At 71.7% G+C, this 56,562-nt stretch carries 51 protein-coding genes and 2 tRNA genes (1 of these 53 cut by a window edge); 18 read left to right on the top strand and 35 right to left on the bottom strand.

Going from position 1 to position 56,562, the window contains the following annotated elements; all coding sequences use genetic code 11:
- The 5 genes from ACFOVU_RS02810 to ACFOVU_RS02790 form a co-directional block, all read right to left on the bottom strand.
- Window positions 1-1,840 carry the 5' portion of a polymorphic toxin-type HINT domain-containing protein gene (locus tag ACFOVU_RS02810; protein ID WP_378529677.1) on the bottom strand. Its footprint begins 62 nt before the window's first position, so 1,840 of the gene's 1,902 nt are visible here — the first part of the coding sequence; its start codon is at window positions 1,838-1,840; the stop codon falls past the left edge of the window.
- Window positions 1,841-1,892: 52 nt separating this feature from the next.
- Entirely contained in the window at window positions 1,893-2,273 is a 381-nt protein-coding gene (locus tag ACFOVU_RS02805) for a hypothetical protein (protein ID WP_378529676.1), read from the bottom strand.
- A gap of 306 nt (window positions 2,274-2,579) precedes the next feature.
- Complete coding sequence (locus ACFOVU_RS02800) at window positions 2,580-2,774, bottom strand: hypothetical protein (protein ID WP_378529675.1); 195 nt, start codon at window positions 2,772-2,774, stop codon at window positions 2,580-2,582.
- Window positions 2,771-3,211: an ATP-binding protein gene (locus ACFOVU_RS02795; protein WP_378529674.1), complete on the bottom strand. Its 441-nt coding sequence runs from the start codon at window positions 3,209-3,211 to the stop codon at window positions 2,771-2,773. The genes ACFOVU_RS02800 and ACFOVU_RS02795 overlap by 4 nt, the downstream gene beginning before the upstream one ends.
- Window positions 3,208-3,498, bottom strand: a complete 291-nt coding sequence (locus ACFOVU_RS02790) for a hypothetical protein (protein ID WP_378529673.1) — start codon at window positions 3,496-3,498, stop codon at window positions 3,208-3,210. Before ACFOVU_RS02790 ends, ACFOVU_RS02795 begins: the two co-directional genes overlap by 4 nt.
- Before the next feature lie 222 nt (window positions 3,499-3,720).
- Here ACFOVU_RS02790 and ACFOVU_RS02785 point away from each other — a divergent pair, with 222 nt between their 5' ends.
- Window positions 3,721-4,572, top strand: a complete 852-nt coding sequence (locus tag ACFOVU_RS02785; RefSeq protein WP_378529672.1) for a helix-turn-helix domain-containing protein — start codon at window positions 3,721-3,723, stop codon at window positions 4,570-4,572.
- An 8-nt stretch (window positions 4,573-4,580) separates the two neighbouring features.
- Entirely contained in the window at window positions 4,581-4,772 is a 192-nt protein-coding gene (locus ACFOVU_RS02780) for a DUF397 domain-containing protein (protein WP_378529671.1), read from the top strand.
- A 61-nt stretch (window positions 4,773-4,833) separates the two neighbouring features.
- On the opposite strand, the gene ACFOVU_RS02775 is transcribed toward ACFOVU_RS02780, so the two are convergent.
- The 11 genes from ACFOVU_RS02775 to ACFOVU_RS02725 form a co-directional block, all read right to left on the bottom strand.
- Window positions 4,834-6,411: a glycoside hydrolase family 26 protein gene (locus tag ACFOVU_RS02775; RefSeq protein ID WP_378529670.1), complete on the bottom strand. Its 1,578-nt coding sequence runs from the start codon at window positions 6,409-6,411 to the stop codon at window positions 4,834-4,836.
- A gap of 79 nt (window positions 6,412-6,490) precedes the next feature.
- Window positions 6,491-7,420: a sulfotransferase gene (locus ACFOVU_RS02770; RefSeq protein WP_378529669.1), complete on the bottom strand. Its 930-nt coding sequence runs from the start codon at window positions 7,418-7,420 to the stop codon at window positions 6,491-6,493.
- Between the two features lie 146 nt (window positions 7,421-7,566).
- Window positions 7,567-8,835, bottom strand: coding sequence for a sulfate adenylyltransferase subunit CysN (cysN, locus tag ACFOVU_RS02765; protein WP_378529668.1), 1,269 nt, complete (start codon window positions 8,833-8,835; stop codon window positions 7,567-7,569).
- 41 nt (window positions 8,836-8,876) lie between these two features.
- A complete protein-coding gene (gene cysD / locus ACFOVU_RS02760; RefSeq protein ID WP_378529667.1) occupies window positions 8,877-9,809 on the bottom strand; it encodes a sulfate adenylyltransferase subunit CysD in 933 nt (310 codons plus the stop codon).
- 61 nt (window positions 9,810-9,870) lie between these two features.
- Window positions 9,871-10,662 carry a 3'(2'),5'-bisphosphate nucleotidase CysQ gene (locus tag ACFOVU_RS02755; protein WP_378529666.1) on the bottom strand — a complete coding sequence of 264 codons (792 nt, stop codon included), beginning with the start codon at window positions 10,660-10,662 and terminating at the stop codon, window positions 9,871-9,873.
- Between the two features lie 5 nt (window positions 10,663-10,667).
- Complete coding sequence (locus ACFOVU_RS02750; protein ID WP_378529665.1) at window positions 10,668-12,152, bottom strand: sugar transferase; 1,485 nt, start codon at window positions 12,150-12,152, stop codon at window positions 10,668-10,670.
- 307 nt (window positions 12,153-12,459) lie between these two features.
- Entirely contained in the window at window positions 12,460-13,152 is a 693-nt protein-coding gene (gene pth / locus ACFOVU_RS02745) for an aminoacyl-tRNA hydrolase (protein WP_378529664.1), read from the bottom strand.
- Window positions 13,153-13,185: 33 nt separating this feature from the next.
- On the bottom strand, window positions 13,186-13,812 hold the full coding sequence (locus ACFOVU_RS02740) for a 50S ribosomal protein L25/general stress protein Ctc (RefSeq protein WP_378529663.1): 627 nt from the start codon (window positions 13,810-13,812) through the stop codon (window positions 13,186-13,188).
- A gap of 273 nt (window positions 13,813-14,085) precedes the next feature.
- Window positions 14,086-15,057: a ribose-phosphate diphosphokinase gene (locus tag ACFOVU_RS02735; RefSeq protein ID WP_378529662.1), complete on the bottom strand. Its 972-nt coding sequence runs from the start codon at window positions 15,055-15,057 to the stop codon at window positions 14,086-14,088.
- Between the two features lie 23 nt (window positions 15,058-15,080).
- A complete protein-coding gene (gene glmU, locus ACFOVU_RS02730; protein ID WP_378529661.1) occupies window positions 15,081-16,541 on the bottom strand; it encodes a bifunctional UDP-N-acetylglucosamine diphosphorylase/glucosamine-1-phosphate N-acetyltransferase GlmU in 1,461 nt (486 codons plus the stop codon).
- Window positions 16,542-16,900: 359 nt separating this feature from the next.
- Window positions 16,901-16,972, bottom strand: a tRNA-Gln gene (locus tag ACFOVU_RS02725).
- Window positions 16,973-17,278: 306 nt separating this feature from the next.
- Here ACFOVU_RS02725 and ACFOVU_RS02720 point away from each other — a divergent pair.
- The 5 genes from ACFOVU_RS02720 to ACFOVU_RS02700 all read left to right on the top strand — a co-directional run bounded on the left by ACFOVU_RS02720 (window position 17,279) and on the right by ACFOVU_RS02700 (window position 20,462).
- The gene (locus tag ACFOVU_RS02720; RefSeq protein ID WP_378529660.1) at window positions 17,279-18,238 is read left to right on the top strand and encodes an acyl-CoA desaturase; all 960 of its coding nucleotides are present in this window, start codon (window positions 17,279-17,281) and stop codon (window positions 18,236-18,238) included.
- Window positions 18,239-18,304: 66 nt separating this feature from the next.
- Window positions 18,305-18,970: a TetR/AcrR family transcriptional regulator gene (locus ACFOVU_RS02715; protein ID WP_378529659.1), complete on the top strand. Its 666-nt coding sequence runs from the start codon at window positions 18,305-18,307 to the stop codon at window positions 18,968-18,970.
- 97 nt (window positions 18,971-19,067) lie between these two features.
- Window positions 19,068-19,556: a MarR family winged helix-turn-helix transcriptional regulator gene (locus ACFOVU_RS02710; RefSeq protein ID WP_378529658.1), complete on the top strand. Its 489-nt coding sequence runs from the start codon at window positions 19,068-19,070 to the stop codon at window positions 19,554-19,556.
- Window positions 19,557-19,777: 221 nt separating this feature from the next.
- Window positions 19,778-20,224 carry a hypothetical protein gene (locus tag ACFOVU_RS02705; RefSeq protein ID WP_378529657.1) on the top strand — a complete coding sequence of 149 codons (447 nt, stop codon included), beginning with the start codon at window positions 19,778-19,780 and terminating at the stop codon, window positions 20,222-20,224.
- Window positions 20,225-20,243: 19 nt separating this feature from the next.
- The gene (locus ACFOVU_RS02700) at window positions 20,244-20,462 is read left to right on the top strand and encodes a hypothetical protein (RefSeq protein WP_378529656.1); all 219 of its coding nucleotides are present in this window, start codon (window positions 20,244-20,246) and stop codon (window positions 20,460-20,462) included.
- Window positions 20,463-20,506: 44 nt separating this feature from the next.
- On the opposite strand, the gene ACFOVU_RS02695 is transcribed toward ACFOVU_RS02700, so the two are convergent.
- The 3 genes from ACFOVU_RS02695 to ACFOVU_RS02685 form a co-directional block, all read right to left on the bottom strand.
- Window positions 20,507-22,282 (bottom strand): ABC-F family ATP-binding cassette domain-containing protein, encoded by a 1,776-nt coding sequence (locus ACFOVU_RS02695; RefSeq protein WP_378529655.1) that lies wholly within the window; start codon window positions 22,280-22,282, stop codon window positions 20,507-20,509.
- Between the two features lie 162 nt (window positions 22,283-22,444).
- A complete protein-coding gene (locus tag ACFOVU_RS02690) occupies window positions 22,445-23,389 on the bottom strand; it encodes a transketolase family protein (protein ID WP_378529654.1) in 945 nt (314 codons plus the stop codon).
- A gap of 5 nt (window positions 23,390-23,394) precedes the next feature.
- Entirely contained in the window at window positions 23,395-24,087 is a 693-nt protein-coding gene (locus tag ACFOVU_RS02685; RefSeq protein ID WP_378529653.1) for a transketolase, read from the bottom strand.
- 74 nt (window positions 24,088-24,161) lie between these two features.
- On the opposite strand from ACFOVU_RS02685, the gene soxR reads away from it, so the two are divergent.
- Entirely contained in the window at window positions 24,162-24,623 is a 462-nt protein-coding gene (gene soxR / locus ACFOVU_RS02680) for a redox-sensitive transcriptional activator SoxR (protein ID WP_378529652.1), read from the top strand.
- 24 nt (window positions 24,624-24,647) lie between these two features.
- On the opposite strand, the gene ACFOVU_RS02675 is transcribed toward soxR, so the two are convergent.
- A complete protein-coding gene (locus ACFOVU_RS02675) occupies window positions 24,648-25,583 on the bottom strand; it encodes a 4-(cytidine 5'-diphospho)-2-C-methyl-D-erythritol kinase (RefSeq protein WP_378529651.1) in 936 nt (311 codons plus the stop codon).
- 246 nt (window positions 25,584-25,829) lie between these two features.
- Here ACFOVU_RS02675 and ACFOVU_RS02670 point away from each other — a divergent pair, with 246 nt between their 5' ends.
- Window positions 25,830-27,704 carry a serine/threonine-protein kinase gene (locus ACFOVU_RS02670; protein WP_378529650.1) on the top strand — a complete coding sequence of 625 codons (1,875 nt, stop codon included), beginning with the start codon at window positions 25,830-25,832 and terminating at the stop codon, window positions 27,702-27,704.
- 50 nt (window positions 27,705-27,754) lie between these two features.
- Here ACFOVU_RS02670 and rsmA read toward each other — a convergent pair whose 3' ends face one another.
- The gene (rsmA, locus tag ACFOVU_RS02665) at window positions 27,755-28,642 is read right to left on the bottom strand and encodes a 16S rRNA (adenine(1518)-N(6)/adenine(1519)-N(6))-dimethyltransferase RsmA (protein WP_378529649.1); all 888 of its coding nucleotides are present in this window, start codon (window positions 28,640-28,642) and stop codon (window positions 27,755-27,757) included.
- A 134-nt stretch (window positions 28,643-28,776) separates the two neighbouring features.
- Window positions 28,777-29,856, bottom strand: coding sequence for a ubiquitin-like domain-containing protein (locus ACFOVU_RS02660; protein WP_378529648.1), 1,080 nt, complete (start codon window positions 29,854-29,856; stop codon window positions 28,777-28,779).
- A 513-nt stretch (window positions 29,857-30,369) separates the two neighbouring features.
- Between ACFOVU_RS02660 and ACFOVU_RS02655 the strand changes: the two genes are divergently transcribed.
- A complete protein-coding gene (locus ACFOVU_RS02655; RefSeq protein ID WP_378529647.1) occupies window positions 30,370-31,473 on the top strand; it encodes a CaiB/BaiF CoA transferase family protein in 1,104 nt (367 codons plus the stop codon).
- Between the two features lie 45 nt (window positions 31,474-31,518).
- Here the strand turns inward: ACFOVU_RS02655 and ACFOVU_RS02650 are convergent, their stop codons facing one another.
- Window positions 31,519-32,442 (bottom strand): TatD family hydrolase, encoded by a 924-nt coding sequence (locus ACFOVU_RS02650; RefSeq protein ID WP_378529646.1) that lies wholly within the window; start codon window positions 32,440-32,442, stop codon window positions 31,519-31,521.
- A gap of 124 nt (window positions 32,443-32,566) precedes the next feature.
- On the bottom strand, window positions 32,567-34,387 hold the full coding sequence (metG, locus tag ACFOVU_RS02645) for a methionine--tRNA ligase (RefSeq protein ID WP_378529645.1): 1,821 nt from the start codon (window positions 34,385-34,387) through the stop codon (window positions 32,567-32,569).
- Between the two features lie 247 nt (window positions 34,388-34,634).
- Here metG and ACFOVU_RS02640 point away from each other — a divergent pair, with 247 nt between their 5' ends.
- Together ACFOVU_RS02640 and secD are read left to right on the top strand one after the other, a co-directional pair.
- On the top strand, window positions 34,635-35,015 hold the full coding sequence (locus ACFOVU_RS02640) for a hypothetical protein (RefSeq protein ID WP_378529644.1): 381 nt from the start codon (window positions 34,635-34,637) through the stop codon (window positions 35,013-35,015).
- Window positions 35,016-35,081: 66 nt separating this feature from the next.
- Window positions 35,082-37,742, top strand: coding sequence for a protein translocase subunit SecD (secD, locus tag ACFOVU_RS02635; protein WP_378529643.1), 2,661 nt, complete (start codon window positions 35,082-35,084; stop codon window positions 37,740-37,742).
- Window positions 37,743-37,815: 73 nt separating this feature from the next.
- Here secD and rsmI read toward each other — a convergent pair whose 3' ends face one another.
- Window positions 37,816-38,676, bottom strand: coding sequence for a 16S rRNA (cytidine(1402)-2'-O)-methyltransferase (gene rsmI, locus ACFOVU_RS02630; RefSeq protein ID WP_378529642.1), 861 nt, complete (start codon window positions 38,674-38,676; stop codon window positions 37,816-37,818).
- Between the two features lie 96 nt (window positions 38,677-38,772).
- Here rsmI and ACFOVU_RS02625 point away from each other — a divergent pair, with 96 nt between their 5' ends.
- Complete coding sequence (locus ACFOVU_RS02625) at window positions 38,773-40,410, top strand: dolichyl-phosphate-mannose--protein mannosyltransferase (RefSeq protein WP_378529641.1); 1,638 nt, start codon at window positions 38,773-38,775, stop codon at window positions 40,408-40,410.
- A gap of 323 nt (window positions 40,411-40,733) precedes the next feature.
- The gene (locus ACFOVU_RS02620; RefSeq protein WP_378529640.1) at window positions 40,734-40,937 is read left to right on the top strand and encodes a cold-shock protein; all 204 of its coding nucleotides are present in this window, start codon (window positions 40,734-40,736) and stop codon (window positions 40,935-40,937) included.
- Between the two features lie 82 nt (window positions 40,938-41,019).
- On the opposite strand, the gene ACFOVU_RS02615 is transcribed toward ACFOVU_RS02620, so the two are convergent.
- Window positions 41,020-41,895, bottom strand: a complete 876-nt coding sequence (locus tag ACFOVU_RS02615; RefSeq protein ID WP_378529639.1) for an ion transporter — start codon at window positions 41,893-41,895, stop codon at window positions 41,020-41,022.
- A gap of 205 nt (window positions 41,896-42,100) precedes the next feature.
- Between ACFOVU_RS02615 and ACFOVU_RS02610 the strand changes: the two genes are divergently transcribed.
- Both ACFOVU_RS02610 and ACFOVU_RS02605 read left to right on the top strand, forming a co-directional pair.
- Window positions 42,101-42,922, top strand: a complete 822-nt coding sequence (locus tag ACFOVU_RS02610) for a phosphatase PAP2 family protein (protein WP_378529638.1) — start codon at window positions 42,101-42,103, stop codon at window positions 42,920-42,922.
- A 52-nt stretch (window positions 42,923-42,974) separates the two neighbouring features.
- Window positions 42,975-43,298, top strand: a complete 324-nt coding sequence (locus ACFOVU_RS02605) for a sec-independent translocase (protein WP_378529637.1) — start codon at window positions 42,975-42,977, stop codon at window positions 43,296-43,298.
- A 114-nt stretch (window positions 43,299-43,412) separates the two neighbouring features.
- Here the strand turns inward: ACFOVU_RS02605 and ACFOVU_RS02600 are convergent, their stop codons facing one another.
- The 3 genes from ACFOVU_RS02600 to ACFOVU_RS02590 form a co-directional block, all read right to left on the bottom strand.
- Window positions 43,413-43,961: a hypothetical protein gene (locus ACFOVU_RS02600; protein WP_378529636.1), complete on the bottom strand. Its 549-nt coding sequence runs from the start codon at window positions 43,959-43,961 to the stop codon at window positions 43,413-43,415.
- A 116-nt stretch (window positions 43,962-44,077) separates the two neighbouring features.
- Window positions 44,078-45,985, bottom strand: a complete 1,908-nt coding sequence (locus ACFOVU_RS02595; protein ID WP_378529635.1) for an endonuclease/exonuclease/phosphatase family protein — start codon at window positions 45,983-45,985, stop codon at window positions 44,078-44,080.
- Between the two features lie 1,251 nt (window positions 45,986-47,236).
- Window positions 47,237-49,096 (bottom strand): C69 family dipeptidase, encoded by a 1,860-nt coding sequence (locus tag ACFOVU_RS02590; protein WP_378529634.1) that lies wholly within the window; start codon window positions 49,094-49,096, stop codon window positions 47,237-47,239.
- A gap of 332 nt (window positions 49,097-49,428) precedes the next feature.
- On the opposite strand from ACFOVU_RS02590, the gene ACFOVU_RS02585 reads away from it, so the two are divergent.
- Window positions 49,429-51,381 carry a serine hydrolase domain-containing protein gene (locus tag ACFOVU_RS02585; protein ID WP_378529633.1) on the top strand — a complete coding sequence of 651 codons (1,953 nt, stop codon included), beginning with the start codon at window positions 49,429-49,431 and terminating at the stop codon, window positions 51,379-51,381.
- A gap of 224 nt (window positions 51,382-51,605) precedes the next feature.
- Window positions 51,606-51,845, top strand: coding sequence for a hypothetical protein (locus ACFOVU_RS02580; protein ID WP_378529632.1), 240 nt, complete (start codon window positions 51,606-51,608; stop codon window positions 51,843-51,845).
- Window positions 51,846-51,903: 58 nt separating this feature from the next.
- On the opposite strand, the gene ACFOVU_RS02575 is transcribed toward ACFOVU_RS02580, so the two are convergent.
- The 6 genes from ACFOVU_RS02575 to glp form a co-directional block, all read right to left on the bottom strand.
- A tRNA-Ala gene (locus ACFOVU_RS02575) sits at window positions 51,904-51,977 on the bottom strand.
- Window positions 51,978-52,037: 60 nt separating this feature from the next.
- Entirely contained in the window at window positions 52,038-52,814 is a 777-nt protein-coding gene (gene sepX, locus ACFOVU_RS02570) for a divisome protein SepX/GlpR (RefSeq protein ID WP_378529631.1), read from the bottom strand.
- 487 nt (window positions 52,815-53,301) lie between these two features.
- Window positions 53,302-53,964, bottom strand: coding sequence for a GNAT family N-acetyltransferase (locus tag ACFOVU_RS02565; protein ID WP_378529630.1), 663 nt, complete (start codon window positions 53,962-53,964; stop codon window positions 53,302-53,304).
- 139 nt (window positions 53,965-54,103) lie between these two features.
- A complete protein-coding gene (locus tag ACFOVU_RS02560) occupies window positions 54,104-54,640 on the bottom strand; it encodes a MogA/MoaB family molybdenum cofactor biosynthesis protein (RefSeq protein ID WP_378529629.1) in 537 nt (178 codons plus the stop codon).
- Window positions 54,637-55,125 (bottom strand): cyclic pyranopterin monophosphate synthase MoaC, encoded by a 489-nt coding sequence (gene moaC, locus ACFOVU_RS02555; protein ID WP_378529628.1) that lies wholly within the window; start codon window positions 55,123-55,125, stop codon window positions 54,637-54,639. Before moaC ends, ACFOVU_RS02560 begins: the two co-directional genes overlap by 4 nt.
- A gap of 119 nt (window positions 55,126-55,244) precedes the next feature.
- Window positions 55,245-56,477, bottom strand: coding sequence for a molybdotransferase-like divisome protein Glp (gene glp / locus ACFOVU_RS02550; RefSeq protein ID WP_378529627.1), 1,233 nt, complete (start codon window positions 56,475-56,477; stop codon window positions 55,245-55,247).
- Window positions 56,478-56,562 lie beyond the last annotated feature (85 nt).

The following is a 56,562-nucleotide window of genomic DNA, read 5'->3' as shown; positions in this document are numbered from 1 at the left end:
ACATATCAGAGAATTGCGTGAAGACATGCGAACATGAACCACAGGGAGCTCTTTCTGAATAGAGTTCAATCCTCCCCGTGGACTGTGGGGTGATGTCCGCTGCAATATTCTCCAGGATCTTCACTTCGGAGTCGATAGGACGCACCGTCTGAGGATCCTCTGGATCGACCGTCTCAAATTTCCGGTCGGCGTCATCTGGGACTGGAACCGTTCCATCGGGAGTCTTTCGGTTCCCACCGCTGACGCCGACCAACTGGGTCGGGCTTCGTCCGTCAACCTCGACGCTGGCCACGGCAACGTTCTGGATCTGGCGAATAGTCTGTCCGGAACTGGCCCATTGCTCGCGGAGTTCGTCGGTCCCCTCGCTTGAGAGTGGCGTGCATGGATTCTCGTTGTGAACGAGAATTTCCGATTCGTCTCCGAATGCGACGTAGTAGGTATGCAGGTCAGCGACGGTGAGGTTGTGGACCTGCTGATTCTCGGCCGTGTCGACCTCGACGGCGGTGACTTGGGCCCAGGTGCCGGTGGAGGTGCGGAGCCAGGTTTCCGGTTCCAGGTCGATGGCGTCGACCCACTGGGCCTGTTCGGGGGTCCAGAAGGGGTGTTCGTCGGTGGCGGTGATGGTCTCGGTCGTGCCGTCGCCCGTGTCGATGGTGAGGGTGACCAGGGTCTTCTGACCGTCGCCGGTGATGGTGTCGGTGACCTCGCGCGGGCCCTCTTCGCCGGTCAGGGGGTCGAAGGCCAGGACTTCGTCGCCCACGGCGACGTCCTCGATGGGCACGCTCGTGCCGTCGGCCAGCAGGACCGCCGTTCCGGGGACGAAGCTGTTGCCGGTGGGGCAGGCGGTGCCGTCCCGGTCCCTGTCCTCCTCGCGTCCCTGGCCTTCGCTATCGCCGTCGCCGCTCTCGCCCTCCCGTTGCCCCTCGGCCAGATGGTTCGGACCCGAATCGTGATCAGGGCGCGGGCGGAAGAGATCGGGGATGTCACGCAGCACCCGACCCGCTGGTCCGCCCACGAAGAGGGAGCCCACCTCTCCCGCACCCCGAACGGCGCCTTCGACGAATTCGCCGTTCTCGAAGTGCTCGACGGATTCGCCGCCGATCAGCGCCCGGCCGCGTTCACCGGCAAACCATTGCCCGGCACGGAGCGCGCCTCCGAAGGCGCCACCGAGGTAGTCGCCGTCACGAAAGCCCTGCCAGGCGATGTTCACACTTTCATCGACAGCTTCCCGGGCTCGATCCCACTTGGCGACGGCGGAGTCTCCAATGCCCTGCAGACCGCGTTGGGCGGTTCCGATCGGGTCATTCCACGCGTCCTGGGCGAGTTCCACAGGGCCGCGGATGGTCTCCTCAGCCATTTGCAGACCCTCACGGGTGGCGCGTGCCTGGGACTCCAGCGCGTCATCGACCAAACCGGCGACATCGTCCCGGAAGGAGCCCGTGGAGTAGGCGTGGGTGAGCCCGCCCGCTCCGGGGCCGGCGAGGAGGTTGTCCAAGCCCAGAGGCACGAACGAACCTTCACCCCCGCTCCCGGGGCCGAGGTCGGCGTCGAAGGCGGGCATGAAGTCCAGCGGGCCGTCCCCGCCCTCGTCGTCGTTGGCGGATTCGGTGTCCGTGCTGTCCTCATCGCCGCTGCCGACCGGGGCCTCGCCGTCGGCCTGCGGGGCCGAACCGTCGCCTTCGGCTCCGACGGAGTCGATGGCGCCCTCGATCATTCCGGTGACGCGCCCGGTGATGCCGGAGCCGATCACTGTGGTCGTGATCGCCGCCACGAGCAAGATCACGGCGCCGTATTCGACGAAGTTGGCGCCTCGCTCGGGGTCATGGATTCTGCGCAGCAAGGGGTATCACCTGGGGGGAGACCGAAGGGCGGGGGGAGAAGCGAGGGGCAGGTCAGGCGGCTGGGCGTACGCGGCGCAGGTGGGCGCGGGAGGCGGGGCGGGTGATCAGGAAGAGCACGAGCCCGGGCAGGAGCATCTGGGTGATTCCAGCGGGGTCTCCGCCCAGCAGGGTGAGCAGGCTCCACAGCAGCACGAGCCCGGTGTAGGCGTAGGTCGCCCACAGCACCCAGGTACCGCCGCGGGCCAGCAGTAGCCCCAGGGTGAGTGCGATCGCGCCTTGCCCGAGATAGGCGAAGAACCCGAGGTAGAGGGTCGTCTGGTCGGCGTCGGCGACGATCAGGACGAAGAACAGCATGAACGCGAGCCCGGCTGTGATGAACAGCAGCACCCGGGCGGTCTTGAGCTGGGTGGGCAGGGCGGGGGACGCGGACACAGTGAGGCTTCCTCAGATGGGGGATACGGGCAGCTTGGGGGGATGATTCGCAGTCATGACCGTAGCACCCAGGGTGGACATTCCATGGTGAGAGGGTGCGTGTGGGTCCGGGGGTGGACAGGTCAGGATATGAGGCTGATCGCCGTAATGCGAGTGCATTGCCCCGCCGTCACGGCCTCTTTCCGGCGTCACGTCGCCGGCCGGTCGAGTCCGTCAGCGCGAAACGCGCTGACGGACTCGACCGGGGTGCCGCGCTGGGGCTGAGAGGGGGAGATCCCGTGCCCTGGCGCGCGGCGGTCCTGGTGGTCAGGTGAGGACTGTTCCGCGGTAGAGCCATCTGCCCTGTTCGTTGGGGGCGTAGGTGGCGATGCCCTGGGTGTGGGGGCCGAGGAAGTCGGCCAGGGGTAGGTCGATGCCGCCGAGGTTGAAGTGGGCGACCAGGCGGGCGAGGTCGGTGCTGATGCGGGTGCCGTCGAGGGGGCCGTCGTGGAGTTCGATCACGCCGCCGCCCTCCACAGAGCCCAGACCGTGCGGTTGCCGTCGGGGTGGGTGTGGGTGCCCCAGTCGTCGGCGTAGGCGGCGACCAGGGCCAGGCCGCGGCCGTGTTCGCTGTCGGCGCCGGGGCGGGTGAGGCGGGGGCGCGTGCGGGCGCCCGGGAGCGGGCCGGCGTCGGCGACCTCGATGCGGGCGGTCTGGGCGGTGGCCTCGATGTAGAGGGTCAGGAACCCGCCCGGCAGGCCCGAGCTGGTGTGGGTCACCGCATTCGTCACCAGCTCGGAGGCGACGAGGCGGGCGTTGTAGAGGTAGGGGTGGCGCCGGCCGAGGTCGAGGGTGACGATGTCGCGGGCCACGGAGGCGGCCTCGGGCACGCCGTCGAGGCGGTGCACGCGGCGCAGGCCGGGGGCGCGGCGGGTGCGCGGGGAGATGGTCGCGTTCACCGGGCACCTCCGGTGGCGACGAGTTCGCGCAGGAGCGGGCTGAGTTCGGCCCGGAGGTCGTCCAGGCCGTCGCCGAAAGTCACGCCGACGTCCTTGGCGTGCCGGGGCGCCGGGGTCAGCACCGGGGGCTTGCGTTCGCCCGGGCACCGGTAGTCCGGCCGGGGCTCCAGGAAGGTCCGCGCGCAGCGCGGGCAGTTCCACCACCGCGCGAACGCGCAGCACCGGCAGTGCCGCCCGTGCGACTGCGGCACCCGCCACCGCGTGAGGAGCATCAACAGAAATCGCATGTGAACCCCTTCGGGTGAAGCCGGGAGGGGGAACCCGGCAGGTTCTCCAGTGATGCCATGGTTGCGCACAGCGACCAATAACGCAAGATGCGTTTTGGAAAGCATGCGACAATAACGATCGACAGCGATGGTCACATGCGATGGATGCGTCCAATGTCTGATAATTCGTCGCGGAGCGTAGGATCTGGCCAGCGAACGCTGCACAGGAGGAGCCTCGATCCGTTGGCCGCCAGTCCCACACTTCGACGCCGCCGACTCGCCCGGCAACTGCTTCGACTACGCGAAGAAGCCCGGATGACCGCGAAAGCCGCCGCCACACGCGCCAAGGAGCTGTCGCCGGACCGGCCGTGGTTCGAATCCAAGATCACGCGGATCGAGACGCAGAAGATCCTCAAAGTCCGCGATGCGGACGTTCAAACCCTGCTCGACGTCTACGGGGTCGACGATCCCGAACAGCGGGAGGCGTACCGCACACTCGCGCGCGACGCGACGAAGACCGGTTGGTGGATCGGCTATCGCGATGTCCTGGGAGCGGGAACGCTGGTGGACTTGGAGACCGAGGCCAGTCGCATCCGCACTGTTCAAGGGTTCTACATCCCCGGCCTTCTCCAAACGGAGTCGTACGCCCGCGCGGTCGTCCGCAGCGGAGGCTACTCCGAGGAGGAGGTGGCCAGGCGAGTTGAGGCCAGGATGATGCGGCAGCACATCCTTTCCCGGTCGGACGCGCCCCGTCTCTGGGCCATCATCGACGAGGCGGCTTTCTGGAAGATCCCTCCCGACCTGCTGGAAGAGCAGATCCGACACCTCATCGACGTCCAACGGCCGTCCCTGCGTATCCAGGTGATGCCGAACTCGGTCGGCCCTCACCCGGCGATGGACGGAAGTTTCGTCATTATCGACTTCGCAACGGACCCATCGGCGCTATATCTAGAACACCCGATGTCAACGCTGTTCCCCGAGGATCCTCGGGTGCTTGAGCATTTCGAGATGACCTACGACCATGTGCACGCATCGGCCATGTCGGTCGGGGACTCGCTGGCATGGATGCAATCGCTTCTGCAAACCCGTGAGTAGAGGACCACATGCCTGACTCTCCACTGACCTTCCGCAAGTCCAGCTACAGCAGCGCCTGGGGGCAGGACTGCGTCGAGGTCGCCGGTGGCCCGGATTTCTCCGCTGTGCGCGACAGTCAGCGCCCCGAAGCGGGCCACCTGCTGTTCTCCCGAAGCGAGTTCTCCGCCTTCCTGGAAGTGGCGAAGGCCGGCGAGCTCTGAGCGCCTGCCCCGCATCCCACGATGGCCCGGCGCGACGTCCGGGCCATCGGTGTGTGGGACGTCAGTTCTGCCCGCTGTGCTCCGCGCGGGCCCGGCGGGCGCGCTTCACCGCGTCGGCTATCGCCTCGCGGGCCGGGTCCGGGATGTTGACGTAAGGGTCACGACCCGCCTTGGCGAAGCCGCGGAGGGCGTGTTCGTCCTTCAGTACCCGGAAGTCGCAGGTCGGAGCCGTCGTGCCGTCCCACAGCTTGACCGCGCGGACGCGCTCGTATCCGCGCAGGGCCTCCGGGATGTCGGCGTACCACTGCGCGGTCGCGCGCGGGTCGTCGGCGATGGGGACGGTGCCCATCTCGCCGATCATCACCGGCTTTCCCGGGTCGATGCCGTGCTTCGGGCCCTCGTTCTGGATCCACCTGTACGCGGGCGCCATCGCCTCTTCGAACGACGCCACGTGGTCCCAGCCCGGCTGGAGCTCGCAGCCGGTCATGTTGTAGGCCTCCCACGAGATCCAGTCGACGTGGTCGTTGCCCGGCCACAGGGACGGCAGCCGGTCCAGGTTGCCCGGCCAGCCGGTCACGTTCCACACGAAGACCGCATTGTCGGCCCCGTTGCGCCGGTACAGGTCGACGATGTGCCGCCAGGCCCCCACGAACTCCTCCGGGGTGCCGCGCCGGTTGTAGCGCTTCTGGGCGTCGGCCTCGTGGTCGAAGGTGACGAACATCGGGGAGCCCAGGTCGGCGATCCCGCGGGCCTGTGCGGTGAGCGCGTCGTCGTACTCACCGGCGATGATGTCGCGGTAGTCCAGGTCCGGGCGGCCGCTGCGCTCGAACGCGCGGGCCTCGATGTTGGCGTGGATGAAGCGGCCCTCTGCGGCGAGCCGACGTTCCCGCTTGTTGGGAATGTTGGTCTGGTCGACGCCGTGCCAGGTGTAGACGATGTCCATGGGCCGTCCGGCCGCCTCCTCCAGCGGGGCGGGGTCGTTCTGCCACGGGCTGGCCCCCCACCACACGCCGCAGGTGGGCTCCAGGATGCGGCTGACCTCGCAGTCGGCCCCGCCGGGTCCCGATCCCGGGCCGGCCGGTGCGGGATCGTCGGGTGGGGAGGGCGACGAGGCCGGTCCTCCGGACGGGCCGGCGTCCGGCTCCGGCTCTTGTTCCTCGTTCTGCTCCTGGTCCTGCCCTTCCTCCTGCTCCGGTGCCAGCCCGGGGAACCACTCCGAAAGCCACTCCGCCAGGTCAGGGCGGCCGGAGGATCCGGTCTCCTCCTCCCCCGGCGGGGACTCCTCGGCGCCGACTGCGGCGTCGGTGTGGGGGGCGCCCTGGCCGGGTTCCGGCTCCGGGGCTCCCGAGGGCTCCGGCGCCCCGCCCTCCGCGGGCGGAGACGACACGTCCCCCGGCGCCCCGGCCGGGGACGATGACCCTGGCTCCGGGTCCTCCGGGCCCGCGGGTGCCGCCCCCTCCTCGCCGATGGCGTCGCGGACCGCCGGTACGGCGGTGGCCACGGCCACCGCCAGCGCCACCAGCACCCCGGCCGCCCGGATCGTCCGGCGCCGTGCGGCGCGGCGCCCGGCGATCCGGGACGTCGCACCGCCTCTCACCTCGGTCGGTTCGCCGTGCCTGGCCCGATACTGTTCACCCATGCCCCATTAGCTACCAGATGAAGCTATTCAGTTACTCTAAGTAATGTGTATCGGCGCGTCGCGTTACCACCTATTGGCCTTAGTAGCCGAACCGCCACCGGGTCGGCAGGGTGATCGCCGAGACCACCGCCCGGTCCCCCGGCGCCAGCCCGGCCCGCCAAGCCGTGTCGGCGCGGACCCGCACCGGCCCCGTCGTGAACCGCATGGGGTTGCCCGACACCGTATGCGTCGGCGACAGGTGGACCGCGCCGTCGGGGCCGAACGGCCCCGGCCCCGCCCCACTATGGCCCGCGAACTCCGCGATGCCGCTGAACGCCGCCGCCGGGTCGGCCGCGAAGTCCTCGTAGCGGACCCGGAGCGTCTCCGTACCCGTTCGGCGCAGCGCCGCCAGCACCGCGTTCTGGGCGGTCCACTGCACCGCGGCGCGGGCCGGCGAGTAGCGCGCCATCTCCTGCTCGGGACTGGTGGCCGTGGCGTCGGGCCGGGGGATCCGCTTCCCCCACGCGTAGGCGACCGCCCGGGGGTCGCGCACCACGTGGAGCAGGCGCAGGCGCGGACCGTAGCGGTGCCGCAGGCACACCGCCAGCGACGCGTGCTTGCTGGCGTCGACCACGACCCGGCAGCCGCTGACGCGCGCGATGGCGGTGTAGAGGCGGTCGTAGAGCGCGGTGTAGGCGTCGAGGCGATCAGCGAGGGCGGCCGGCGGACGCCCACCCAGCAGCCGCGGGACGAACCGCGTGCGGTCGACGGCGTCCTTCAGCGCGAGGACAGCGCGGGGGTCGACCCGGTCCCAGCCGCCGAACGCCGACTCCCCGACCTCGCCCCAGAACCCGCACGCGCGAAACGGCACCCCGCAGCCGCAGGGCTCGTCGTCGACCAGCGCGCGCCGCCACATGTGCACGACCTCGCCGACCGAGCACACCCCCGGCAGCTCGCCGAGCAGGCGCTCGATGAGCGTCGAACCGGACCGGCCGATGCCGCCGACGAAGAGCAGCCGAAAGTCGTCCACGACGACTCACGCTAATACAGCCGGTGACGAAATCCCTGCTCGGCGCGTCCGAAATCCCGCGCGCCGTCACCCACCGCAGCGACCGTGCGCCGCCCGGAGCCCGCGGACCGGGCCCGGACGGCGCACGGCGGCGCACACCAGGGTGCTCAGTCGGCGCTGACGATCATCCCCGCGCCGACGGTGGCGTTGGTGCTCTCGTCGATGAGGATGAAGCCCCCGGTGAGGCGGTTGCGCTTGTACTCGTCGGCGAACAGCGGCTGGGTTGACCGCAGCGATACGCGGCCGATCTCGTTCAGCGACAGGTCGGCGGCGTCCTCGTCGCGGTGCAGGGTGTTGACGTCGATCCGGTACATCAGGTCGCGCACCAGCACCTTGGCCGTGCGCGTGGTGTGCTTGAGGATCAGCTTGGACCGGGGGGTCAGCCGCCGGCTCTCCGACATCCAGCAGACCATCGCGTCGATGTCCTGCGAGACCGTCGGCCGGTTGTTGGGCCGGCAGATCATGTCGCCCCGCGAGATGTCGATGTCGTCCTCCAGCAGCAGCGTGACCGACATGGGCGGGAACGCCTCGCCGACCTCGCCGTCGGCGGTGACGATGCGCGCGATCCGCGTGGTCAGCCCGGAGGGCAGGTGCACGACCTCGTCGCCCGGCTTCAGGACGCCCCCGGCGACCTGGCCGGCGTAGCCGCGGTAGTCGTGCAGATCGGGGTCGTCGGCGCGGTGCGGGCGCACCACGTACTGCACCGGGAACCGCACGTCGATGAGGTTGCGGTCGGAGGCGATGTGCACGTTCTCCAGGTGGTGCAGCAGCGACGGCCCCTCGTACCAGGGCATGTTCAGCGACCGGTCGACCACGTTGTCCCCGTGCAGCGCCGAGATGGGGATGAACGTGAGGTCGGCGACGTCGAGCTTGGTGGCGAACGCCGAGAACTCCCGCTGGATCTCCTCGAACCGCTCCTGGGAGTAGTCGACGAGGTCCATCTTGTTCACGGCCAGCACCAGGTGCGGCACCTGGAGGAGCGTGGTCAGGAACGCGTGCCGGCGGCTCTGCTCCTGGAGCCCCTTGCGCGCGTCGACCAGGATGATCGCCAGGTCCGACGTCGAGGCGCCGGTGACCATGTTGCGCGTGTACTGGATGTGTCCGGGGGTGTCGGCGATGATGAAGGTCCGGCGCGGCGTGGCGAAGTAGCGGTAGGCCACGTCGATGGTGATGCCCTGCTCGCGCTCGGCGCGCAGGCCGTCGGTGAGCAGCGCCAGGTTGGTCTGCTCCTCGCCGCGTCCGCGGCTGGTGCGCTCGACGGCGTCGAGCTGGTCCTCGAAGATCGATTTGGAGTCGAAGAGCAGGCGGCCGATCAGGGTGCTCTTGCCGTCGTCGACGGAGCCGGCCGTGGCGAACCGCAGGATGTCAGTACTCATGTCACGCGTTCCAAAGTCTCAGGGGTCGTCCCGCGGCCTGCTTAGAAGTAGCCCTCGCGCTTGCGGTCCTCCATGGCGGCCTCGCTGGTGCGGTCGTCGGCGCGGGTCTCGCCCCGCTCGGTGATCCGCGTGGCCGCGATCTCGGCCATGATCTCGTGCAGCTCCACGGCCGAGGAGCGCACGGCGCCGGTGCAGGTCATGTCGCCGACCGTGCGGTAGCGGACGGTGGCCTCGAAGAGCGGTTCGTCGTCGGCGCGGGTGACGAAGTCGCTGTCGGAGAGCAGGATGCCGTCGCGCTCGAAGACCCGCCGCTGGTGGGAGTGGTAGATCGAGGGCAGCTCCAGGCCCTCGCGGGCGATGTAGCCCCACACGTCCAGCTCGGTCCAGTTGGAGATCGGGAACACCCTGATGTGCTCGCCCATGTTCGTGCGGGTGTTGAAGACGTTCCACAGCTCGGGGCGCTGGGCCTTGGGGTCCCACTGGCCGAACTCGTCGCGGAAGGAGAACACGCGCTCCTTGGCGCGGGCCTTCTCCTCGTCGCGGCGGGCCCCGCCGAAGGCGGCGTCGAACCGGTGGTCCTCGATGGCCTCCAGCAGGGCGGCGGTCTGGAGGCGGTTGCGGCTGGCCCAGCGGCCGGTGGGCTCGGTGACCTTGCCGGCGTCGATCTGCTCCTGCACGGAGGCGACGATCAGCTCGACGCCGGCCTCGGCCACGCGGCGGTCGCGGAAGTCCATGACCTCGGGGAAGTTGTGCCCGGTGTCGACGTGCATGACCGGGAAGGGGACGCGCCCCGGCCAGAACGCCTTCTCGGCGAGGCGCAGCATGACGATGGAGTCCTTGCCGCCCGAGAAGAGCAGCACCGGCCGCTCGAACTCGGCGGCCACCTCGCGCATGATGAAGATCGCTTCGGCCTCTAAGTGGTCCAGCTGCGACAGCCGGTACCTCCCGAGCGCCGTACCTCCGGCCTGACTCATGAACCCGCCTCACGATCATGGGCCGCATCGCGCCGCACGGCCGCTCCGTCGTGCCCGACGGTCAGCCGCCCACGTGTGGGCCCGTGCCATCCCGATCCGTGACATCACGGATGCTCGCCAACAACGTACCCGACAATTCCGGTCGGCATACAAGGATATCGGGCAGTGACGGATCGGCTCCGTTGTAGGTCGGGATACTGCCGTCGATGCGGGAAGCGTGCAGGCCGGCGGCGCGCGCGACCGCGACCGGGGCGGCGTTGTCCCACTCGTACTGGCCGCCCGCGTGCACGTAGATGTCGGCGATGCCGAGCAGCACGGCGCAGATCTTCGCGCCCGCCGAGCCCATGGGGACGACCTCGGCCCCGAGCTGGTTGGCCAGGCGCTGCACGAAGTCCGGCGGCCGGGTGCGGCTGGTGGTGATGCGCAGCCGCTGGTCGGCGGGGCGCTCATCGGGCAGCCACGGGGGGTCGACGGTCGACAGGGTGCTGCCCTGGGCGGGCAGCGCCACCGCACCGGCGACGAGGTCGCCGTTCTCCCACAGCGCGACGTGCACGGCCCAGTCGGTCCGCCCGGCCTCGGCGAACTCGCGGGTGCCGTCGAGCGGGTCGATGATCCACACTCTCCGCGCGCTCAGCCGCGCCTTGTCGTCGATGCCCTCCTCGGAGAGGACGGCGTCGCTGGGGCGCAGCCGCCCCAGCGCGGAGAACAGGAACTCGTGCGACGTCCGGTCCCCCAGGGTGCGCAGCACCTCGGGCTCGTCGAACCCGTGGCGCGCCCGGAGGCGGAGCAACTGCTGTCCCGCCTCGGTCGCGAGATCGCGCGCCACTTCATGATCGTTTCGGATACTGCTCACCGGCCTCAGTATGCTCCCGCTCCACGGATCACCGCTGACCATGTCTTCCACAGGATCTGGACGTCCAAGGTCAGCGACCAGTTTTCCACGTACCTCAGGTCCAGGCGGACGGACTCCTCCCACGAGAGGTCGGAGCGCCCGCTGACCTGCCACAGCCCCGTCATACCCGGTTTCACCACCAGTCTGCGCCGGACGTCGCGGCCATAGCGCGCGACTTCGTCGGGCAGCGGCGGCCGCGGGCCCACCAGCGACATCTCACCCCGGAGGACGTTGACGAGCTGCGGCAGCTCGTCGAGGGAGTACCGGCGCAGCCATCCCCCGACCGGGGTGATCCGGGGGTCGGCGCGCATCTTGAACAGCACACCGCAGTGGTGGTCGTCCGCAGGGCGCAGCGCCGTCTTCAGCGCCTCCGCCCCGACCACCATGGTACGGAATTTGTACAGCTCGAACTCGGTTCCGTCCTTTCCCACCCGGGTCTGGCGGAACAGCGCCGGGCCGCCGTCGCCGCCGCGGATGAGCAGCGCCAGCGCAAGGAACAGCGGAGCGAGCAGCAGCAGCGCCGTGCCCGCCGCCGCCCGGTCCACGAGCCCCTTCACCACCCGGCGCAGGCCGGCGAGCTCGGGGTGCTCCACGTGCAGCAGCGGCAGCCCCGCGACCGCCCGGATCGTGGTCCGCGGGCCCGCCACGTCCAGCAGCGCCGGGGCGACGGTCAGGTCCGTTCCGCTTTTCTCCAGCCGCCAGGCCAGCCGGCGCAGCTCCGCCCCGTCCATCTCCGGGCAGGACAGCACCGCGACCGTGTCGGCGCCCGCCAGCGCCGCGGCGTCGGCGGCCCCGGCGAAGTCGCCCAGCACCGGGCAGCCGTCGACCCGCTCCCCCGCGGTGCTCCACTGGTGCGCCGGCAGGCACACCCCGATGACCCGCATCCCGTGGTAGGGCTCCCCGCGGAACTGGCGGATCAGGTCGCGCGCGCTCTCCCGGTGGCCGACCACGACCACCCCGCGCATGCACTCCCCCAGGCTGCGGCGGCGGTGCAGCCGCTTGCGCCAGGCGTAGCGCAGGGCCAGGCTGAGGACGATCATCGTGGGCAGTGCGACGAGCACGTAGCCGCGCGCGACGTCGGTCCGGGTCGCGTAGGCCGAGATCGTGACCGCGGCGATCAGGACCACGCCCGCGGCCGCCACCCGGCGGAACTCCTCGGTGCCCACGCCGATGAACCGGCGCCCGTAGCCGCCCGCCACCGCGATGAACAGCACCCACAGCACGGGCAGCGCCGCGGAGAGCACCAGGTAGGGCAGGACGACTTGAGCGTCCAGGCCGGGGAACCGCGCTTCCAGAGCGAGCAGGCCCGCCACGGCGGCGGCCCCGGTGTCGAGCCCGACCACGGCCCGCCCGTAGGCCCGTACCCACCCCGGCGTGGCGCCGGCGCCGTTCCGGGCACCGGCCCCGGCTACGGCCTCGCTCCCGGCCCCGGCCCTGCCTAAGACGGCCATGAACCCCCACCCATCGGCGTCCGGGCGCCCCCGCCCGGCGACCGCATCGGGGCGCCGCCGCCGGGCAAGCGGGCATGACGGCACACGGGCACGGCGCGGCACCGGTTCGGCCAAAGGGGTCATGGGACGCGGAATGCGAACTGACGACGTCACAGTAACCAAAAGGATCCGTTTCGTCGCGTGACGTCACGGCCCGTAGCGAGAAAAAGCCCGACATTGCGGCGGGTCCGGGGGGACGCACCGCGGCGAACCCCATCGAATCGGGCATGCGGGGGTGCGAGGGTCCGCCTCTCAGGCCGGTGACCTGCTACTGCGCGGTGTGGTAGATGTTCTGCGCCCGGTCCAGGCCATCGGAGAGGACGGTCTCGACGGCGTCGGCGGCGCGCTCGATGTTGAGGTCGAGCTCCTTGCGCTCGACCGAGGAGAAGTCCTTTAGCACGTACGCCGCGGCGTCCATACGGCCCGGCGGGCGGCCGATGCCCACGCGCACGCGCAGGTAGTCGGGGGCCGTGAGCGACGACGTGATCGACCGCAGGCCGTTGTGGCCGCCGGCCCCGCCGCCGCGCTTGAGCCGCAGCGCGCCGTAGGGGATGTCCAGTTCGTCGTGGACGACGAGGATGCGGTCCATCGGCACCTTGTAGAACCCGGCCAGGCCGGCCACCGGCCCGCCCGACAGGTTCATGTAGGTGCGCGGCTTGGCCAGCACGACGGGGACGCCGTCGAACCTGGCCTCGGCGACCTCGGCGCGGGTCTTGTGCGCCTTCCAGCGCTCGCCGCGGCGCGCGGCCAGCGCCTCGACCACCATGAAGCCGATGTTGTGGCGGTTGCCGGCGTAGCCCGGCCCGGGGTTGCCCAGGCCCACCACGAGCCACCGCTGCGCGCCCTCGGAGGCCACGTCCTCGCTCCCGTCGTCACCGGGTTCCGGCGCGGCGCCGGGTCCCCGGACACCTGAAAACACGGACGCGCGGCCTCCCAGCCAGCGCTTGAGGAGACCACGCATCGGTGCACCGGATCCGTTCGTATCAGCGACCGGTCACTCGGACTCTTCGGCCGCGGCCTCGGCGGCCTCGGCGCCCGCCTCTTCCTCGGCGGCACCTTCGGCGGCCTCTTCCTCGACCTCGGCGCGCGGGGCGGAGACGATGAGGACGATGGACTCGGGGTCGGTCACCAGGGCGGTGCCCGACGGCAGCTTCAGGTCGCCGGCGGTGACCTGGGCGCCGGCCTCGAGGCCCTCGACGCTGAACTCCACACCCTCGGGAATGTGGGTGGCCTCGGTCTCGACCTCGACCTGGACCAGCTCCTGGTTGAGGACGCCGCCCGAGGCGACGTCGCCGGCCAGGGTCACCGGGATCTCCACGGTGACCTTCTCGCCCTTCTTGACCACGAGCAGGTCGACGTGCTCGAGGAAGCCCTTGATGGCGTCGCGCTGGACGCTCTTGGGCAGCGCGAGGTTGTCGGCGCCGCCGATGCCGTCGACCCGCAGCAGCACGTTGGGGGTCTTCAGGGCCAGCATGAGGTCATGGCCCGGAAGCGTGATGTGGCGAGGCTCGGTGCCGTGGCCGTAGAGGACGGCCGGCACCTTACCCGCGCGGCGGGCGCGCCGTGCGGCGCCCTTGCCGAATTCCGTGCGCGGCTCGGCAGCGATGCGTACCTCGGACACGACAAAACTCCTCGGGATCATCCCCGCAGAACGGGGAACACGACTTCTACGAAACGCTCCCGCATGGACGGGAAAAGCAACGGTGCGGAACCACCCGCGAGGCGGGGAATACACGACCGCGCCGGGCCCGGGCCGCGCCCACCGCCTCGGGGGGAGGCGACGCAGGCACGCGATCCCGCGGACACGGGGACACCCGATCAAGTCTACTGGCTCCGCCGACGACTCACGACATACGCGCGGGGCAGGGGCCGCACGCCCCCGCCCCGCCGGGGCTCACTGCTCGAAGAGGCTGGTGACCGAGCCGTCGCTGAAGACCTCGCTGATGGCGCGGGCCACCAAGGGGGCGATGGACAGCTGGGTGAGCTTGTCGAAGTCGCGCTCCGCGGGAATGGGGAGGGAGTTGGTGATGACGACCTCGGAGATCCGGGAGTTCTGCAACCGCTCGGCCGCCGGCCCGGAGAGCACCCCGTGCGTGGCCGCCGCGATCACGTCGCTGGCCCCCTGGTCGAACAGGGCGTCGGCCGCCTTCACGATCGTGCCCCCGGTGTCGATCATGTCGTCGACCAGGATGCAGGTGCGGCCTTCGACGTCACCGACGACCTCGTGCACCTTGACCTCGTTGGCGACATCGGGGTCGCGCCGCTTGTGGATGATCGCCAGCGGCGCCCCCAGGCGGTCGGCCCACCGGTCGGCGGTGCGCACGCGCCCGGCGTCGGGCGATACCACCGTGAACTGCTCGCCGGCGACCCGGGAGCGCACGTAGTCGGCCAGCAGCGGGAGCGCGAACAGGTGGTCGACCGGGCCGTCGAAGAACCCCTGGATCTGGTCGGTGTGCAGGTCGACCGCCATGAGGCGGTTGGCCCCCGCGGTACCGAAGAGGTCGGTCATCAGCCGCGCCGAGATCGGCTCGCGGCCCCGGTGCTTCTTGTCCTGGCGGGCATAGGCCAGGAACGGGGTCACCACGGTGATGCGCTTCGCGGACGCTCTCTTGAGCGCGTCCACCATGATCAGCTGCTCCATGACCGACTCGTTGATCGGGCTGGAGTGGCATTGCAGCACGAACGCGTCGCATCCGCGGACGGACTCCAGGTAGCGCACGAAGATCTCGCCGTTGGCGAAGTCCTGGAACCTCGTCGGCGCCACGTCGATCCCCAGCTGTTCGGCCACTTCCTTGGCCAGCTCCGGGTGGGTACGCCCGGAGAAGAGCATGAGCTTCTTCTGACCCGCGGCCTTCATGCCGGTCACTTTCAGATCCCCCACAGACACAGTCATTCGCCTTGCTGCCGCTGTTCGCCCCGGGAGGCCCGCTCGGCGGCCTCGGCCGCGGGGGTTCCGGGGCGCTTACGCTCGACCCACCCGTCGATGTTGCGCTGGCCGACCGCTGGGACCGCCAGCGCACCGGGTGGGACGTCTTCGCGGACCACGGTTCCGGCGCCGGTGTAGGCGCCGTCGCCGACGTTCACGGGCGCGACGAACATGTTGTCGCTGCCGGTGCGGGCGTGGTCTCCGATGGTGGTGCGGCTCTTGGTGACGCCGTCGTAGTTGACGAACACCGACGACGCGCCGATGTTGACGCCGACGCCGATGTCGGCGTCGCCGACGTAGGTCAGATGGGGAACCTTGGTGCCCTCGCCGAGGGTGGAGTTCTTCACCTCGACGAATGTGCCGATCTTGACGCGCTCGCCCAGCACCGCGCCGGGGCGCAGGTAGGCGTAGGGGCCGACGGTGGCGCCGGGGCCGATCTCGGCCTCCGTGGCGACCACGTGGCGCACGACGGCGTCGTCGCCCACCGTGGTGTCGCGCAGCAGCGCACCGGGGCCGACGTGGGCGCCCTCCCCGATGGCGGTGCCCCCCTGGAGCTGGGTCTGGGGTTCGATGACGGCGTCGCGGCCGATCCGGACGTCGGCGTCGACCCAGGTGGTGGCGGGGTCGACCACGGTGACGCCCTCGCGCATGTGCACGGTGAGCAGCCGGTCGTTGAGCAGGCGGCGGGCCTCGGCGAGCTGCACGCGGTCGTTGACGCCCTGGATCTCGACCCAGTCGCCGGCGAGCGCGGCGTCGACCCGGTGGCCGTCGCCGCGCAGGATCGCCACGGCGTCGGTGATGTACTCCTCGCCCTTGGCGTTGTCGGTGGACAGCCGGGTGACGACGTCGGCCAGCAGGGCGCCGTCGAAGGCGTACATGCCGGAGTTGATCTCGTCGACCGCCCGCTGGTCCTCGGTGGCGTCGGCGTGCTCGACGATCGCGGTGAACGCGCCGGAGGCGTCGCGGACGACCCTGCCGTAGCCAGTGGGGTCGGGCACCCGGGCCGACAGCACCGTGACGGCGTTGCCCGCGGACTCGTGCGCGGCGATCAGCCCGGTCAGGGTCTCGCCGCGCAGCAGCGGGGTGTCGCCGTAGGTGAGCAGGACGGTCCCCGACAGGGCGACGCCCTGGGCCTGCAACTCCTCGACCGCCATGCGCACGGCGTGGCCGGTGCCGTTCTGCCGGTCCTGGAGCGCGGTGGTGACACCGGGAGCGGTGTCCTTGAGGTGCGACGTCACCTGTTCGCGGCCGTGCCCGACCACGACGACGGTGCGTTCGGGGCCGGACTCGGCGGCGGCGGCGAGGACGTGGCCCAGCATGCTGCGGCCGCAGATCTCGTGCAGGACCTTGGGACGCCGGGACTTCATTCGGGTGCCCTCGCCCGCTGCGAGGACGATGACGGCAGCCGGGCGGCTCACGCTCACGGGCGGAGACTCCTCATGTCGCTGGCGGATGACTGTACGCATAGACAAGGTTGTGTGCTCGCGCCGGCGCGGTGCGGGCCACGGAACGGGCCCGTGCACGGCGCGGCGCAGGGCGTCGAGGGCAGGCGCGGACGTCGCCTCCCGGCGCCGACATGGGAAGGATACATGTGCCTATCCCGGACGGACGGCGCGGTCGTGCACGTGGCGGGGGTCGCCGTGGATATCGGGGAAAGCGCGGGGAAACCGGGCGCCGGGGCGGCGGGCGCGGCGCGCCGGAACGGGCCGCGCGGGAAGGCCGGGGCCGGCCCGTCGACGGGTGCGGCGGAGGGTGTGCCGCGGTCGGAGCGGTCGGAGTGGAGCTCCCGGGCCAGGGCTCGAACCTGGACGAACTGAGTCAAAGTCAGCGATGCTGCCGATTACATCACCCGGGATCGGACGGTCGCCCGGGGGTCGAACGCGCCTTCGGCGCGGCCTCCCGGATCTCCGGCCCGTCGGTGGCAACGATAGCCCGTCCGGCCGGATTGGTCATCTCGATTGCGGACGCGCGCGCCGGGCGGGGGGCCGGGCGGGAAGGCGGGGCGGGAAGGTCGCCGGGGCACTTGCCAAACCTACGTCAGCGTAGGTTACGGTTACGTAGGTATAAGTTACGGCGACCGCCGAGCGGTCGGGTGGCGGAAGCGGGACCCCGCGCGTCCACACCCCTCCTGTCGCACGGCCGTCCTTGACGAGGTGGGGATATGACCGCAGTACCCGAGATCGGGCTCGACTCCGCGACCAAGCGCACCCCCGAACCCGAGCTGGATCCCGAGGGCCGGGGCAAGGCAGAGCGCTACACCGTCTTCGCGTTCGTCTTCATCCCCCTCCTGGCGCTGGCCGCGGCCGTGCCGGTCGCCTGGGGATGGGGCCTGACCATCACCGACGTCGCCATCGGCGCCGTCTTCTACCTCATCAGCGGCCTGGGCATCACGGTCGGCTACCACCGCTACTTCACCCACGGATCCTTCAAGGCCAACCGGGGGCTGCGCATCGCGCTCGGGGTCGCCGGAAGCCTGGCCATCCAGGGCAGCGTCATCAAGTGGGTCGCCGACCACCGCCGCCACCACAAGTACGCCGACGCCGAGGGCGACCCGCACTCCCCGTGGCGCTTCGGCGACGACTGGCGCTCGGTCGCCAAGGGCCTCTACTACGCGCACATGGCCTGGCTCTACCTCGACGAGGAGAAGACCTCGCCCAAGCGGTTCGCCCCCGACCTGCTCAAGGACAAGGACATCCGGCTGGTCGACAAGCTGTTCGTGCCGCTGGTGGTCTTCAGCCTGGGGGGCCCGGCCCTCATCGGCGGGCTCGTCACGATGTCCTGGTGGGGCGCCCTCACCGCGTTCTTCTGGGCCGGGCTGGTCCGCGTCGCGCTGCTGCACCACGTCACCTGGTCCATCAACTCCATCTGCCACACCATCGGCGAGGAGAACTTCGAGGTCCGCGACCGATCGCGCAACGTGTGGTGGCTGGCCATCCCCTCCTTCGGGGAGTCCTGGCACAACCTGCACCACGCCGACCCCACGTGCGCGCGCCACGGCGTGCTCAAGGGCCAGATCGATATTTCCGCGCGCGTCATCTGGGCGTTCGAGAAGCTGGGCTGGGCGACCAAGGTCCGCTGGCCCAACGCCGAGCGCCTCGCGGCCAAGCGCGTCAGCGCCTGAGGCCGGGTCTCAAGCAGGAGCAGCTCGGTGATAGCGCCGATCGAGGTACTAGGGTGAGTGGCCATCATGGGAGCCGGAAGCGAGCAGAAGAGCCGGTCGCGTAGGAAGCGCATGACCGGCAAGGAGCGCCGGGAACAGCTCCTCGACATCGGTCGGGAGCTCTTCGCCGAGCGCGGCTTCGATGCCACCTCCGTCGAGGAGATCGCGGCGCGCGCCGGCGTCTCCAAGCCCGTCGTCTACGAGCACTTCGGCGGCAAAGAAGGCATCTACGCCGTCGTCGTGGACCGTGAGATGCAGAAGCTGCTGGGCATGGTCGGCGAGTCCCTGACCGCCGACCACGCCCGCGGCAAGATCGAGAACGCGGCGTCGGCCCTGCTCCGCTACGTGGAGGAGAGCAGCCAGGGGTTCCGCATCCTGGCCCGCGACTCCCACGCGGCCTCGGGCACGGGCAGCTTCGCCAGCCTGATCAGCGACATCGCGACCCAGGTCGAGCACATCCTGGCCGAGGAATTCCGGGAGCGGGGGTACGACCCCAAGCTCGCCCCGCTGTACGCGCAGTCGCTGGTGGGCATGGTGGCGCTGACCGGCCAGTGGTGGCTGGAGGTCCGCAAGCCCAAGCGCGACGTCGTGGCCGCGCACCTGGTGAACCTGGCCTGGAACGGCCTGTCCAACCTGGAAGCGCGGCCCCGCCTCGACAGCGCCCCGCCGTCGCCCCGGCGCCGGGGCGAGTGACCGCTACCATCGGGACGGGAGGACACCCGTCCCGATGGCGTTCCGGTGGCCGCCGGGACAGCGCGACTATCTTGATATCAAGAGATAAACTGCGGGTATGCGCGACGAGGTTGACGGTCTGGTCGAGGCGTGGCGTGCGGAACGCCCGGACCTCGACGTCGAACCACTCCAGGTCCTCAGCCGGGTCTCCCGGCTGGCCCGCCACCTCGACCGCGCCCGCCGGACGGTGTTCACCGACCACGCCCTTGAGCCGTGGGAGTTCGACGTCCTGGCCGAACTCCGCCGCTCGGGCCCGCCCTACGAACTCAGCCCCGGCCGCCTCCTGCGCGCCACCCTGGTCACATCGGGCACCATGACCAACCGCATCGACCGCCTGGCAGCCGCCGGCCTCGTCCGCCGCCGCCCCGACCCGGCGGACAAGCGGGGCGTACTGGTGCGCCTCTCCGACGAGGGGAGAGAGCGGGTGGATGCGGCGCTGGCGGATCTGCTGACGTACGAGGAATCTCTTCTTTCTGGCGTTTCGGCGGAAAACAGGACGGCTTTGGCGTCGTTGTTGCGGTCGATATTGTCCCCATTGGATGAATAGGGTCGACCCAAATACCCACTGACGGTGGATTCCCACGAAAGACCTTGGATCCGCCATCGTGGATTCATTTCCCCGATAGCTTCCACTCATGCCGACTATTGAGCATGAATGGCTCATTCAACTATTCCAGAGCAGGCCCGACCTGGCACCCAGGCCTGCGCGGGACGTCGGGGGCGACATGCCCCCCTACAACGAGGCGCGACTCGACTCCGGCGACCTCGGTGACGCCGTACCGACAGAACTTCGCGCCGACGCTGTCGTCACCCCTTGACGCCTTCATCAAGTGCCTTGAGAGCATCGATGATGTCGAGGTAGAGGACAGCTACACTAATTTCCTGATCGCCGGCCTTCCCGAGTACACCCGCAAGCAACTGGAGGACATCTTGGACGGCACGCAGATCCGCATTCCCGGCCCCAGCTATGCGTCGCGGCACTACAACCGCGGAAGGGCCGAAGGAGAAACCCAGGGCGTAGCCCTGGGCCAGGCTCTGGGTGAGGCCAGGGGCGAGGCTAAGAGCATCATCGCCGTCCTCACCGAGCGTGGTATCGAGGTCCCCGAGGCCACGCGCGATCGCATCATGGACTGCAAGGACACGTACCTTCTCGACGTTTGGCTCCGGCAAGCCATCATCGCCACGAGCATCGATGATCTGGACCTCGATGCCTGACCGGGAGAGGGGTTGATCCATGATCCGGCTGACGCGTTATCGGACCGACTTCGCCCGGAAGCACTATTGCAGAGGAGTGGCTGATGGGATTATCCGAATCCTCGTCCGCCGCGGGGTCGAAGTCTCCGATGTCGCCCTCGATGAAATCAGGGCTTGTGGCGATGAAGACCGGCTGGAAGAGTGGCTTGCCCGCGCTGTGACCGCCAAGAGCCTGAGCGAGCTCGGCCTCACGACCTGATCAATGGTGGGTCCGGGCTCTCGCCCGGACCCACGGGCTACGTCCTACTCCCCCAGCTGCTCCGCCGCCGCGAGCCAGGCTTCCTCCAGGTCCGACTTCTCCGCCTGGAGGGTCTTCAGTTCCGCGTCCAGGTCGGCCAGCCGGGTGTAGTCGTCGGCGGCCTCTGCCATCAGCGCGTGGAGTTCGGTCTCCCGGGCGCTGATGCGGTCCATGCGGCGTTCGGTGCGCTGCATCTCCTTCTGGGCCGCGCGGCGGTCCGCCGCCGACACCGACGGCCTGGCCGCCGACTCCGGCTCGGCGGCCGATTCCCCCGTCACCGGGACCGTGCCCGTCTCGGCGGACTCGGCTCTTCGGGCCAGGTACTCGTCGATGCCGCCCGGCAGGAACCGCAGCGACGTGTCGCCCATCAGCGCCAGCACACGGTCGGTGATGCGCTCCAGGAAGTACCGGTCATGGCTGACCAGCACCAGCGACCCCGGCCAGCCGTCGAGCAGGTCCTCCAGCTCGGTCAGGGTCTCGATGTCGAGGTCGTTGGTGGGCTCGTCGAGGAGGAGGACGTTCGGCTCGTCCATCAGCAGCCGCAGCAGCTGGAGGCGGCGCCGCTCACCCCCCGACAGGTCGCCGATCGGGGTCCACTGCCGCTCGCCGCGGAACCCGAAGCGCTCCAGCATCTGGCTGGCGGAGTATTCCTTGCGCCCGATGGTGACGTACTTGCGGACCTCCTCCACCGCCTCCAGGGGGCGCCGGTCGGCGGGCAGCTCCTCCAGGTTCTGCGACAGGTGCGCGAGGCTGACGGTCTTGCCGCGGCGGACGAACCCGCCGTCGGGCTCCCGCTCCCCGGCGAGGGCCCGCAGCAGTGTGGTCTTGCCCGAGCCGTTGACCCCCACCAGGCCGATCCGGTCGCCCGGGCCCAGCTGCCAGGTGACGCCGTCGACGAGCACCTGGTCGCCCGCGATGAGCACCAGGTCCTTGACGTCGATGACGGTCTTGCCGAGGCGCGCGCTGGCGAACCGCACCAGCTCCACGGTGTCGCGCACCGGGGGCTCGTCGGCGATGAGGGAGTTGGCCGCCTCGATCCGGAACTTCGGCTTGGACGTCCGCGCGGGCGGGCCGCGGCGCAGCCAGGCCAGCTCCTTGCGCATCAGGTTCTGGCGGCGCTCCTCGGCGGCCGCGGCGAGCCGCTGCCGCTCGGCCTTGGCCAGCACGTAGGCGGCGTAGCCGCCCTCGTAGCGCTCCACCCGGCCGTCGACGACCTCCCAGGTATGGGTGGTCACCGCGTCCAGGAACCACCGGTCGTGGGTGACGACCACCAGGGCTTCGCGGCGTCCGCGCACGTGCTCGGCGAGCCAGGCGATGGCCTCGATGTCGAGGTGGTTGGTCGGCTCGTCCAGGACGATGACGTCGTGGGTCTCGATGAGCAGCCGGGCGAGGGTAGCGCGGCGGCGCTCCCCGCCCGACAGCGCGGACATGGGGGTGGTCAGGCTCCACCCACTGAGCAGCCCGCGCAGGACATCGCGGACGCGGGCGTCGCCGGCCCACTCGTGCTCGGCGCGCTCGCCGAGCACGAAGTCGCCGACGGTGTCCTCGGGGAAGGTGTCGCGCTGGTGCAGGAAGCCCACGCGCAGGCCGCGCCCGTGGATCACCCGGCCGGAGTCGGGTTCGGTGAGGGCGGCGATCACGGACACGAGGGTGGACTTGCCGCCGCCGTTGCGGCCCACCACCCCGATGCGGTCGCCCTCGTCGACGCCGAGCGAGACGCGGTCGAGCAGGACCAGGGGGCCGTAGGCGAGGCACACGTCCTGAAGGTTGATCAGATTCATCTTGAATCCATTGTCGCCGCCGTGGGAGGCGGGCCGGACCACCCGGCGCCGGGCGGCTCCGCTCCGGCGCGGCCCGGCCCGGTGCCGCGGCCGTCCTCCGCGGCACCCGCACCGCGGCGCCGGCCCCCTGCTCACGGCGCCACTTCGTGTCTCGCCGGGGCGTCAGACCAGGAAGAACTCCCGGGCCGCCGCCGCGATGCCCGCCGTGTCCAGGCCGTAGGCGCGGTCGTGGTCGGCGGGGTCGCCGTAGGCGCGCAGCTCGGTCTCGCGACCCACCCCCAGCGACCGCTGGCGGTGGCGGCGGTCGGCGAGCGCCGCGGCGACCTCGTGCGCCGAGGTGCCCGCCAGGTAGGGCTCGACCACGAGGACGTCGGCCTGCCCCGCTGCGGCCACCAGCCGGTTGAGCCCCGCGTGGTCGAAGGGCCGGACGGTGGCGGCGTAGGCGACCGTGACGTCCAGGCCCTCGGTGGCGGCGAGCACCCGGTCCAGCATCGGCCCGACCGCCACCACCACCCCGCTGGAGCGCCCCGAGCCGGAACGGACCGCGACCAGGCCCTCGCCGACGGGCCGCGCCGCTGCGTTGCCCCGCTCGGTCAGCCGCACGTAGACCCGATCGTCGCCGCGCAAGGCGGCCTTCAGCAGCCGCTCGGCCTCGGTGGCGTGCCCGGGGACGTGCACGGTCCAGCCGGGGAGGGTGTCGAGGAGGGCGACGTCGCCGGGCGCCATGTGGGTGCGCCCGTAGCCCGCGCCGTCGTAGGAGGCGCCGCTGCTGACCAGGACGGCGCCCATGTCCTGGTGCCCCAGGTCCAGCTTGACCTGTTCGAAGGGGCGCTCGATGAGGAAGGGCGCGAAGGTGTGCGCGATCGGGCGCATGCCCGTGAGCGCCAGCCCTCCGGCGACGCCGATGAGCAGCTGCTCGCGGATGCCGACGTTGACGACCCGGCCGGGGTGGCGGGCGGCGGCCTCGGTGAACCGGTCGGCCGAGATGTCGGCCAGGACGACGGCCAGGCGGGGGTCGGTGTCGAGCGCGGCGGTCACGGTCGCCACGAAGGCGTCGCGCATCGGCTGGTCGACGACGTGCGTGTGCTCCGGTACGGCGATGGTCATGGCCTTCATCCCTTCGGGTTCACGCGGGCGACGACCGCGAGCGGGCGGCCGCGGTGGGGCAGGGTCAGCGCCTCGTACAGCGAGGTGTGGTCGCGCCCGCTGACGGAACGGGCGGCCCAGCCCTCGCGTGCGAACCGCTCGGTGATGCCGCCGGGCCAGCCGTGGGTGGCCGACCGGTTGTCGATGACGATCGCCGTGAGGCCGTCCAGCCCGAGCCGGCCGGCGACGGCGATGGCCTCGTGGTTGCTGCCCTCGTCGAGTTCGGCGTCGCCGACGAGGACGAACACGCGCGGCGTGGTGCGGCCTTGCGCGCGCAGGCCCAGGTGCACGCCGACGCCGAGGCCGAGCCCGTGCCCGAGCGAGCCGCTGCCGATCTCGGCGCCGGGGACGAGGACGCGGTCGGGGTGGTGGCCCAGGGGCGAGTCGAACTCCGCCCACCGGCGCAGCGTGCGGACGTCGAGGAACCCCTTGGCGGCGAGGACGGCGTAGTAGGCGGCCGGGCCGTGTCCCTTGGAGAGCAGGAACCGGTCGCGGTCGGGGTGGTCGGCGGTCTCGGGGGTGATGTCGAGGACGCGGTCGTAGAGCACCCACAGCGCGTCGAGTGTCGACTCGGCCGCCGCCTGGTGCTTCTCGTCGCCGGTCATGAGTCCGATGAGGGCCGGGAGGTCGGCGTACCGGGAAAGCGTCGTCGTGGACATGCGCCCAGTCTCGGACTTCGAGTTAACTAGAGGTCAACCGCGCGATCCCGCCCGGCCGCATTGGAGGATGTGACGTGTCCCACCTGCCGGTCCGCCTGAGTATCGGCCAGCTCGCCGACCGCAGCGGCGTGCCGCCGACCACCCTGCGCTTCTACGAGGAGCGCGGGCTGATCACGGCCGAACGCTCCGCGGGCAACCAGCGCCGCTACCACCGCAACACGCTGCGCCGGCTGGCGTTCATCTCCGCCGCGCAGCGGGTGGGGCTGACGCTCACGCAGATCCACGAGGCGCTGCGCACCCTGCCCGACGGCCGCACGCCCACCGTCGCCGACTGGGCCCGCCTGTCGGAGCAGTGGCGGACCGAGCTGGACACCCGCATCGACGCGCTCCAGCGGCTGCGCGACCGGCTCGGGGAGTGCATCGGGTGCGGCTGCCTGTCGCTGAAGTCGTGCAACCTCCAGAACCAGGACGACGTCCTGGCGGCGCAGGGGCCGGGCGCCCCGCTGCTCAAGCCCGCGCGCGAGGGCGGGGTCTGAGCAGGGGCGAACCCCGGGATGCGGTCAGCGCCCCGCCACGGGGGCCACGACCTCAGCGCGTCCTGCGTGCCCCTCGGTCGTGACGGTGGCCGCGCACCGCCCCGATGCGTCGAGCACGGCGGCGATCTCCACCGCCCCCGCTGCCGACGCGGCGAGGAACGCGCAGGTGGGACCCGACCCCGAGACGAGGGCCCCCAGCGCGCCCGCGGCGCGCCCGGTGTCCAGGACCCCGGCCAGATCGGGCCGCAGGGACACCGCCGCCGGCTCCAGGTCGTTGGAGAGAGCCGCGCCCAGGCGCGCGGCGTCGCCCGCGGCCAGCGCCGCCATCAGCTCCGGGTCGCCTTCGGGCGCCGGGGCGCCGGGGCGCAGCCGGTCGTATTCGGCGAACACGTCGGGTGTGGACAGCCCGCCCTCCGCGAGGGCGAAGACCCAGTGGTAGCGGCCGGGGCTGTCGACGGGGGTGAGCACCTCGCCGCGGCCGGTGCCCACGGCGGTCCCGCCCACGAGGGGGAACGCGACGTCACTGCCCAGTTCGGCGGCGAGCGCCAGCAGATCGCCCTGGGAGAGGCCCGCGGACCAGAATGTGTTGCATGCCACAAGCGCACCGGCGGCGTCGGCGCTGCCGCCCGCCATCCCCCCGGCGACGGGGATCCGCTTGTGCAGGTGCAGGTCGACCGGCGCGGCGGCAGGCGTCTCACGTGCCACGAGACGCGCGGCGCGCGCCGCAAGGTTGGTGTCGTCGAGCGGGACGCGGGCGAGGTGCGGGCCGAGATCCCCCGAGACGCTCAGCCCGACGAGGGGGCGCTCTGCGCGCGGGCGCGCCTCACGAACGGTAACCTCGTCGAACAGCGCAACTGCGTGGAACACATTGACCAGATCGTGGTATCCATCTCCGCGCACAGGCCCCACCGCCAGCTGAAGGTTCACCTTCGCGGGTACCCGTACGGTTACGGCGGTCATAGCGGTCACGAGTCCTAGATCGTAAAGGAACCCCCACCCACGTGAGCCCACATCCCCGCAATGGGACGCTTGTGCGGTCCACGCGTTTCACCCATCATGGTGGGCGTTCCGCTACCGATCACACCCCCTGTCGCACGTCGCGGCCGCCCCGAACAGGGCACTGTGGCCTGCACGGGTGGGTATCAGGGCACAATCCCCGCTACCTTGGGGGCCAGACGGAGTTTGGACACCGTCGGGGAGGGTCGCTTGCCGTCGGATGGGCTCCCAAAGAACCTGGAACCGCTGGCCGCCGGAGATCCGGCGACCATCGGTCCCTACGTCGTGGCCGGGCGTCTGGGAAGTGGAGGGATGGGGACGGTCTACCTGGGCCGTACCCCTGACAAGGATGCCCAGGTCGCGATCAAGGTGATCCGCCCTGAGCTGGCCTTCGACGAGGCCACCCGGGCGCGTTTCCACGATGAGATGGAGAACGCCCGCCGCGTGGCGTCGTTCTGCACCGCCAAGGTCCTCGACCACGGCACCTTCGAGAACCGGCCCTACATGGTCACCGAGTACATCGCGGGGACCGCGCTCGCGGAGCACATCGCCGAGCAGGGGCCGCTCGACTCCAGCACCCTGCACGGTTTCGCGCTGGGCGTGGCCGCGGCACTCGCCGCGATCCACCGGGCGGGGCTCGTGCACCGCGACCTCAAGCCCGCCAACGTGCTGCTGTCGCTCTCGGGGCCGCGGGTCATCGACTTCGGCATCGCGCGTGCGATGAACACGATGACCAACCACACCCAGACCGGCATCGTCATGGGCAGCCCGGGGTGGATGGCGCCCGAGCAGCTGCTGGAGGAGAAGGTCACCACCGCGGCCGACATCTTCGCGTGGGGCTGCCTGGTGGCGTTCGCGGGCAACGGCGCGCACCCCTTCGGCAACGGCGACGCCATGACGCTGGGCAAGCGGGTGCTCTTCGCCGAGCCGCAGCTGGGCGACCTCGACAGCCCGCTGGACCGGCTCGTGGCCAAGGCCCTCGCCAAGGAGCCCGACCGCCGGCCCAAGGCCCAGGACCTGCTCCTGGAGCTCGCCGGCGGCGAGGACCCCAGCAGCGCCGGCAACGACTTCGTCAGCGCGCGGCTGACCCAGACCTGGCGGCCCAACAACCTCCCGCCGATGCCGCCCATGCCGCCGATGGGCCCGCCGCCGCCCAACCCGCACCAGAACATGCCGGGGATCAGCAGGCCCGGGCCGCCGCCGCAGGGCCCTCCCGGTCCCCCGCCGCCCCCCTATCCCGCGCCGCAGCACGCCCCGATGCCGGCGAACATGAGCCAGCCGATGCAGCGGCCGGGCGGCGTCGCCCAGCACCCGGTGCACCAGACCGGGCAGTTCCCGGTGGCGTCGCCGCAGCAGACCGGGCCGATCCCCCAGGTCCCGCAGGAGCACCCCCCGACGGCCACCCGGCCCCACTCCCAGCCCTACGTGCCGCCGGTCCCACCGCCGCCGCACCGTCCTGTGCAGCCGGCCAAGCGGCGCATGCGGTGGGTCGCGATCACGGCCGTGATCGCCGCGGTGCTGGTGCTGCTGCTGTTCACCGTGCTGACCCTGCTGGGCCTCAACCGGCTGAGCTGGCCGGGGTGGGCGGGTGCCGGCGCCGAGGACCCGGCCGGCGCCGGGCAGCAGGACCAGGACGGCCAGGGCTCCGACTCCGCGGCCGGCCCGGATCCCAGTGAGTCCAGTGAGGCCCCGGAACCCGGTGCGGGCAGCGACGGCCGGATGGAGTTCAACGTGCGCGAGTACGAGTGCACGCTGGACGTCCCGGACCGGTCCACCCCCACCGGCGGCACCTACTGCATCTTCGCGGTCAGCGTGCGCAACACCTCCGGCGAGCAGATCGACTTGGAAGCCGACTGGCAGCGCCTAAGGGGACCCGACCAGATCTACCCCGCATCGGAGCCCTTGGGCGGCGAAGCCGACGAGGACCTGTGGCAGCCCATCAAGGCGGGCGAAAGGGCCGAGGGCAGGCTGACCTTCCTCATCCCCAACGAGAGCATCGCCGAGCGCGGCGAGCTCATGCTGAACAGTCGCGAACAGGGCGACGCCGCCACGATCGACATCGCCGACGTCGAAAAGGTCGGCTGACGTCGCCTGGGGCATCGTGCCCGCCCCCTCCGGGGGCGGTCCGCCCGTTCTCAGCGCTTCTGCTCGGCGATCCTGGCGAACGCCGCGATGTCGAGCGCCTCGCCGCGCATGGCGGGGTCGACCCCGGCGGCGCGCAGCAGGGACTCCGCGGCCGCCGGTGAGCCCGCCCAGCCGGCGAGGGCGGCCCGGAGGGTCTTGCGGCGCTGGGCGAACGCCGCGTCGATGACGGCGAACACCTCGGCACGTGAGGCGGAGGCGCTGGGCGCCGGGCGGCGGCGCAGCTCCACGAGGCCGGAATCCACATTCGGGGCGGGCCAGAAGACATTGCGGCCGACCGAACCGGCGCGCCGCACGTCGGCGTACCAGGCGGCCTTGGCCGACGGCACCCCGTAGGTGCGCCCGCCCGGGCGGGCGGCGAGGCGGTCGGCGACCTCGGCCTGCACCATCACCAGGCCCCTCTCCAGCGAGGGCAGCAGCTCCAGCAGGTGCAGCACCACCGGGACGGCGACGTTGTAGGGGAGGTTGGCCACGAGCGCGGTGGGCGGCGGCCCCGGCAGCTCGGTGATGCGCATGGCATCGGCGGTGACGACCTCCAGCCGGCCGGCGAGGCCGGGGGCGTGCTCGGCAACGGTGCCGGGCAGCGCCGCGGCGAGCCGCGGGTCGATCTCGACGGCGGTGACCCGGTGCGCGTGCGGGAGCAGCGCGAGGGTGAGCGACCCGAGGCCGGGCCCCACCTCCAGCACGACGTCGTCGGGCCCCACCCCGGCGACGCGCACGATACGGCGGACCGTCCCGGCGTCGGTCACGAAGTTCTGGCCGAGGGTCTTGGTCGGCCGGACACCGAGCCGGTCGGCGAGGCGGCGCACGTCGGCCGGTGTCAGCAGACGCGCGGGGGCGGAAGCCGGGGCGCCGGCGGGATCGGATTGGGTCACCCGCACATTTTGCCAGGCGAACGACGAAGCCCCGGCCGGGGCCGGAAACGCAGGCGGGCCGGGGCGGTGCCCCGGCCCGCCCTTCGTGCGGTGGCCCCATGCGGCCGGAGCCGTTCGTTCGCTCCGGCCGCGTGGCGGAATCAGTCGAAGAGGTGGACGCCGCACTCGGGCCACTGGCCCTGCCAGTTGCCATTGACCATGTCGTAGAGCTTCTGGGCGCGCATGGTCTGCTCGTCGGCGCTGGCCTCGGCGGGGGATCCGCTGCCGCCGGCCGACTGCCAGGTGGCCATGGAGAACTGGTAGAGGCCGTAGTAGCCGCCGGCGCTGTTGACCGCCGTGGGGTCGCCGCCGGACTCGCACTCGGCGAGCGCCGCCCAGTTCAGGCTGGAGGCCTCTCCGCTCGCCGCGTCCTCCACCTTGGTGCCGATCTCGGTGATGCCGTCGACGGCCTCCTTGATGACCTCTTCCTTGATGACGTACTCGGTCTCCTCGCCCTCGCGCATGACCATGGCGGTGGTGACCTCCTGGACGCCGTCCTCGGGCTCCTGGACGACGTTCTCCTCGCCCTCCGGCAGGTCGGGGTTCTCGCGCTCCTCGGTCTCGGCCTCGATCGGCACCTCTTCGGTGGTGGGCTCGCTCAGCAGCTCGGTGACGTCGATGACCATGCCGTCCGTGGGCTCGGTGTCGAGCTCGGGTTCGACGATGTCGTGCTCGCCGGGCGTGATGCCGTTGTCGGCGAGCACCTGCTCGACGGTGTCGGCGGTGGTGTCGGCCTCCATGCGCACGCGGTCGCGCAGGATGACGACGCGCAGCGCGCTGGCCGCCTCGACCGCGAGCCCCTCCTCGGGGATGGCCTCGTCGCGGTCGACGGACAGCTCCAGCGCCTCGCCGCCCATGCCGAGCTGGTCGAGCCCCTCGCCGACGGTGAGCGCCGTGACCCAGTGGGACTCCGGCTCGCCGTCGATCTCCAGGGTCAGTTCGCGCGCGGTGCGCACGAGCACGCTGCCGCCGCGGGCGACCTCGGCGTCGGTCTCGGGGGCGACCGCGTCGTGCTCACCCAGGGTGACGCCGGCGGTGTCAAGGACGTCCTGCACGGTCGTCCCGAAGGTGTGCACGGTCTGCTGCTCGCCGTTGACGTCCAGGGTGACCCGCTGGTCCATGGCGAACGCGGTGCCCCCGCCGCCGACGATCACCACGGCCGCGGCGGCGGCCCCGATCACGACGGCCCGGGAGCGCAGAACGGGCGGCAGGACCGACTTGCGCGGCCGCCGGCCCCGGCGGGGCGCGGGGCCTCTCCCAGCGGCAGCGGCGGCGTCGGGGCCGCCTGCGGGGGCGGGTCCGGGGCCCGCCGGGGCGTCGGGCCGCGGTGCTCCTCGGCCGCCGTGTGCGCCTCGGTGCGAACCACGGGAAGCTGACGGGGACTTGCGCACGATTGCCTCGACCTTCGCGATGCGGATGAGGAAAGACAGGGGCGGACCGGATGCCGGTGTCCGCAGGGGAACCGCGACGGCGGCCGGAGGGGAGGGCCGCACTGTCAACGGGGGTGCTCCGGAAAATATCACGCCAGCCCGCTCGGCGCTTTGGGATCGACCGAATCTCCCGATTTCGGCGGACGAACGCGCGCCTCACCCCGGTGTGGCCCGTCCGCGCGTGGCGGCGGCACCCGGCCGACCCCACAATGGAACACCGAATCGCGTTCTGCGTCCGCTCTTTTCGCGCCTGGAGGTTCACCCATGGGGCCGCTCAACGGAATCCGGGTCGTGGAGTTCACCGGGATCGGCCCGGGGCCCATGGCCGCCATGCTCCTCGCCGACCTCGGCGCGAGCGTCATCCGGGTGGACCGGCCCGGGGCCGTCGAGGCGGCGGCCTCCGGGGGGCACCGCCCGCACATGACCGCCGGCCGCCCGGCCATCGGCCTCGACCTCAAGTCCGACGAGGGCGCCGCCGCCGCGCGCCGCCTCACCGCCGCCGCCGACGTCCTGCTGGAGGGGTTCCGGCCCGGGGTGATGGAGCGCTTGGGCTTGGGCCCCGACGACCTCTGCGCCGCCGACCCGCGCCTGGTCTACGCACGGGTCACCGGATGGGGCCAGGAGGGCCCGCTCGCACGGGCCGCCGGCCACGACATGAACTACATCTCGCTCAACGGCTCCCTGCACAGCATCGGCCGCGCGGGCGGCCCCCCGCTGCCGCCGGTCAACCTGCTCGGCGACTTCGCCGGCGGCACCATGTTCGCCGTCACCGGCATCCTCAGCGCCCTGGTGGAGCGCCAGTCCTCGGGGCGGGGGCAGGTGGTGGACGCGGCGATGGTCGACGGCAGCGCCCTGCTGATGTCGATGGTCTACGAGGACCGCCTGCGCGGCGCCTGGACCGACGAGCGCGGCACCAACTACCTCGACACCGGCGCTCCCTGGTACGACGTCTACGAGTGCGCCGACGGCCGGCACGTGTCGGTGGGCGCCATCGAGCCGCAGTTCTACGCGGCCCTCCTCGACGGCCTCGGGCTGGACGGCGCCGACCTGCCCGGCCAGTGGGACCGGCCGCAGTGGCCGGAGCTGCGCGCCCGCTTCGCCGAGGTGCTGCGCACCCGCACCCGCGACGCGTGGGCGGCGGTGTTCGAGGGCACCGACGCCTGCGTGCAGCCGGTCCTGTCGATGCCCGAGGCCGCCGAGCACCCCCACGTCAAGGCGCGTGGGTCGGTGGTGCGCGCGGGCGAGCGGCTCTACCCCGGCCCGGCGCCGCGGTTCGGCCGCACCCCCGGTGCCGCCACCCGCGACCCCGCCTTCCCCGAGCCGGGACTGGCCGACACCCTCAAGGAATGGGGCGTGGACGGGCTCTGACCGCACGCGCCCGCGCGCGGGCGCCACGGGGGCGGCCTGGGGGGCTCAGTCCAGGCCGAACACCCGGCGCCCGTTGGCGGCCACGGCCTCGGCCAGGGTGTCCTCGTCCATCCCCTTGGCCTCGGCGACCGCCCGCAGGGTGTGCGGGATGAGGTAGGGGGCGTTGGGCCGGCCGCGGTAGGGCTTGGGGGTGAGGAACGGGGCGTCGGTCTCGACCAGGATCAGGTCGGCCGGCGCCACGGCGGCGGCCTCGCGCAGCCCCTGGGCGCTCGCGAAGGTCACGGTGCCGGCGAAGCTCATGGTGTAGCCGCGTTCGGCGCAGACCCTGGCCATGGCGGCGTCGCCGGAGAAGCAGTGGAACACCACGGTGTCCGGTGCGCCCTCCTCCTTCAGGATGCGCAGGACGTCGTCGTGGGCGTCGCGGTCGTGGATCATCAGCGCGCGCCCGTGGCGCTTGGCGATGTCGATGTGGCGCCGGAACGACTCCTGCTGGGCGGCCACACCTTCGCCGCCGGTCCGGAAGTAGTCGAGCCCGGTCTCGCCGACGGCGCGCACCTGGGGCAGCGCGGCCAGCCGGTCGATCTCGGCGAGCGCGGCCTCGAGGCCGGCCGTCCCGCCCGCGGGGCGCACCTTGCCGGCCCAGTCGGTGTCGTCGACCTCGACGCCCTCGGCGCCGTCGCCGTGCACGATGCGGGGCGCCTCGTTGGGGTGCAGCGCCACCGCGGCCCACACCGTGGGGTACTCCTCGGCGACCTGCGCGGCCCAGCGCGACGACGACTCGTCGACCCCGACCTGGATGAGCGGCGTGACCCCCACCGCCTCGGCGGCGGCGATGATCTCGGCGGTATCGGGGGTCTGCATGTCCATGTGGGTGTGGCTGTCGGCCACCGCCACCCGCAGCGGCTCCGGGGGCGGCGGCGGGGTCTGGGCGTTGCGGTTGCGCACCGCCTCGCCGCTTCGCTTGCCCATGGTGGTCTCCCAGCACGTCTAGAACACGTCTCGAACACGGATAGGCGGACCGCCGGGTGCGGCGGTCCGCCGTCGGAGGTCGGCGCCGCCGCCCCGGAGCCCCGGGGCGGCGGCGGGCTGCGGATCAGCCCGCCGCGGCCTCTTCCAGCCGGGCCAGCTCTTCGTCGACGATCGACGGGTCGAGCTTGGCGAACAGCGGAGTGGGCGCGGACAGCGGGGTGCCCGGGCGGATCGGCACCGACGCCCACACCGCCGCGTTGCCGGCGTAGTCGCCGGTGATGACCGGGTAGGAGGTGGGCTGGGCCTCGCCGCCGATGGTGTCGAGCCCCTCGTCGATCCGCGGCATGCCGGTCCAGACCCCCGTGCCGCCGAGCATGGCGTACACCTTGTTGGCGGATTCGGGCAGGAACGGCGTGAGCAGCGTGTTGGCGTCGCTGACCAGCTGGAGCGCGACGTGCAGGACGGTCGCCATCCGCGCGGGGTCGGTCTTCTTCAACGCCCAGGGTGCCTGGTCGGAGATGTACTTGTTGGCGTCGGCGACCGTGCGCATGGCCTCCTGGAGGCCCGCCTTGAACTTGCAGCCGTCCAGGTGGGCGCCCACGGTGGCGAACGCTGCGGCGGAGTCGGCGAGCACCCGGCGGTCGTCGTCGGTGAGCTCCCCGGCCTCGGGGATCTCCCCCAGGTTCTTGGCGGCCATGGAGATGGAGCGGTTGACCAGGTTGCCCCAGGCGGCCACGAGCTCGTCGTTGTTGCGGCGGACGAACTCCGCCCAGGTGAAGTCGGTGTCCTGGGTCTCGGGGCCGGCGGCGATGATGTAGTAGCGCAGTGCGTCGGCGGAGTAGCGCTCCAGGAAGTCGCGGACGTAGATCACGACCCGGCGCGAGGAGGAGAACTTGCGCCCCTCCATGGTGAGGAACTCGCTGGAGACGACCTCGGTGGGCAGGTTCAGCGCCCCGAGGGCGGAGGGGGAGCCGCCGCGGTCGCCCGCGCCGTTGTAGCCCATGAGCATGGCGGGCCAGATCTCGGCGTGGAAGACGATGTTGTCCTTGCCCATGAAGTAGTAGGACTCGGCATCGTCGCCCTGCCACCACTGGCGCCACGCGTCGACGTCGCCGGTGCGCGCGGCCCATTCGACCGCCGCCGACAGGTAGCCGATGACGGCGTCGAACCACACGTACAGGCGCTTGTTGGCCTGCTCGCTCCAGCCTTCGAGCGGGATGGGCACGCCCCAGTCGAGGTCGCGGCTGATGGCCCGCGGCTGGAGGTCGTCGAGCAGGTTGAGCGCGAACTTCAGGACGTTGGGCCGCCAGTCGCCGGCCTTGGAGCGCAGGTACTCGCCCAGGACCCCGGTGAAGGCGGGCAGGTCGAGCATGAAGTGCTCGGTGTCGACGAAATCGGGGGTCTCGCCGTTGACCTTGGAGACCGGGTCGATGAGGTCGATCGGGTCGAGCTGGTTGCCGCAGGTGTCGCACTGGTCGCCGCGCGCACCGCCGGAGCCGCAGATGGGGCAGGTGCCCTCGATGTAGCGGTCGGGCAGCGTGCGCCCGGTGGACGGCGACACCGCGCCCTTGGTGGTGTGGGTGAAGATGTAGCCGTTCTCGTAGAGCCCGTTGAACAGCTCCTGCGACAGGTCGTAGTGGTTGCCCGTGGTGGTGCGCGTGAACAGGTCGTAGGACAGGCCCAGCGCCACCAGGTCCTCGACGATGATCCGGTTGTAGCGGTCGGCGAGCTCGCGCGCGCTGACGCCCTCCTGGTCGGCCAGCACCTGGACCGGGGTGCCGTGCTCGTCGGTGCCGCTGACCATGAGCACGTGGTTGCCGGACATCCGCTGGAAGCGCGAGAAGACGTCGGAGGGGACTCCGAACCCGGATACGTGCCCAATGTGGCGCGGCCCGTTGGCGTAGGGCCAGGCCACCGCGGTCAGGATGTGGCGTTTCGACGACATGCCCCCAGCCTAAAGCCGACCGCACCCCGCGTCGCACGGTTTTCCACAGCCGTGCGCCCGCGCCGCAGTACCCGCGGGCGCGCCCGCGCGCGGCGGGCGGCCGGCAGGCCGCGCAAAAGCGGGGGAAGACGGCGTTAGGCGCGCGTCGGTAGGGTGTGCCCGGGGCGTGTACGCACACGTCCCCGGCCCGGCAGGGCCGGCACCCTCACGGCCTCATCGAAGGCGGCAGGCGAAGGCGGTGGTCACCATGGTCCCCCGTGTGCTGTCCGCTGTCCTCACCGCGGTCCTGCTGATGTTCGGTGCCCCACTGTCGCCGGCACCCCCCGAACCGGACCACGGCGCACCCGACTACGCCATCGCGCTGGCGGGCCCGGGGCCGCACGCGGTCGCCCACCCGACACGCGACGCCGGCACGTCCGGGCTCGCGCTGCCCTCCTGGAGCGGCGACCACCGGCCGCAGGCTCTACGCGACATCGCCGTGGGCCTTAGCCCCGCGGCCGTGCTCCTGCCCGACCTCGGCGGCCCGTGGGCGCTGGCCCCGCTGCCGGAGTCGGCCGCCCCGCCCGACCTTCCCGAACCCTTCCGGCTGCCCCTGGGCCGCGCGCCGCCTCTCACCTCGGGTATGTGACGTCACCCCGGCACACCCGTAACGTGCCACCCCCGCAGGTAAATGTTTCGTGAGAGGTTCGATCCATTGTCCAATCAGTCGGGAGCGGGGCCACGCTGGCTGCGCGGCATCATCTCCCTGATCATCGTGGTCGCCGCATTCGGCGCCGCGTGGTTCATACCGCCGCACCTGGGGCTCGACCTCAGCGGCGGCACCCAGATCGTCTTGGAGACCCAGGACGGCGATGACGGCACCGAGGCCAACGCCGAGAACACCGACCAGGTCATCGAGGTGCTGCGCCAGCGCATCGACAGCCTGGGCGTGAGCGAGGCGACGATGTCGCGCTCGGGCTCCGACCGCATCATCGTCGAGCTGCCGGGCGTCCAGGACCCCACCGAGGCGGCCGAGATCCTCGGCCAGACGGCGCAGCTCACCTTCCACCCCGTCCTCGGCGTCCAGCCGGCGCAGGGCAGCGGGGTGCAGGCGCCGATGCCCGGCGACAGCGCCAACGCGCCCGCCGACGCCTCGGGCGGCTCCGGAACCACCGCCGACGAGTCGCGTGCGCCCGCTGACGGCTCCGGCAGCGGCGGGGACTCCGGAGGCGGCGACTCCGGAGGCTCCGGCACGCCGTCCGAAGAAGAGCTCCAGCAGATGCTCCAGGGCCAGATGCCCGGCGGCGCGGGCGGCGGCCAGCCCGCCGAGAACCCCGACGACGTCGAGCTGACGCTGCCCGACGACCAGGGCCAGCAGCTCCAGCTGGGCGCCGCCGCCATCCAGGGCGACCAGGTCTCCAGCGCCGACGCGGTACTGGACCAGACCACCAACACCCAGTGGCAGGTCAACGTCGGTTTCCGCGGTGCGGGAACGGACAACTGGGCCCAACTCACCGGCCAGGCCGCCTGCAACCAGCCCGGCGACCCGACCCGGCGCATCGCGATCGTCCTGGACGACCAGATCATCTCCTCGCCCGAGGTCAACCAGGACACCGCCTGCGACGTCGGCCAGACCGGCGGCCAGACCACCATCACCAGCCAGACCTTCGACCAGGCGAGCGCCCAGGAGCTGGCCGTGCTGATCGAGGGCGGCTCGCTGCCGCTGCCCGTCACGGAGATCCAGCGCCAGACGGTCGGCCCCACCCTGGGTGAGGACGCGATCCAGGCCAGCTTCATCGCCGGCGCGGTCGGCATCCTGCTGACCGGGCTCTACATCTGCGTGGCCTACCGCCTGGTCGGCTTCCTGGCGTCGGTGGCCCTGGCGTGCTACACGCTGATCGCCTACGCGTCGCTGGTGGCGCTGGGGGCGACGCTCACCCTGCCCGGCCTCGCCGGGTTCGTGCTCGCGATCGGCATGGCGATCGACGCCAACGTGCTGATCTTCGAACGGGCCAGGGAGGAGTACCAGCACCAGGAGAAGGTCTACGCCGCCAACAAGTCGGCGGGGCTGGTCGACGCCACCGAGGCGGAGTCCGCTCAGGCGGAGGCGGGCGTGCTGTCGCGGCGCCGCCGCAGGGCCATCCCGCCCAACCTCCAGAAGGCGTTCGTCCAGGGGTCGCAGAAGGCGTGGAGCGCCGTCATCGACACCAACATCACGACGCTCATCGCCGCGGCGCTGCTGTTCTTCTTCGCCTCCGGCAACGTCCAGGGCTTCGGCGTCACGCTGGGGCTGGGCACGCTGGCCTCCATGGTCTCCGCGCTGGTCATCGCGCGCGTGTTCGTGGAGTGGGCGGTGCGCCGCAAGGCCGTCCGCAAGCGGCCCGCGATCTCGGGCATCTCCAAGATCAGCTCGGTGCGCGCCTGGCTGATCAAGCGCGACCCCGACCTGATGAAGCGCGGCAACCTGTGGCTGGGCATCGCCGGCGCCGTCGTCGTCGTGGCCGTCCTCGGCATGTTCGTGCGCCCGCCGAACTTCGGCGTGGAGTTCACGGGCGGCCGGGTCATGGACTTCACGACCCAGGAGTCCATCAGCGTGACCGAGGCGCGGCAGGCGGTCGAGGACGCCGGGTTCGGCACCGCGGTCGTCCAGGAGTCCGGCGACGGCGACGTCTCGGTGCGCACGGGCCCCATCTCCGACGCCGAGGCCCAGGAGATCCAGGTCGCCCTGGACGACCGGGCGGGCGGGGCCGAACGGGTCTCCGACGAGCTGATCGGCCCGAGCATGGGCGACGAGCTGCGCAACCGGGCGCTCATCGCCCTGGCCGCGGCGCTGGCCTTGCAGATGGTCTATCTCGCCTGGCGGTTCCGCTGGTCCTTCGGCCTGTCGACCATCATTGCGCTGGCGTTCGACCTGGTCGTGGTCATCGGCCTGTTCTGCTGGCTGGGCAAGCCGATCGACGGCGTGTTCCTCGCGGCGCTGCTGAGTGTGGTGGGCTTCTCGGTCAACGACTCGGTGGTGGTGTTCGACCGGGTCCGCGACGAATGGGCGCACGACCCGAAGTCGAAGTTCCCCAGGATCACCAACTCGGCGATCCTGCACACCCTGCCGCGTACGGTGAACACCACCATCGGGGGGATCTTCATCCTGGCCACGCTCGCGATCTTCGGTGGGTCGTCGCTGACCGACTTCTCCATCGCGATGCTCGTGGGCCTGATCTCCGGCATGCTCTCGACGATCTTCGTCGGCTCGCCGCTGGCGATCTGGTTGCAGAAGTGGGACAAGACCCCGCCGCCGCACGTGATCAAGGAGAAGAAGACCAAGCAGCGCAAGGAGCTGCGCACCGCCCGCGAGCAGACGGACGGTGCAGTGGTGTAACCACTCCGAAGAGAATCAAAAGAACACAGCAGCGGGGCGCCCACGGCGCCCCGCTGCGCTTCTTGGGGGGTGCTCAGCGGTGCACGGCGTCGTAGACCTCGCGCTTGGGCACCCCCAGCTCGCGGGCGATCTCCTGGACCGCCTGCTTGCGGGGCACCCCCGTCTCCTCGCGGTCGGCCACCGCGGCGGCGAGGTCGGCGGGATCCCGGCTGACGGCGGCGGGTGCGGCCCCGGCGACCACGACGGTGATCTCGCCGCGCACCTCGCCCTGCGCCCACTCGGCGAGATCGGAGAGCGGCCCGCGCCGCACCTCCTCGTAGGTCTTGGTGAGCTCTCGGCAGACCGCGGCCCGCCGATCGGGTCCGAACGCCTCGGCCATGGCGGCGAGCGTGGCCCCGAGGCGGTGCGGGCTCTCGAAGAACACCATGGTGCGCCGCTCGCCGGCGAGTTCGGCGAAGCGGCCGGCGAGTCCCTTTCGCGGCGGGAAGCCCTCGAAGCAGAACCGGTCGGTGGGCAGCCCCGAGAGCACGAGCGCCGTGGTGACCGCGGTCGGGCCGGGAACGGCGGTCACCCGTACCCCGGCCTCGGCGGCGGCGCTGACCAGGCGGTATCCGGGGTCCGACACCCCCGGCATGCCGGCGTCGGTCACGACGAGGACGTCGTGCCCGGCCAGCAGGTCGTCCAGGAGTTCCTTGGCCCGGCGGGTCTCGTTGGCGTCGTGGTAGGAGACGATCCGGGCCCCGGACTCCCCGCCGAGCCTGACCCCGACGCGGGCGGCGAACTGGCGCAGTCTCCGGGTATCCTCTGCCGCAATGATCCCCGCGCGGCCCAGTGCGTCGAGCAGCCGCGGGGGCGCGTCGTCGCGGTGCCCGATAGGCAGCCCCGCGAGCGTGAGCGTCCCGGATCCGCCGGATTCCGTGGCTGCTGCCGTCACTTTCCACCCGTTCCCTAGACGCTACGGTGGGCTGTACCCCGCCAGCGGCCGACGGCCCGGCGTACCACCCATCTCCGACCAACTCTAAGAGCCGAGATGACGACCACCGCACTCCCCGCCGCCCCAGCACAGCCCCCGACCTCGTCGGCCTCCGTCCGCGACCGCCTGGTCCCGCCGACCCCGGGGCCGGCCTGGGCCGGCTGGCTCGGCGCGGTGCTGGTGGCCGCCTTCGCGGGGGTGCTGCGGTTCATCCGGCTCGGCAGCCCGCCGGAGATCTACTTCGACGAGACCTACTACGCCAAGAACGCGCTGTCGATCTGGATCTACGGCTACGAGCACGAGACCATCGAGAACGCCGACGCGATGCTCGCCAACGGCAACGACTCCATCTTCACCGGAGGCGCCGATTTCGTGGTGCACCCGCCGCTGAGCAAGTGGCTCATCGGGCTCGGCGACTGGGTGTGGGGGGTGCTGCCGTTCGGCGAGGCGGTGAGCCCGGTGGGCTGGCGGCTGGCCGCGGCCGTGTTCGGCACCCTGTCGGTGCTGCTGCTGGTGCGCATCGCCACGCGGATGACCCGGTCGTGGCTGCTCGGCTGCACGGCGGGGCTGATCATGGCGCTCGACGGCCTGCACTTCACGCTGAGCCGCATCGCGATGGTCGACGTCTTCCTGATGTTCTTCATCCTCGCGGGGTTCGGCTGCCTGGTGGTCGACCGCGACCGGGCACGGGCCCGGCTGGCGGGGCTCACCGAGAGCGGGGCGGCGGCCGCCGGGTGGCTCGGGATGCGCTGGTGGCGCATCGGGGCCGGGCTCTGCCTGGGCCTGGCGATGGGCACCAAGTGGTCCGCGCTGTGGTACCTGGCGGCGTTCGGTCTGCTCACGGTCGCCTGGGACTACGGCGCGCGGCGCAGCGCGGGACAGCGCAAGGTGGCGCTGCGCTGGCTGGGCTACGACGCCGTCCCGGCGTTCTTCCAGACGGTGGGGGTGGCCGCGGTCACCTACCTGGCCACGTGGACCGGCTGGTTCGCCACCTCGGGCGGCTACGACCGCCAGTGGGGGGCGCAGAACACGCCGGGGGCGCTGGCGCAGCTGCCCGACCAGCTCCTGGGGCCGGTCAACGCGCTGATCAGCCTGGCGCACTACCACATGCAGGTGCTCAACTTCCACAGCGACCTGTCGAAGCCGCACGACTACGCCTCCACGCCGTGGGAATGGCTGATCATGCGCACCCCCGTGGCGTTCTACTACAACGGCGAGGAGACCACCTGCGGGGCCGACCGCTGCTCCAGCACGGTGCTGAGCATCGGCACCCCGGCCGTGTGGTGGCTGTCGCTGCTCGCGCTGGTGGTGATGTTCGGCTGGTGGATCACCCACCGCGACTGGCGGGCGGGGGCGGTGCTGCTCGGGGTGGCCGCGGGCTGGCTGCCGTGGCTGGCCTACCCCGAGCGCACGATGTTCGTGTTCTACGCGCTGCCGATGCTGCCGTTCCTGGCGCTGGCGATCACGCTGATGCTGGGGCGGGCGCTGGGCCCCGCTGAGGACAGCCCCGATTACGTGCTCATGCGCCGGCTGGTCGGCGGGGTCGCCTTCGGCGTGGTGATGCTGCTCATCATCGCCAACTTCGCCTACCTGTACCCCGTCCTCAGCGCCGAGACGATCCCCTATGACCAATGGGCCCAGCGCATGTGGTTCGAGACCTGGATCTACGGCAACGGCGGCCCCTCCACCGGCTGAGCCGGCCGCGGCCATGGGCCCGCCGCGACACGCCCATGGCCGCGAATCCACTAGTCCTGATTGGCGGAAAAATCAACCGGAACAGCGCATCGGAATGCCCCGTTTTCCGCCGCTGATTTTCGTCCCGAAAAGGCTCGGCAACGCCCGTATACGGCTGGTAGTGTTCTGCACCGGTTGCGGATGTGGTTTCCATGGATGCCTAGGGCGCCTCGCGGAACTTCACGTGGGCGCTTGTCGTTTGGGCGGGAACTCCCGGGGACGGGCGCTCGGCAACCCGGGACCAGCAGGGTGCGGTTCCGTTGTAGTCCCCAAAGGGAGAGCAGATGGCTCAGGGCACCGTGAAGTGGTTCAACTCTGAGAAGGGTTTCGGGTTCATCGCCGTTGAAGGCGGCGGCCCGGACGTGTTCGTTCACTACTCGGCGATCGCGGGTACCGGCTTCCGGAACCTGGAAGAGGACCAGCAGGTCGAGTTCGAGATCACCCAGGGTCCGAAGGGCCCTCAGGCGTCCAACGTGCGTGGGCTCTGACGTCGCCTGAATTCTTTTCTCGGCCCTTCGCTCGGTTGCGAGCGAAGGGCTGTTCGCTTCCCGGCGCCTTCCGGCGCCCCGCTCACTCCGGCCGGCCCGCGGCCTCCTTCTCGGAACCGGCGCCGCCTCCGGGCACCCCGCCCAGCTCGCGGACCTGGTCGCTGAGCCGCGCCACCTGCTCGGCCAGCGCGTCGATCCGCATGAGGACCGCCTCGTGCTGGCGCAGTTCGAGCTGCTGGTCCTCCTCCCACCGCTCGGCGCCGAACTCCTCCTCCATCGTCGTGACGATCACCCCGATGATCAGGTTGAGCACGATGAACGCGCTGATGACGATGAAAACGACGAAGTACAGCCACGCGTAGGGCGCTTCACCCGTGACCGAATCGGAGATATCCGGCCAGTTCTCCGTGGTCAGGAGCATGAACAGGGTGTAGAGCGTCGTCCCCAGGTCGCCGAAGTACTCCGGGGAGATGTCCTCGAACAGCTTCTCGCCCAGGACCGCCGACGTGTACATGATCACGAACAGCACGCCGATCACGGCGCCCAGGCCCGGCAGCGAGCGGAAGAGCGCGTTGACGATCCCCCGCATCTGCGGGACCACGCTGATCAGCCGGAGCAGGCGCAGGATGCGCAGCAGCCGCAGCACCGAGAACCCGTTGGTCGACGGGATCAGCGCAACCCCCACGACCATCAGGTCGAACCAGTTCCAGGGGTCGCGGAAGAACGTCCAGCCGCGCGCCCACAGCTTGAGGGACAGCTCGACGACGAAGAAAGCGACGAACGCATGCTCGGCGAGCCTGAAGTACGCCTCCAGGTGGCCGAACCTGTCCTGGTAGGTCTCCATCCCCAGGGACACCCCGTTGAGGACGATCACCAGGATGACCGCGTTCTGGAACCACCGCGCGTCGACCAGCCGGCCGACGTGGTCGCGCAGGGTCGGTGTCGTCTGTTCGGCCAATGCCTCTCCCTCTGCGATGGGCCACAAGATGGACCACAAGCCCGGCGTACCGGCGGTTTCCGGGCCTGGGCCCGGGCCGCCACCACCCTAACCGGCGGCCCTGGAGCGCCATGCGGGTGTGTCCGCCTACGGTCACGCGGTGTGCGCCACTAGGCTGTCCCGGTTCACCGGCGGACAGGGCTGACAGTGGGGGCGGTCGGAGGGGTTGGGGATCGGCAGGACCGCACCGCGCGGGGGACGGCGGGGGCAGGGCCGGCGGCCCTGGGCCCACGCGGCGGCGTTCGCCGTGGCGTGCGCGGTGCTCGCCCTCGTCACCGCCGACGCCGTCGCAGGCGGGCCGCTGAGCGCCGCCGACGCCCCGGTGCACGCCTTCGCCGACCGCCACCGGCCCGGGGGCGCCGCAGAGGCGGCGGCCGTCTGGGCGGCGCGGCTGGGCCAGCGGTGGGTCACCATCCCGCTGCTGGCGGCCGCGGGGGTGTGGGCGCTGGTCCGGCGGCGCGATCCGCGTCCGCTGCTGGCCGCGGGGGCCGGGCTGGCCGCTCTCGCGGTGGCGGGCACGCTGCTGAAGGTCTTCGTGGGCCGGACCCCGCCGATCACCGGGGTGGACCTGGCCGATCCCGGGCTGGCCAACGTCGCCGAGTACCTGGCCGTGCGCACGGGCCTGGCCGCGGGGCCCTACGACGGCTTCGTCTCCCACCCCTCGGGGCACGCGGCCAACGCGGCGCTGAGCTACCCGTTGCTGGCCTGGCTGGTGTTCGGGGCCCGCGGGGCGCACCCGTCGCCCCGGGCCCTGCACCGTGCCCTGGCGGCCGCGGCTGTGCCGGTCCTGGGGGTGGCGGCCATGGTGGTCCTCCTCGACTACCACTGGGTGAGCGAGGCCGTGACGGGGATCGCACTCGGGGCCGCGGTCCTGGCGCCGACCCTGCTGATCCTGCGCCCTTTTTCCGGTTCGTCCGCCCTTGCGTACACGGAGGATTCGGGCAAAATCCTCCCCTCCGCTGTGCCCGGGGGATCTTCCAGGGGCTAATCTGCTAAGTGGCCGTGACGACCACCACGAGGGCCACCGAAGGGGTTGGGGCATGTTCAACATTGGGGCGGGCGAATTCATCGTCCTCGGTGTGCTCGCGCTCCTCATCTTCGGCCCCGACCAGCTGCCCAAGGCGGCGGCCCAGCTCGGGCGGGTCCTGCGGCAGCTGCGCCGCATGGCCGACAGCGCCAAGAGCGACATCCAGCAGGGGCTGGGGCCGGAGTTCAAGGACTTCGACGTCCAGGACCTCAACCCCAAGCGCTTCGTGCAGAAGCACTTCTGGGAATCCGACAACGACGACGAGGCCGACGCCTACCGCCGCCCGGTCTCCCAGCTCAACGGCAAGCGCCCGCCGTTCGACTCCGAGGCGACCTGAGCGGCGAGCCGCCGAACGAGCGGAGGCGGCGCTGCCCACGGCCGCAGGCCCGACTTGCGGGGCCGTTGGAGCGGAGTGAGAAGGCGAGCGCTCCCGGAAGGCACCGTCGAACTCTCACCCGAACAGCATCACGACGAACAGCGCCAGGCCGATCACCACGACCGACCCCACCAGCACCGCCGGCGATGCCACGGTGGCGACCAGCAGCTCGGCCGCCACGGTGCCGCACACGGCGGCCGCGGGCCAGGGCCAGCGGGGCGTGGGCGGCCAGTCGTTGCGCTGCTCGCGGTAGGCCGTGGCGAGCCCCGCTGTGGCGACCGCTGTCCAGAAGACCACGTGGCCCCAGGCCCGCGTCCCGGCAGGGATGTAGTCGGCTGCGCTGCCGGTGTACATGACGAACAGCGCTGTCAGCGTGATGAGCCGCCAGTGGCCGCCGCGGCCGCGCATGTCGGGGATCGCCTTCACCCGTGCCGGGCTGTCGCGGCGGAACCGCTCGGCCGCAACGGGCGGCGGGTCCGGCGGCGCCGGAGCGGGCGGTTGCGGGGGCGGAACGGGGGCCTCGGGGTAGTGGTAGCCGCCAGGGGCCTGCTCACCAATGGGGTACTCCCGCCCGGAGGGTTCCTCCGGGGGCTCCGGGCGCGGGTGGTCCGGGAACTCGGGCACGGTCCTCGACACCTTCTTTGATCGCACGGGTACACCGGGACCTTTACCCGTGCGCGCCCCGCGGAACCGTTCCGCAGCGGGGCCGGACGCCTATCGCGCCCGGCCCCGCGGACGGGTCAGCGGCGGCCGGGACGGCCGTAGTGGGCCTCCTCGCGCGCGTCGGTCCCGCGCGACCCGCTCAGCGGGCGGAACCGCAGGATCTGCGGGTCGTGGTCGCTGGCACGGTCGTGGAACTCGGCGTTGATGCGCACGATCTCGTAGCCCGTGCGCCCGCTGAGCCGGGGGGCGACGAGCATGTGGTCCAGCGCCTGGGAGTTGCCGTCGAACAGGTAGTTGTACCGCTCGCCCTCGGGCAGGTCGAGCATCGGGTTGTACAGCCCGCCGTCGCCGGTGAGGACCTCCAGGGTCCGCGAGAACGAGAAGTCGTTCAGGTCGCCGGCGACCACCACGTTGGCGGCGGGGTCGGCGTCGAGGACCTCGTCGGCGAACGCCCGCACGAGCCCGGCCTGCGCGTTGCGCTGGACCTCGGAGGCGCGTTCGGGCGGCTGGGCGAGGCCGTGCAGCGGCTGGTCGCCGCCCTTGGACGTGAAGTGGTTGGTCACGACCACCACGGTGCGGCCCTCGAACTCGAACTCCCCGGCCAGCGGCTTGCGGCTGTCGAGCCAGGCGTCGTCGCCGGGCTCGATGCGGCCCGGTGAGACGCTGAGCGCCGCGCGCCCGCCGTCGCCCTCCACCACCTCGACCGGCGTCGTGGCGTCACCGCCCGGGCGGTCGACGAAGGAGACGCTCTCGGGGTCGAACAGGAAGGCGTTGCGGATATTGCCGCCGGGCTGCCCGCCGTCGGCGTTGTTCTCGGGGTCGATCTGGCGCCATTCGTAGTCCGGGCCGCCGGCCGCGGCCACGGCTTCGGCCAGCCGGTCCAGGGTGCGGCCGGCCGTCACCGTCCCGTCGTCGGTGGGGCCGTTGTCGTCCTGGATCTCTTCCAGGGCCACGATGTCGGGGGCGCCGAGGCCGTCGGCGATGCCCTCGGCCAGCCGGTCGAACGCGGCCTGATCGGAGGCGGCCGAGAGGTTCTCGACGTTGTAGGTGGCCACGGACAGCTCCCCGTCGCGCGGCTCGGCCGCCGTGCCGCGGGGCAAGCCGTTGTCGACGTGCTCGCCCATGGTGGTGGCCTTGACCACGTACCCGCCGTACCTGCCGTAGTAGAGCGGGCCCTCGGTCACACCGGCGAGCTCGTCGCCGACATCGGCCTGGGGAAAGGGCGCCTGGTCTCGGGGGAGCAGCGACTCGATCTTGAGGCGTCCGCTGTTGGGGTCGGCGTAGGAGCCGTAGGCGGTGCCTCCGCGGGGGGTGGGGTTGTGGCCCGGCTCGGTGGTGACCCACAGCGCGGCGTAGGGGTCGGTGGGGCCGACCACCCGGGCGTCCTCGATGCGGACCCGCATGTGCTCGCCGGCCGCCCAGAAGTCCAGCGCGTAGGTATCGGGCTCCAGGGGCAGGTCGCCGATGTCGCCGCCTTCGGGCGCGTAGGCCTCGGGCACGGTGCCGGGGGCGAGGCCGACGGCCTCGGGCAGGTCCCGGCCACCGCCGAGGACGGTCCACGACGCATCGCCGAGCTGGGTGATGGTCTGGAGGCCCGCGCCGGGACTGTACTCGGCGACGGTCCCGGAGACCAGTACCTCGTCGCCGGCCTCGACATCGGGGGTGCTGGATCCGGTGAAGACGAACAGCCCTTCGCTGGTGCGGGGGTCGTCGTCGCCTTCGGGGTCCTGGAACCAGAAGCCGCGGGCGGAGCCGTAGGGGTTGACCGCTGTCACGATGCCGGGCAGGTCGGCCACGGCCCGGCCGGCGTGGGGCGAGGTCCGCGTCGTTCCCTGGACATCGTGGATGCGCAGCTCACCGGGTTCGGCGGGGACGGGGTCGGCGGCAGCGGGGGCCGCAGCGGATGCGGTGACGAGCGATGCGCCGAGCGCGAGCGCCGTGGCGGCGCCGGCGGTCCGGCGCCCGCGTCTGTGTGAGAGGGCCACCCTCTCCTCCACTTCGTGTCGGGGTGGCCTCATCGTGCCCGTTGTGCATGACGGAACGGAATACCCGTTGCGAAGTCGGAACGACCACTACGTCGCAGGGATGGTCAACGGGAGGAGGAGAGGGGACGGGGCGGGGCCCGCATGACGGACCCCGGCCCAGGGGCATGGGCCGGGGTCCTCAGGGAACAGCGGTCCGGCTTGTGGCAGGACCGGCGCCGGTGGCTCGGGCGCCTACTGCCAGGTCCATCCGCCGTCGGACACGGGCGCCTCGGCCGCGGCCGGGAATGCCATCCCCAGCACCGCCGCGACCGAGATCGCCGCTATGGCACAGATCTTCTTGAGCACAGCGAACCTTTCCGTCGATACTTCATCCATCCCCGTCTTATAAGATGACCTATCGGTCACTCTCGACACAAGCCCCAGACCCGAATATTAGCGATGTTTCGTACCATTGTTTGCCTGCGGCGGAAAAATCCGGACGCACGAAAAGACGCCCTCATCGACCACCCCGTTAAGTGGGGTGGCGACCCAGCGTCAACTGGCAGAACAGCCGTTGGCACGCATCACGGCAATCGGCCTGCGCCGCAGTTTTCCGAGGAGCGAAAAGCGTCGCTCTTCGCAGTCGCCGGGGCCATCCGCCGGCTCCCCCGCGCCGCCGCTATCCGCGCGTGACCCCGAAGTTCCCGTTCATTCCCACTCCATCACCAGGGACATCGGAGGCATTGCGAAAGTGTGACTCCGCGGTGTGTTTGACGTGAACAATTCCCACACCGCCGCACGACTCACCCTCCGTGACCGATAGAGGAGCAGGGGACCTTCCGGGAACACCGGGCCGCACGCACGCCCCCAGGGGCGGTGCCCGACGGCCATTGACGCACGCGCCCGCCGGGCAATTCTTCAGGGCTCCACGCTGCATCGCCGAACCCTTTCCAGTATGGCAGGCGCACCACCCCGGTGAATACAGAGTGCGGGAGCCGGTGCGGTGGCGCGGCCATTTCCCCGGCTGCGCACGGGCGATGGTGCACTCCCTGCGGAGAATTCCCGCACCACACCATTGCGACCGGTCACGGATCCGCGACACAGGGTCCCGCCCGGACGCCCCTGCACCCACCGAAGGATGACTCACGGTGATCCTACATAAGCGGGACGAATCCGCCGTGAAGCGGAGGCTCCGCGTGGCGCGGTCCGGGGGCCCCGGCGGGCGCCGGGACCCCAGGACCGCACTGCTCGGCGCGCGCGGAGCGCCTCGCATCAGGCGGAGCCGGTGTCCCGGCGCCGCAGCCAGACCGCGCCGCCCGCGCCGATCAGCAGGCCCGCGGCGACACCGCCCAGCCCCCACGCCCATGAGCCCCCGGGGCCCGGGGCGGCGCCGACCCGGAAGTCCGGGACCGCATCGGGGTCGCCGTAGGTGCCCTGCCGGTCGACCGTCGAGCCGTCGGCCCAGCCGTTGCCCATGTCGCAGTTCACCCGGTCGCGGGCGGAGACCACGTTCTCCCCGCCCAGGCTCATGTCCAGGCTCTCGGACCGGGCGGTCACGCCCTCGCTGTGCTCTTCATCGGGCATCCGGATGCCCCACTCGTCCTTGGTGCGCTGCTCCACGTCGTCGACCAGGTGGTCCCCCAGGTCGAGCGCGTCCATGGCGCGGTCGCCGCTGAACTCCGTGAGCGCGGCCCGCGCGGCGGCGTCGTCACCCGCCTCGTAGGCGTCGAGCGCCTCGGCCTCGACGGCGCCGATGTCCTCCAGCGTCTGGGCCTCGAAGCCCTCGAACACGTCGGTGACCTCGCCCAGGAACTCCTCGGGATGCTCGCAGGTGTAGTACATCAGCCGCTTGAACGTGCGCACCGGGTAGCGCGTGGCCTCCAGGTGGGCGTAGTCGGGGTCGATGTAGTTGGCGGCCGAGCCTGAGGTGAGGTACCGGTGCTGGCTGTACTCGGGCGGCACCGCGTCGGCTCCGATGTGCCAGGGGATGTAGGGGGCGGTGACGGCGGCGGTCGGCGCCACCCACAGGGTCGCGAGGTCGGGGTGGGGCAGGTCGTCCCGGAGCTCGGCGACCTGCCCGTAGCCGGAGCGGTCGTCGGACCAGCGGGGGTCGCGGACCATGCGCAGCATGTCCTCCAGCCGCATGGGGGCCATCTCGCGGAGCTCGTCCTCCAGCCGCGGCGGGTAGCGGAAGGGCGCGTCCTCGTCGTCCCCGGGCGGCCCCGGGAACGGGGTGCCGTAGACCTCCTGGAGGTCCATGGTGTCCTGGCCTTCGGCGTCGAACCAGCCCTGCTCCTCGGCGAAGGACACGAGGTTGTCCGACCCCATGAAGTCGGAGTCGTCGTCGGCGAAGTCGACCGGGAAGTCCTGGATGTAGCCGGGGTAGGACACGCGGACGTCGTCGGGCCCCAGCCGCTCGGCCGCCCACAGGCCCTCGCCGCCGGCGAACTCCACGAGGACCCAGCCCTCGTTCTCATCCGCGAACAGGTGGGAGTTGCCCCCGTACGTCGTGTAGCCGTACTCGTCGATCAGCCCGCCGACGATCTCGACCGCCTCGCGGGCGGTGGTGGCGCGCTCCATGGCGATGCGCGACAGGTCGCTGTACTGCGGGCCCTCCTGCGGCGTGGGGGTCATCTCCACGAGTTCCTCGCGCGAGTCCGACCAGATGTCGCGCGCGGCGACCTGGTGCTCGTTGAGGCCGCCGTTGGTCAGCGGGGCGGGGAAGCCGGCGAACTCCGAGTAGTTCATGGTGATGTACTTGGCGGTCTCGGCGACCTGCGGGATCTCGGTGAGGCGGCCCGGGATGTCGGCCTCTCCGGTCGCGCCGACCTGGATGGTGGACCCCTCGGGGTGCTCCTGGCGGTCGACGATCTCCAGCCAGTGGCTCGACGGCTCGTGGCCGAACCCGCCGATCAGCACCGAGCCGTCGTCGGTCAGGTTCTTGCCGACGTAGAAGCCGATGCTCTTGTCGGAGTTGGCGGGGCCCGGGTCCGGCGCGGGCTTGGCACCCGCGGGGGCCGGCGGGGCGGGGTCGGCGCCGGCGGAGGTTCCGGCGCCGGCGGGGGCGACGGGGGCGAGCGCCACCACCACGGCGAGCCCGGCCGCCGTTGCGGACGTGCGGAGGAGGGACACGTGCTCTCCAGTTGTCGTGGATCCGGGGGCGGATCCGGAATGTGCGGGACGGTGTAGCGCGGGACCGCCAAGAAAATCACGCAAAACCCGACAAACCCCACGCAACGACGCCGATCATGCCCCCGAGCAGGGGATCCACACCTTTACGCCGCCCTTGCCCGCGTGACCTCCCTTACCCGGCGGCCGGCGCCCCGGGGGTGTAGCGGGCACCACCGCCGGGGTGCCGTGCGCTCCCGCGCGAAGGTGTCGGCCGCTGGCGTGTGGCCGGAGGGGGCCCGCTCATAGCGTTCTCGGCATCGGAAACGCCCCCTTATCCAGAGGAGCCCACCCCCATGAGATCCCCGCTCCGGCCGCTCCGCCTGCTCGTCAGCGCGGGTGTGAGCGCCACCCTCTCCCTCGGCCTCGCCGCCGGTGCCGCCCCCGCCATCGCCGACACCGGGGCGGCCGCCGAGCCGGCGCCGGTGTCGGAGCAGGCCGTGCGCGCGTTCCTCGACGAGCGCGTCCCCGCGCTGCTGGAGGAGTTCGACACCCCGGGCGCCGTGGTGTCGGTCTCCGACGGCCCGGCCACCCTGTTCCAGCAGGGCTACGGCGTCACCGACCTCGAATCGCAGGAGCCGGTGTCGGCCGAGGACACCTCCTTCCCCGTCGCCTCCGTCTCGAAGTCCTTCACGGCGGTCGCCATGCTCCAGCTGGTCGAGCAGGGCGAGATCGACCTGGACACCGACGTCAACGAATACCTGCCCGAGGACGTCCGGGTCCCCGACACCTTCCCCGGCCGCCCCATCACCCCGCACCACCTCCTCACCCACACCGCGGGGTTCGAGGAGGCCGTCGGCGGCATGATGCCCGCGGAGGGCGAACCCGTCAGCCCCCTCCGCGACTATGTCGGCGACCACGTGCCGGAGCGCGTCGAGCCGCCCGGCCGCTTCGTCGCCTACTCCAACTACGGGACCGCCATGGCCGGCCTCATCGTGGAGGAGGTCTCCGGGCAGGACTTCATGGCCTACGCCCAGGAGCACGTGTTCGGCCCGCTCGGCATGGAGCGATCGGGCTTCGCAACGACGGACGCGGCCGCCGAGCGCTTCGACGTCCCGAACCTGCACCGCTACCCCGGGCGAAACGAGGTCCAGCCGCCCGAACCGCTCAACGTGATCCCGGCCGGCGGCGGCTACGCCACGGCCGCCGACATGACCCGCTTCATGGGCGCGCTCCTCGGCGGCGGGGAGCTCGACGGGACCCGCATCCTCTCCACCGAGAGCACCGAGCTGATGCTGGGGCACCGGGCCGGCAACCACGACGAGCTCGCCGGCTCCGGGTACGGCACCTGGGAGCGGCACCTCGACCCCGTCCGGGTGGTCGGCCACAGCGGCGACATCGGCGGCGGCCACTCCGAGTACGCGCTGGTGCCCGGCGCGGACCTGGGCATCTTCGTCAGCGTCAACAGCGACGGCTCCGGGACCGACATCCTGAACGACCTGCGGACGACCATCGTCACCGAGTTCCTGGAGGAGTTCGCCGGCACCGCGGCCGCCGGGCCCGCGGCCATGGCGGCCATGGACGGCGGCTCCCTCGACCGGCTCGCCGGCGTCTACGTCACCACGCGGACCGGGCAGAACGACCCCGGCGCCCTCAAGACCGCCATGGACCAGGTCACCGTGACCGCCCAGAGGGACGGCACCCTGCGGACCACCTCCCCGATGCTGCCCGGAGCCACGTGGACGCCGGTCGGCAAGGGCGTGTTCGAGAACGAGGACGGCGACCGCCTGGCCTTCATGGAGGAGGACGGCGAGGTCATCGGGCTGAGCATGGACGCCCTCGCCAGCCAGGGCTACAAGCGCGTCGACACCCTCGCCGACCCGCTGCTGCACGTCATGGTGGCGATGGGCGCGCTGCTGGTCGTCGCGACCGTGGTGGCCTGGCCGGTGACCGCGCTGGTGCGGACCGTGCGCCGCGGCGACGCCGCCCCCTACCGGGGCGCGGCCCGGATCAGCCGGCTCGGCGCGGCCCTGACCGGGCTGATCTGCGTGGGCTTCGTCGGCTTCCTCGTCTACGCGATGTCGGGCAGCGGGCTGCTGGAGACCCTGCTGTTCACGTCGTCGCCGGCGCTGACCGTGCCGCTCGCGGTCGCGGGGGCGCTCACCGCGGGGCTGCTCGTGGCGGCCGTCGCCGCCTGGGCACGCAGGTGGTGGAGCCTCTCCGGCCGCCTGCACTACACGCTGGTGGCGCTGGCCGCGGCGGTCTTCGTCGGGATCGCCGGCTACTACAACCTGGTGTGGCTGCCCTGAGGGGAGGCCGACGCGTGATCAGGGGGCCGGGGACCACCCGGCCCCTTCGCCGTGCCCCCTCGCCGTCTCCTCGCGCGGTGGACGGGACCGATGTCGAGGGTTCGCGAATCCCCGATTCGCCGGGGCATTCCGGTGTTTCGGGTCGGCCAGGGCCCTAAGATCACATAACCCGCGGAACGGACATCGGGTCCGGGCAGGGACCGACCACGCGAAGGAGCCAACCCATGGGACTGTTCGACAACCTGAAGCCCAAGGTGCCGGAGAACCCGACCCCGGGATCCGAGGCGGCGAGCCAGCTGTCCGGGCAGGACCTCACGAGGGCCGCCACCGACGGCCCCCGTGGCGGCCTGCAAAAGGCCGTGGAGAACGCCAGCCAGTCGGGCGGCGACAACATCGCCAAGACCAATGGGAGAAGGCCGGGCCAGGGCTTCCGGCAGGTCCGCCGAAACGCATCCGGCCGCTGAAGGCCTGGGCATGGAAAAGGGCCCATTCCCGAACCGGGAATGGGCCCTTCATCCGGGGTGGAGCTGAGGGGATTTGAACCCCTGACCCCCTCGATGCGAACGAGGTGCGCTACCGGACTGCGCTACAGCCCCTGAAGATGCATTCAGCCTAGCAGCATCCGCTGCATGGTCCGAACGCTTTACGGGGCGGTATCAGTCGCCCGCGGCGCGCTGCTGGGCGTCGGTGTACTGGTCGTAGACCTGGTCGGTGCGGGCCATGAACTCGAGGATCTGGGCCTCGCGGGCGGCCTCGTCGGCCGCCCGCTGGGCGCGGATCCGGGCCCTGCGGCGGCGGGCGCGCTCCAGCTCGGCCGCGCGCCTCTCGGCGTCGGCCTTGGCCGCCTCGCGCAGCAGCGCGAGGTGCCCCAGGAGCAGGACCACCGGCGGGGCCAGCACCCACCACGGGCCCAGGCCCGCTGCGACGGCCACGGCCGTGGCAGCGAACAGCGCCACGAGGCCGGTGGTGCGCCGGCGGCGCCGGGCGATGACCCGGGCGCGCCCGGCGGGCGGCCGGGGCGGCAGCCCTTCCTCGCGCATGGCCACCGGGTCGCCCTCGTGGTCCTCGTCGTGATCGCCGTCGCCGGGCGCGCCATCGAGGCCGCCGGGCAGCTCGTCGCGGCGCAGGACGACGGTCCGGTCCGGGTCGTCGTCGTGGCCGTCCCGGGCCCGGGGGACCCCGGCCGTGCCGTCGCCCGCGTCCTCGGCGCCGTCCGCGGCGTCGTCGGCCGATGCCACGGGGTGGCGGCCGACGGCTCCGTCGTCGGCCTCGTCCTCGCCGTCGAGGGTGTCGAAGGCGTCGGGGTCGTCGTCGGCCTCGCGGTCGGCGCGGCGGATCTGGGCGGAGTCGGCCGGGTCACGGCGCAGGAGCATGGGCACCAGGACGATCAGCCACACCACGACGATGGCGAGGTACAGGGGAGCGCTGCTCATGACCCCTCCTCGCACCGCCGATCACCGAACACCTTCCGACGCTCCGGCAATGCGGCGGCCCGCAGATGGCCCATGCCGGGTGGCGAACCGTCGGCGGCTCGCCCCGAGGTCACGACCCGGTGTCGGAACCGTTCGTCGTGCCGCTCGTCATTCGCAGTCCCCCATGCGCCATATGTACGTGTGGCCGGCATCGTTGGTACGTCTACATTCCGCACCGTACGACCGGGTGTCCGTAAATGCGCAGTATTCGGGCCGGAGTGTCGCGAGATTACAGTCTTTCCTCTTCTCGGGTCGACCCCTTATGTCCTGGATTCGCGGGCCACGTCACCATCACAGCACGCAACAAAAGGCAACGCGGAGTCACCTTCCGTGTTCTTCTTCGAGCCCGGCTCGATCCCGGGTATCGGCGATTATCCCGTGACCGACGGCATCCCGGCAGCGGTTTTGCGTCGTTGCCCCGACCGGAACCCGGAGACAGGGGACCGGATCACGGCCGCTCCTGCTGCGGCGCACCATCAGAAAAGGGGCCGGAACCGGACACGTCGTCACGCCGGCGCCGCCACCGCGCGAGCAACCCACCGGGGACGTCCTCGGTGGTGATCGCGTAGCAGAGGTGGTCGCGCCAGGCGCCGTCGATGTGGAGCTGCCGCTTGCGCAGCCCTTCTTCACGGAACCCGAGCTTTTCGGCCACGCGCCTGCTGGCCCGGTTCTCGGGCCGGATGCTCGCCTCGATCCGGTGCAGTCCCACGGTGAAGAAGGAATGGTCGACGGCGAGCGCCACGGCCGTGGGGGTGACCCCCCGTCCAGCGTAGGCCCTGTCGATCCAATAACCGACCTGAGCGGAACGTGCTGAGCCCCACACGATCGCACTCACCGTGAGCTGGCCGGCGAACACCCCGTTGTAGGTGACGGCCCACGGCATGGAGAGCCCGTGCCGTGCCTCGGCGCGGATGGCCTGGAGCATGGCGATGTAGGGCGTGAGACTGGCGGTCTGCAACGGCATCTCGGGGTGCGTGGGCTCCCACGGGCGCAGCCAGTCGGCGTTGCGTACCCGGGTCTCGCGCAGTGCCACGGCATCGCGCAGGCGCAGGGGACGCAGCCCGACCGGCCCTTCGGCAAGGGTGACCGGCCAGCCGCGTATGCGATTCACTTTGCGTCCCTCCGACACCGCGGGCACCGCGGGCACCGCGGGCGCCCGGGAACCGAGTGTTCGTACCTTGGGAAACAATCGGTGCATGAGTCGTCTCCCGGGGTGTATGACCCAGTATTCCACCCCGGGGGCGGCTCCGTCAGGGAAGCGGGCGCGGGTGGTCGCCGCCGCGCATCTGATCGATGGCGTGGGCGAGGATCGGGCCCAGGACCGCAAGGCCGTCGCGCACGCCGCCGCTCGACCCGGGAAGGTTGACCACGAGCATGCGGTGGTCCCCCCGCTCGGCCACGCCCGCCAGCCCGCGGGAGAGCACCGCCGTCGGCACGCCCTTCTCCCGGCCGGCCGCGCGCAGCGCTTCGGCGATGCCGGGGATCTCGTAGGCGAGCAGCGGCCGGGTGGCCTCGGGCGTCGCGTCCTGCGGGGTCAGGCCCGTTCCGCCCGTGGTGAGGGCGGCGTCGAACCCCTCGTCGAGCGCCCGCGTGAGGGCCCGGGTGACGGGGGCACCGTCGGGGACCACCCACGGGCCCTCCGCGGCGAAGCCGGGGCGCCCGGCGAGGTCGCCGCTGATGACGGGGCCCGACCGGTCCTCGTACACGCCCGCTGCGGCACGGTTGGAGACGGTGATCACGGCGATCCGGTAGCGCGCGGGGACGCCGTCCCCGTCCCCCGCTCTCACGACGCCCTCCGCCAGTGGCCGGTCTTGCCCCCCGTCTTCTCCTCCACCCGGACATCGGTCACGACCGCCTCCGGGTCGAGGGCCTTCACCATGTCCACCAGCCCCAGAGCGGCGGTCATGACGCTGGTCAGCGCCTCCATCTCCACGCCGGTGCGGTCGGCGGTGCGCACGGTGGCGCTGATGGCGACGCCGTCGTCGCCCACCTCCAGCGCGACGTCGACCCCGTGCACGGCGATCGGGTGGCACAGCGGGACCAGGTCGGGCGTGCGCTTGGCCCCCTGGATGCCGGCCAGCCGCGCGACCGCCAGCGCGTCGCCCTTGGGGACCTCTCCCCCGCGCAGGGCGGCGACGGCGCCGGCCGAGAGCAGGACGCGGCCGGTCGCGGTCGCGGTGCGGGCGGTGACCTCCTTGGCCGACACGTCGACCATGCGGGCCGCGCCCGAGGAGTCCAGGTGGGTGAACCCGGAACGGTGGGATTCGGTCATGGGTGGTGGGGCTTTCTCCCGGGCTGCCGGCGCGGGGCCGCTGTCGGTTCCGACGCTACGCCCCCTGCGCGGCCCACCGGAACGGCGCCCGGCCGCGGCGCAGGCCCGCCCCGGTGGCCTCAGTCGAGAGCGGGCAACCGGACCACCTCGGCCACGCTCCCGGCGTCCAGGGCGGTGGCGGATTCGGGCACGACGATGAGCGCGTCGGTCTCGGCCAGAGCGGAGAGCTGGTGGGAGCCCTGCCGCACCGCCGGCTCGGCCGAGTAGGCCACCCCCTCGGCGCCGCCGTCGTAGGACAGGACCGCCCGCAGGTAGGAGCGCCGCCCCTCGGGGGAGGTGACGGGCGCGGTCAGCCGGGCGCGCACCGTGGGCAGCGGTTCGGCCGGCAGCCCCCGCAGGCGGCGCAGGGCCGGGCGGACGAACAGGTGGAAGGAGACGAAGGAGCTGACCGGGTTGCCCGGCAGGGTGATGATCGGGGTCCGCGACGCGCCCAGGGTGCCGGCGCCCTGGGGCATGCCGGGCTGGACGGCGACCTTGTCGAAGTCCACCGTGCCCAGCCGGGACAGCACCTCCTTGACGACGTCGTAGGCGCCCATGCTGACCCCTCCGGTGGTGACGACGATGTCGGCCTGGGAGAGGACGTCGTCGAGGGTCTCCAGGACGGTCGCCGCGTCGTCGCCGATGAAGCCCCGGCGGTAGGCGGCGCAACCGGCGTCGGTGGCCGCCGCGGTGAGCATGAAGCTGTTGGACTCCCAGATCTGGCCGGGTCCGATCGCGGATCCGGGCTCCACCAGCTCCTCGCCGGTCGAGAGCACCACGACCCGCGGGCGCGGGTGCACGCGGACCGCCTTGCGCCCCACGGCCGCCAGGACCGCGAGTTCGGCCGCGCCCAGGCGCACGCCCGAGCGCAGGACGGTGGTCCCCTTCTCCACGTCCTCACCGGAGCGGCGCACGGCGTTGCCCTCGCGCACGGGGCGCCCGATGGCGACGGAGGCCTGCCCGCCGTCGGTCCATTCGACCGGGACGACGGCGTCGGCGCCCGTGGGCATGGGTGCGCCGGTCATGATGCGGGCGCAGTAGCCGGACCGGATGGCCAGGGCCGAGGCGTCCCCGGCGGGGATGTCGGCGACCACCGGCAGCCGGACGGGGCGCTCCGCCGAGGCGCCGGCGAGGTCGGCGGCCACCACCGCGTAGCCGTCCATGGAGGAGTTGTCGAAGCCCGGGAGCGACACCGGGGAGGCGACCGGCTCGGCGAGAACGGCGCCGTGGGCGCGGAGCAGGTCCAGCTCGATCGGTTCCAGGGGTTCGACCAGTCGCAGAACGTCCGAGATGTGCTGTTCGACGGTCTTCATCCGTGTTCCCTCACCCGTTGTCGGCGCGGTGCGCCCTGCGAGGCACCGCTGTGGCTTCGCTGACTGCCGGAACACCGTGGCCGGT

The organism is Nocardiopsis sediminis (assembly GCF_042650565.1).
Lineage (GTDB): Bacteria > Actinomycetota > Actinomycetes > Streptosporangiales > Streptosporangiaceae > Nocardiopsis_B > Nocardiopsis_B sediminis.
Note: the sequence above shows the minus strand (reverse complement) of the source record. Positions and strands in the feature narration are given on the sequence as shown.

Coding starts and splice junctions, on each gene's coding strand:
- ACFOVU_RS02790 (WP_378529673.1), bottom strand. CDS start 3,498: ATGCGATTTCTGTTGATGCTCCTCACGCGGTGGCGGGTGCCGCAGTCG.
- ACFOVU_RS02780 (WP_378529671.1), top strand. CDS start 4,581: ATGCCTGACTCTCCACTGACCTTCCGCAAGTCCAGCTACAGCAGCGCC.
- ACFOVU_RS02775 (WP_378529670.1), bottom strand. CDS start 6,411: ATGGGTGAACAGTATCGGGCCAGGCACGGCGAACCGACCGAGGTGAGA.
- cysN (WP_378529668.1), bottom strand. CDS start 8,835: ATGAGTACTGACATCCTGCGGTTCGCCACGGCCGGCTCCGTCGACGAC.
- cysD (WP_378529667.1), bottom strand. CDS start 9,809: ATGAGTCAGGCCGGAGGTACGGCGCTCGGGAGGTACCGGCTGTCGCAG.
- ACFOVU_RS02750 (WP_378529665.1), bottom strand. CDS start 12,152: ATGGCCGTCTTAGGCAGGGCCGGGGCCGGGAGCGAGGCCGTAGCCGGG.
- pth (WP_378529664.1), bottom strand. CDS start 13,152: ATGCGTGGTCTCCTCAAGCGCTGGCTGGGAGGCCGCGCGTCCGTGTTT.
- ACFOVU_RS02720 (WP_378529660.1), top strand. CDS start 17,279: ATGACCGCAGTACCCGAGATCGGGCTCGACTCCGCGACCAAGCGCACC.
- ACFOVU_RS02715 (WP_378529659.1), top strand. CDS start 18,305: ATGGGAGCCGGAAGCGAGCAGAAGAGCCGGTCGCGTAGGAAGCGCATG.
- ACFOVU_RS02710 (WP_378529658.1), top strand. CDS start 19,068: ATGCGCGACGAGGTTGACGGTCTGGTCGAGGCGTGGCGTGCGGAACGC.
- ACFOVU_RS02700 (WP_378529656.1), top strand. CDS start 20,244: ATGATCCGGCTGACGCGTTATCGGACCGACTTCGCCCGGAAGCACTAT.
- ACFOVU_RS02695 (WP_378529655.1), bottom strand. CDS start 22,282: ATGAATCTGATCAACCTTCAGGACGTGTGCCTCGCCTACGGCCCCCTG.
- ACFOVU_RS02690 (WP_378529654.1), bottom strand. CDS start 23,389: ATGACCATCGCCGTACCGGAGCACACGCACGTCGTCGACCAGCCGATG.
- ACFOVU_RS02685 (WP_378529653.1), bottom strand. CDS start 24,087: ATGTCCACGACGACGCTTTCCCGGTACGCCGACCTCCCGGCCCTCATC.
- ACFOVU_RS02675 (WP_378529651.1), bottom strand. CDS start 25,583: ATGACCGCCGTAACCGTACGGGTACCCGCGAAGGTGAACCTTCAGCTG.
- ACFOVU_RS02655 (WP_378529647.1), top strand. CDS start 30,370: ATGGGGCCGCTCAACGGAATCCGGGTCGTGGAGTTCACCGGGATCGGC.
- ACFOVU_RS02650 (WP_378529646.1), bottom strand. CDS start 32,442: ATGGGCAAGCGAAGCGGCGAGGCGGTGCGCAACCGCAACGCCCAGACC.
- metG (WP_378529645.1), bottom strand. CDS start 34,387: ATGTCGTCGAAACGCCACATCCTGACCGCGGTGGCCTGGCCCTACGCC.
- ACFOVU_RS02640 (WP_378529644.1), top strand. CDS start 34,635: ATGGTCCCCCGTGTGCTGTCCGCTGTCCTCACCGCGGTCCTGCTGATG.
- ACFOVU_RS02625 (WP_378529641.1), top strand. CDS start 38,773: ATGACGACCACCGCACTCCCCGCCGCCCCAGCACAGCCCCCGACCTCG.
- ACFOVU_RS02620 (WP_378529640.1), top strand. CDS start 40,734: ATGGCTCAGGGCACCGTGAAGTGGTTCAACTCTGAGAAGGGTTTCGGG.
- ACFOVU_RS02605 (WP_378529637.1), top strand. CDS start 42,975: ATGTTCAACATTGGGGCGGGCGAATTCATCGTCCTCGGTGTGCTCGCG.
- ACFOVU_RS02585 (WP_378529633.1), top strand. CDS start 49,429: ATGAGATCCCCGCTCCGGCCGCTCCGCCTGCTCGTCAGCGCGGGTGTG.
- ACFOVU_RS02580 (WP_378529632.1), top strand. CDS start 51,606: ATGGGACTGTTCGACAACCTGAAGCCCAAGGTGCCGGAGAACCCGACC.
- sepX (WP_378529631.1), bottom strand. CDS start 52,814: ATGAGCAGCGCTCCCCTGTACCTCGCCATCGTCGTGGTGTGGCTGATC.
- moaC (WP_378529628.1), bottom strand. CDS start 55,125: ATGACCGAATCCCACCGTTCCGGGTTCACCCACCTGGACTCCTCGGGC.
- glp (WP_378529627.1), bottom strand. CDS start 56,477: ATGAAGACCGTCGAACAGCACATCTCGGACGTTCTGCGACTGGTCGAA.